Consider the following 57,671-nt stretch of genomic DNA (forward strand, 5'->3'; position numbering starts at 1 on the left):
AAGAATATCGGCGTCGAGCTGGGCGTGACCGGCGGCGGCGTGCTGACCTGGGGCGTGCTGGCACTGACCAAGTCGGTGGCGCCGGGCGCGCTGGCCGGGCCTTATGGCGGCGTGACCGGCGACGTCGCGCTTGGCGTCGGCGTCGGTGCCAATGTGCTGGTCGGTTCCGACAAGTCGTTCGCGCTCAACCCGATCTCGGTCGAAGGCAATGTCGGCGCCTCACTGGCGCTGGGTGTCGGCGGCCTCAACCTGCGCTACGTGCCCTGAAGACGCGCGACGCCCGCCCGCGACCTGCCGACAGGCTCCGGGCGGGCGTCTCTTCTTGACAAAGCCGAGCCTCGCATGCACCCCTCCGCGCGCCCCGCGTGAGGGGTGTTTTGCTATGTTCCGCCACGTCTCGGCGGCACCAACTCCGGGAAGACGCCATGCACCGCTATCGCTCGCACACCTGTGGCGCCCTTCGTGCCAGCGATGTCGGCACCACCGCGCGCCTGTCCGGCTGGTGCCACCGCATCCGCGACCATGGCGGCGTGCTGTTCGTCGACCTGCGCGACCATTACGGGTTGACGCAGGTGGTGGTCGATCCGGACAGCCCGGCCTTCAAGCTGGCCGAGAGCGTGCGGGCGGAATGGGTGATCCGCGTCGACGGACGGGTGCGCCTGCGCCCCGCCGGCACCGAGAACCCCGAGCTGCCGACCGGGCAGGTGGAGATGTACGCCACCGAGATCGAGGTGCTGGGCCCCGCCGCCGAGCTGCCGATGCCGGTATTCGGCGATGTCGAGTACCCGGAAGAGACGCGGCTGCGCTACCGCTTCCTCGACCTGCGCCGCGAGAAGCTGCACAAGAACATCATGACGCGCGGGGCGATCATCGACTCCATGCGGGCGAAGATGAAGGGGCAGGGCTTCTTCGAGTTCCAGACGCCGATCCTCACCGCCTCCTCGCCGGAAGGCGCGCGCGACTTCCTGGTGCCCTCGCGCCTGCATCCCGGCAAGTTCTACGCGCTGCCGCAGGCGCCGCAGCAGTACAAGCAGCTCATCATGATGAGCGGCTTCGACCGCTATTTCCAGATCGCCCCCTGCTTCCGCGACGAGGACCCGCGCGCCGACCGGCTGCCGGGCGAGTTCTACCAGCTCGACCTGGAGATGAGCTTCGTCGAGCAGGAGGACATCTTCGCCGCCGTCGAGCCGGTCATCACCGGCGTGTTCGAGCAGTTCGCCGACGGCAAGCCGGTGACGAAGAACTGGCCGCGCATTCCCTACGCCACGGCGATGCAGAAATACGGCACCGACAAGCCGGACCTGCGCAACCCGATCGAGATGCAGGACGTGTCCGAGCATTTTCGCGGTTCCGGCTTCAAGGTGTTCGCGCGCATGCTGGAAGACCCGAAGAACCGGGTCTGGGCGATCCCGGGAAAACACAAGAGCGCCAACGAAGTGGGTGGTACAGGCCCGATAGCGCGCGCTTTCTGCGACCGCATGAACTCCTGGGCGCAGGGCGAGGGCCAGCCGGGACTCGGGTACATCTATTGGGCTGTTCCTGAAACTATTGACATCGTGCGTGCGCGTGGCGGTGACATGGATAGAAGGGATTTCGCCAAAGGACCTCTCGCCAACAATGTTGGCCCCGACCGAACCGAAGCGATCCGGTTGCAGCTTGGTCTCGACTTCGGCGATGCCGCGTTCTTCGTTGCCGGCAACCCGGAAAAGTTCGTCCGTTTCGCCGGCCTCGCCCGCACCCGCGTCGGCGAGGAGCTGAAGCTGGTCGACCATGACCGCTTCGAGCTGGCCTGGATCGTCGACTTTCCGTTCTACGAGTGGAGCGAGGACGACAAGAAGGTCGACTTCTCGCACAACCCGTTCTCCATGCCGCAGGGCGGGCTGGAGGCGCTGAACACGCAGGACCCGCTCACCATCAAGGCGTTCCAGTACGACATCGCCTGCAATGGTTTCGAGATCGCGTCCGGCGGCATCCGCAACCACCGTCCCGAGGCGATGGTGAAGGCGTTCGAGATCGCCGGCTATGACGAGGCGACGGTGCAGGAGCGCTTCGGCGGGCTCTACCGCGCCTTCCAGTATGGCGCGCCGCCGCATGGCGGCATGGCGGCCGGCGTCGACCGCATCGTCATGCTGCTGTGCGGCACCACCAACCTGCGCGAAATCTCCATCTTCCCGATGAACCAGCAGGCGCAGGACATTCTGATGGGGGCGCCGAACGAGGCGAGCCCGAAGCAGTTGCGCGAACTGCACATCCGCACCAACCTGCCGGAGAAGTAAGGCTTCCGGGGGACCGTTCCCACGTGCGCCCTCATGGCCGGGCTCGACCCGGCCACTTGGGAGAAGCGCGCCGGCGGGGCCGCGGCTGGGTCCCCGGGCCGCGCCCGGCGATGAGCGAAGGTCGAGGTTGTTTCCTCGTGCTCAGGGCGTGGCCGCCGGCGTCTCGACATTGAGGTCGTCGACCACGGCGAGCGGGTCCTCGCCTTTCAGCGTCTCCAGGATCATCATCACCGGCAGCGGCTCCTCGCGCGGCGTGACGCGCAGGGCGAGGGTGCTCATCGGCTTCTGGATGAAGCGGACGAAGGCTTCGACCGCCGGGCCGAGTTCGGGCCGGTCGGCCACCGTCTGCGCCAGCAGCAGGTCGGCGAAGCCGGCGAAGAGCTGGCGGATCTCCTCCGGCTTCAGTCCCTGCTCCTTGGCCGCCGCGTCCAGCTTCTGCTCATAAAGGCCGGCATCGGTGACGGAGAGATCGAGCGCGCTCAGATTCACTTCCGCCGCCCCCGCCAGCGCCTCGTCCGGCTGGGTGGAGAAAACGGAATCGTCCACCTCGCTCAGCGTGAGCCTGGCGTTGAACGAGAACGCATCCGACACTTCGAAATAAGCGGGGTCGACCACGACGGTGTTGTCGGCTTCGTTCCAGCTGGCGCGGAAGTCCACGGCGACGCTCGCCCGGTCCATCTGACCCGGCACCAGCGCGAAGGCGGAATTGCCGGCGTTGACCAGCGCGGTCGGGCCGCTCATGCGCAGGGTGGCGGAGATGCGGGTGGGTAGCGCGTCGGGCTCGCCGGTCCAGGAGAGGGCGAATTTGTCGATGTCGAGCGGCGAGCCCTCATCGGTCGGCGCGACGACATCGTCGATCTCGATCGACTCGATGGTGCTGAACACGGGTACGGGCCAGCGGGCGAATTCCTTGGGATTGTCGGCCGCGTCCGCAAACAGTGTCATCAGCGTGCCGGCCCTCAGCCCCGAGAGCTGCAGGTGCCCCATCCGGAAGGCGCCGCCATCGGGGCCCTTGCCGGTCACCTTCTCCAGCGTGATGTTCTCCATCCGTCCGTCTTCGATCGCGCCGACGGTGAAAGAACCAAAGCCGAAGGCGATGCCGCCCGGTGCCGTGCCTTCCATGCCTTCGATGGTCAAGCCGCCGACGCGCACGCCCTCGTCGTAGACGGAGGCTGCCATTCGAAAGAGCTGCGCTGTTTGCCTGATCTGCGCCGGATTCCCGACCATGTCGGCCTTTTCGAGCATCTGCCCCGCGGCGCGCAGTTCTTCAACCGGAATGGCGGAGGGGCGAATAGCCACATCCTTCATGGTCATGCGTGCCATGCGCTGCGACACGCCGGCCATGGTGAGTTCGTAATCGTCGATCGAAACGAAATCGTGGATGGTGATGAACTGGTCGCTGGCCAGACGCTGCTCGGGATCGAGCAGGATCAGCATTCCGGCAATGTCGAACCCCTTGATGTCGATCCGCCCCACCGAACCTTCGCCGGAGAGTTCGGGCGGGCCATTCATGCGGAAGCGCGACGGTTCGGCCGTGAGGGCGGCGAAGCGTCCATTGGCCAGCCCATCGAGGCGAATGGCGCCATTGGTCTCCTCGTTCCTGACCCGCGTCTCGCCGTCGCCGCTGCTGCCCGTGCCGGTGGAAGCCGGAATGTCGATGCGTTCGGCGGTGATCATCCTCAAGAAGTCGAGGGCGATCTGCGACGGGCCGCCGTTCACCGGTGCCTGTGCGGGAAAGGCGAGGGCCGCGACTTCGACACGGGGGGCATGGTAGCGGGTGATGCCCGGCGTGCTGACCAGCATCGGCACGTCCATGGTGAGATCGGCAATCTCCACCGTCCGGGCGAACAGCCGGCCCGAGTCGCGCTGCTCGACCCCGTTCGCCACCAGCGAGCCGATCTTGAGGATGCCCTGGCCCGGACCGACCAGCGACAGGTCGTGCAGTTCGAACCGGCCGGCGAAGAGGTCGTAATTCACCTCGCCGACGCTTGCCTCGGCACCGCCACCCCGCAGCGTGGCGAGCGCCGAGGCGACTTCACTGCGCGCCAGATGGTTGACGTAGAGCCTGGAGCCGAAATAGCCGCCCACGCCAAGGACGACGAGGGCGACGAGAGCGACGAGGAACGGCTTGCGCATGCGGGGCTTACCTGGGCACGACCGGGGGCGGGCGGGGCTGGCAGGGTCACGCCGGCCAATGCCGCACCTTAAACCAACCGCCCCGGGACGAGCACCAGAAAATGGGAAAGGCGTTGTGCGCCGTACCAGAATCCCTATGCTCCCGCGCCAAGCTCCGGGGAAGGAAACACAATGGCCTCTTACATCTCAGACGATCTGCGCTCCGGCGCGCTCTTCTATCACCGCATGCCCCGCCCGGGTAAGCTTGAGATCCAGCCGACCAAGCCGCTTGCCAACCAGCGTGACCTCGCTCTGGCCTACACGCCCGGCGTTGCCGCGGTGTGCGAGGCGATCGCCGCCGACAAGTCGCTGGTGGCGGAGCTTACCGCCCGGCAGAACCTGGTCGCCGTGGTGTCCAACGGCACCGCTGTGCTTGGCCTCGGCAATATCGGCCCGGAAGCCTCCAAGCCGGTGATGGAGGGCAAGGCGGTCCTGTTCAAGAAGTTCGCCGGCATCGACGTGTTCGACATCGAGATCAACGCGCTGGAGCCCGACCATGTCGTGACCGTGGTCGCCGCGCTGGAGCCGACCTTCGGCGGCATCAATCTCGAAGACATCAAGGCGCCCGAGTGCTTCGAGATCGAGACCCGGCTGCGCGAGATGATGAACATCCCGGTGTTCCATGACGACCAGCACGGCACCGCGATCATCGTGGTGGCGGCGATCGTCAACGCGCTGTTCCTCGGCGGCAAGAAGCTGGAGGATGTGAAGATCGTCACCTCCGGTGCCGGTGCGGCGGCCATCGCCACGCTGAACCTGCTGCGCTCCATGGGCGCGAAACTGGAGAACATCTGGGTCACCGACATCGAGGGCGTGGTCTATGAGGGCCGCGAGAAGCTGATGGACCCCTATAAGGGGGTGTTCGCGCAGAAGACCGAGCAGCGCACCCTTGCCGAGGTGATCGCCGGCGCCGACATCTTCATCGGCCTGTCCGCCGGCGGCGTGCTGAAGCCCGAGATGCTGGCGGCGATGGCCGAGCGGCCGCTGATCATGGCGCTGGCCAACCCGACGCCCGAGATCATGCCCGACCTCGCCCGCGACGCCCGCCCCGACGCGATGATCTGCACCGGACGCTCCGACTTTCCCAACCAGGTCAACAACGTCCTGTGCTTCCCCTTCATCTTCCGTGGCGCGCTCGATGCCGGCGCAACCACGATCAACGAGGAGATGAAGGTGGCGGCGGTCAACGCCATCGCCGAACTGGCGCGCGAGACGCCCTCCGACGTCGTCGCCCGTGCCTATGGCGGCGAGACGCCGGTGTTCGGCCCGGCCTCGCTCATTCCCTCGCCCTTCGACCCGCGGCTGATCCTGCGCATCGCCCCGGCGGTGGCCAAGGCGGCGATGGATTCGGGTGTCGCGCAGCGGCCGATCGCCGATTTCGACGCCTATCAGGAGCAGCTTGACCGCTTCGTCTTCCGCTCCGGCCTGGTGATGAAGCCGATCTTCGCCCTCGCCAAGCAGGCGCCCAAGCGGGTGATCTACGCCGAGGGCGAGGATGAGCGCATCCTGCGCGCGGCGCAGGTGGTGGTGGAGGAGGGGCTTGCCCGCCCGATCCTGATCGGCCGCCCCTCGGTGATCGAGACCCGGCTGCAGCGCTTCGGCCTTTCCATCCGCCCCGGCCGCGAGTTCGACCTTATCAATCCCGAGGACGACCCGCGCTATCGCGACTATGTGACGACCTATGTCGAGCGCACCGGCCGGCGCGGCGTGACGCCGGAGCTGGCCCGCACGCTGGTGCGCACCACGCCGACGGTGATCGCCGCGCTGGCGGTGGTGCGCGGCGATGCCGACACCATGCTGTGCGGCGTCGAGGGACGCTTCATCCGCCATCTGCGCCATATCCGCACCATTATCGGCCTGGCGCCGGGCGTGCGCGACGTGGCGGCGCTGTCGATGCTGCTGACCCAGAAGGGCGCGTTCTTCCTCTGCGACACCCAGATCCAGCCCGATCCGTCCGCCGAGGATCTCGCCGAGATGGCGCAGCTCGCCGCCGCCCATGTGCGCCGCTTCGGCATCGAGCCGAAGGTGGCGCTGCTGTCGCACTCCGATTTCGGCAGCCGCGACGACGACAGCGCGCAGAAGATGCGCCGCACGCTCGACCTGATCCTGCAGCGTGCGCCTGATCTGATGGTCGACGGCGAGATGGAGGGCGACAGCGCGCTGGTGCCGGAAATGCGCGAGCGCGTGCTGCCGGGCTCGCGCCTGCAGGGTGTGGCCAACATCCTCGTCATGCCGAACCTCGACGCCGCCAATATCGGCTACCAGATGGTCAAGGTGTTCGGCGACGCGCTTCCCGTCGGCCCGATCCTGCTCGGCCCGGCGCGGCCGGCGCATGTGCTCACCCCCTCGGTGACGGCGCGCGGCATCGTCAACATGACCGCCATCGCCGTGGTGGAGGCGCAGGACGCCTGAGGCTTCCGCGCCACCGGCCGGCCAGGACGACAAAGCGCGCGCTTCTGTTCTAGACTGGCCTCATGGTACCTGCGACATGGCGGGAAGGCGTGCCGGACATCCGGCCGCGCTCCGCGCCACATCGATGAACCGTGGCCTTGTGCGGGCGCCACTCGGCGCTTCCGCCTCAGTGGAGAGCTCCGATCATGCGTGCCCACTCCTCGCTTGCGACGCTGGCGGCGGCCGGCGTCCTCCTCGCCCTTGCCGCCGTTCCGGCGCGGGCCAATGACACCGCGGCCGGCGCGATCATCGGTGGCGCGGCCGGCGCCATCATCGGCGGCGCCGCGTCCGGCACCGCCGGCGGGGCCGTGGCGGGCGCCGTGGTCGGCGGCACGGCCGGCGCGATCATCGGCAACCAGAGCGACAAGAAAAAGAAGAGGTCGTACTATTACTGGTCGGGCGGCAGGTGCCTCTACCGCTACCCGAACGGCCAGGTGGTCAAGGTCAGCAAGAGCTATTGCTACTAGCCGTTGTGGCCGGGCCGGCGCCGGCCCGGCGGGCCTTGCGGGCTGACGTTGGGTTATTTTTTCGCTGACGCGGGGCTTTACGCCGAAAATACGGCGGGTCCTGCCGTGGAAATGACACATTTCTGACCAAGCTGTCCGCAGCGCGAATGTGGCCGGGCGGGCTTCCTGCGGGAGGCACGGGCGGGCATAATTCGGCGCAATTCGGCGGGTCCCGCAGGGATGCGCCGGTGTCTCACTGGTCTCGAAGGTTATCTCTGATGGCGGATACCGGCACGGTTAAGTGGTTCAATGAGCAGAAGGGCTATGGTTTCATCCAGCCCGACAATGGCGGCAAGGACGTGTTCGTCCACATCAGCGCAGTGCAGCGCTCGGGCCTGCAAAGCCTGCGCGACGGTGACAAGGTCTCCTTCGATCTGCAGACCGACCAGCGGTCGGGCAAGACCTCGGCTGTCGATCTTCGTCCGCTCTGACGCGGGCGTTTGACTTCGGATCGGACGGTCTCGTCCGATTAGATTCAATACAATGTCGTCGTTCCTATGGGGCGGCGACATTTCTGCTGTGGCGTCGCCGCTTCTACCGCCCGCGCCTCTTGCAAACACGGCCATTCGCGCTAGTCTCTCGGCCAGACTTTGGCTGGACTCTGGGCCGTTTCACCTCGTTGCGGGGTGCACGTTCAGCTCCTCTTCCAAATTCGACCCAGCGGCGGGGCGGCGTCCCTGCCGAATGTGCAACCTCGATACGTGAGACTATCCGAATGTCTACCCAGACCGGCACCGTGAAGTGGTTCAACGATCAGAAGGGCTACGGCTTCATTCAGCCCGATGGCGCTGGCAAGGACGTGTTCGTCCACATCAGCGCGGTTCAGCGTTCGGGCCTGCAGGGCCTGCGTGACGGCGAGAAGGTGTCCTTCGAGCTGCAGACCGACCAGCGCTCCGGTAAGACCTCCGCGGTCAACCTGCGCGTCGGCTGATCGAGCCCTCCGGAGCCGGCGCCCGCCGCCGGCTTCTGCGTGAAGAATGGAAAGCCGCTGGCCCCGCCGGGCCGGCGGCTTTCTTTTTGGGCGGGTGGGAAGGCTTTTCGCACCGCGAAGCTGCCGAAGCCGAGAAAGGTCCAGAGGCCGGGATGGCGCAGGAGCCGGCTCCACGCCGCCTCGCGCGTGAACGGCACGCCGCCGATGAACCGCACCACCGCCGGCTCCGCCCACATGGCGGCGTAGGCCTCGAAATCCTCGGCCCGGTGTGGGCGCAGGAGGAGGCGGGGCGTGGTGAGGGTGGGGGGCGGCGGCGCGGACCTGGCGAGGGTTCAGCTCGCGCGCCCGTCATGGGCGATGGGCGCGAGGGCGGCGGGATCGACACCCGCCAGCGTGCGGACATTCACGGCCACGGTCGGTGTGCCGTTGGGGGCTGTGGCCCTGGCAAAGGTCTCCACACCGCAATCCGCGCAGAACATGTGGCTGATGAGGTGGCGGTTGAAGCGATACTCCCGCAACTTCGCCTCGCCCGCCTCCAGGACGAAATCGGTCTCAGGTGCGAAGGCGAGAATCAGTCCCTTGCTCGAGCAGATTGAGCAGTTGCAGGCGATAGTCCGCGTGAGGTCGAGACGGACCGAATAGTGCACGGCACCGCAATGACAGGCCCCGGAAAGACGCTGCGCGCCCATCCCGTTCGCGGCATTCTCGTCGTCGGACATGGATTGCTCCCGCTCTCTCTCTCTCTTTGATGCTGGATCTGGCGCCTGGCTGGGCACCGACACGAAAACGGCCGGGCGAGCCCGGCCGTTCCACTGCTTCTGTCCGATTACCCGATCACGAGCACCCCGTCGTCGAGCCGCAGGTCTCGCATTTCAGGCAGGTGCCGTTCCTCACCATGGTGAAGTTCTGGCACTCGGGGCAGGCTTCGCCCTCATAGCCCTTGGCGCGGGCGATGGCGCGGGCTTCGGCCTTGGTGGGGCCGCTCGCCGCCGGGGCGGGGGCGGACCAGGGGAGCGCCTCGGTGCTGCCCAGCGCCTGTTCTTCCTCGTCCATCGGCTCGGCCTTGAGCGCGGTGGCGCCCTGGATGCCGCCGCGCAGCGCGGTGACATTGGAGGCCGCCGCGCCGGTGGGCGCGGTGGGGGTGCCGGCGGGCACCACCATCAGGCTCACATTCTTCCCGCGCATCAGCCCCTTGGAGACCATGCGCGAGGCGGCGGAGGTCGGCGAGGCCTTGCCCTCGTCCACGCCCTTGCCCAGCGCGTCGAAATGCGACTCGCCCGGCTCGACATGGCCAAGCTCGTGGCGGCCGAGATAGGACACGGCGAGCTCGCGGAAGATGTAGTCGAGGATCGAGGTGGCGTATTTGATCACCTCATTGCCCTGCACCGGGCCCGCCGGCTCGAAGCGGGTGAAGGTGAAGGCGTCGACATATTCCTCCAGCGGCACGCCATATTGCAGGCCCAGCGACACCGAGATGGCGAAGTTGTTGATGAAGGAGCGCAACGCCGCGCCTTCCTTGTGCATGTCGATGAAGATCTCGCCGAGCCGGCCATCATCATATTCGCCGGTGCGCAGATACACCTTGTGGCCGCCGACCACCGCCTTCTGGGTGTAGCCCTTGCGGCGGTCCGGCATCTTCTCGCGGTCGCGCATGGCGACCACGCGCTCGACGATCTTCTCCACCACCTTCTCGGTGATCTGGGTGGCGCGGGCGGCGGCGGGCTTCTCCAGCAGCGCCTCGACCGCGTCCTCCTCGTCGTCCTCGTCGGCGATCAGCTGCGAGTTGAGCGGCTGCGACAGCTTGGAGCCGTCGCGGTAGAGCGCGTTGGCCTTCAGCGCCAGACGCCAGGAGAGCAGATAGGCCTCCTTGCAGTCCTCGACCGTCGCCTCGTTCGGCATGTTGATGGTCTTGGAGATCGCGCCCGAGAGGAAGGGCTGCGCCGCCGCCATCATCAGGATGTGGCTGGTGACCGAGAGGTAGCGCTTGCCGATGCGCCCGCACGGATTGGCGCAGTCGAACACCGGATAGTGCTCGGGCTTGAGGAAGGGGGCGCCTTCCAGCGTCATGGCGCCGCAGACATGAATGTTGGCGGCCTCGATGTCCTTCCGGGAGAAGCCGAGGAAGGGCAGCAGCTCGAAGGCCGGATCGGCCAGCTTGTCGGCGGGAACGCCGAGCCTGGCCAGCGCGTCGTCGCCCAGCGTCCAGCGATTGAACACGAACTTGATGTCGAACGCCGCCTTCACGCTGCCGTCGATCTTCGCCAGCATGGCGTCGTCGAAGCCCTTGGCGCGCAGGGTCGAATGGTTGATCGCCGGCGCCTGGGTGATCGAGCCGTGGCCGACCGCATAGGCCTCGATCTCGGCGAGCTGGCTCTCGGAATAGCCGAGCGTGCGCAGCGCCTCCGGCACGGCGCGGTTGATGATCTTGAAATAGCCGCCGCCGGCCAGCTTCTTGAACTTCACCAGCGCGAAATCGGGCTCGATGCCGGTGGTGTCGCAGTCCATCACCAGGCCGATCGTGCCGGTGGGCGCGAGCAGCGTGGTCTGGGCGTTGCGGTAGCCGTGCTCTTCGCCCAGCGTCAGGGCGAGATCCCAGGTCGCCCGGGCGCGCTCGACGAGAAGCGGCTCGGGCACCTTGGCGTGGTCGAGCGGAACCGGGTTGGTATTCAGCCCCTCATAGCCGCCGCGCTCGCCATAGGCGGCACGCCGGTGGTTGCGCATCACCCGCAGCATGTGGGCGGCGTTGGGCTTGTATTCCGGGAACGGGCCCAGCTCCTTGGCCATCTCGGCCGAGGTGGCGTAGGCGACGCCGGTCATGATGGCGGTGAGGGCGCCGCAATAGGCGCGGCCTTCCTCGGAATCATAGGGAATGCCGGAGGTCATCAGCAGGCCGCCGATATTGGCGTAGCCGAGGCCGAGCGTGCGGTAGTCATAGGAGAGCTTGGCGATCTCCTTGGACGGGAACTGCGCCATCAGGATCGAGATTTCGAGCACGACGGTCCACAGCCGGCAGGCATGCTCGTAGCTCTCGACGTCGAACGTGCCGTCGCCGTTGCGGAACTGCAGCAGGTTCAGCGAGGCGAGGTTGCACGCCGTGTCGTCGAGGAACATGTATTCGGAGCACGGGTTGGAGGCGCGGATCGGGCCGCCGGCCGGGCTCGTGTGCCAGTCATTGATGGTGGTGTGGAACTGGATGCCGGGATCGGCGCAGGCCCAGGCGGCGTGGCCGATCTTCTCCCACAGGTCGCGCGCCTTGAGGCTCTTGGTCACCTTGCCTGTGATGCGCGAGGTCAGGTTCCAGTCGGCGTCGGCCTCGACCGCGGTGAGGAAGGCGTCGTCGACGCGCACCGAATTGTTCGAGTTCTGGCCGGAGACGGTCAGATACGCTTCCGAATCCCAATCGGTGTCGTAGATCGGGAAGTCGATGTCGGTGTAGCCCTGCTTGGCGAACTGGATGACGCGGCGGATGTAGTTCTCCGGCACCTGCGCCTTCTTGGCGGCGCGGATCTCGCGCTTGAGCGCCGGATTCAGCGCCGGATCGTAGCAGTCGTCACCCTCGCCCTCGCAGTTCACGCAGGCCTTCATCACGGCCTTCATGTGCCTGGCGACGGTCTTGGAGCCGGTGACCAGGGCGGCGACCTTCTGCTCCTCCTTCACCTTCCAGTCGACATAGGTCTCGATGTCGGGATGGTCGACATCGACCACCACCATCTTGGCGGCGCGCCGCGTGGTGCCGCCCGACTTGATGGCGCCCGCGGCGCGGTCGCCGATCTTCAGGAAGGACATGAGGCCGGAGGAACGGCCGCCGCCGGAGAGCTTCTCGCCTTCGCCGCGCAGCGCCGAGAAGTTGGAGCCGGTGCCCGAGCCGTATTTGAACAGGCGCGCCTCGCGCACCCACAGATCCATGATGCCGCCCTCGTTCACCAGGTCGTCGCCCACCGACTGGATGAAGCAGGCATGCGGCTGCGGGTGCTCATAGGACGACTTGGAGCGGGTCAGCTTGCCGGTGACGTAGTCGACATAGAAATGGCCCTGGCTGGGGCCATCGATACCATAGGCCCAGTGCAGGCCGGTGTTGAACCATTGCGGCGAGTTCGGTGCCGCCATCTGCATCGCCAGCATGTAGCGGTGCTCGTCGAAGAAGGCCTGCGCGTCCTCCTCGGAATCGAAATAGCCGCCTTTCCAGCCCCAATAGGTCCAGGTGCCGGCCAGCCGGTCGAAGACCTGACGGGAATCGGTCTCGCCGATGAAGCGTTCCTTCTCGGGAAGCGCGCCAAGCGCCCTCTCGTCGGCCGCGCCGCGCCAGAGGAAGGAGGGGACGGTCTCCTCCTCGACCTTCTTCAGCCGCGCGGGCACGCCCGCCTTGCGGAAGTACTTCTGGGCGATGATGTCGGTGGCGACCTGCGAGAAATGGTCGGGCACGTCGATGGCTTCGAGGCGGAAAACCACCGACCCGTCGGGATTGCGAATCTCGCTCGTCGCCTTGCGGAACGCGATGTCCGCATAGGGTGAACGGCCGGCCTGCGTGTAACGGCGCTGGATGCGCATTCTCTTCGTCCCCGGTTCGTGGCAGGCCCGTCCTCCGGCCCGCGCAGCGATAGTCAAAGCCTCGGACCTGCGTCCGCATACCTGTCGTCCCGAAATCCGAACGACCGCGCGGCCGTCCCGTTCCGGTGTGTTCTTGGCACACACGTGGCACGCACAAACGCCTCGCCGGAACCAACTACCGGCGACGGAGTCCGCTTCAATCTGGATGGTGCCGGCCGGCAAAACCTACGCTGCGACCGACGGCGCCAAACTGGCCGACTCCCTCTTACGCGTCAACCTTACGTCACAAACTCTAGTGTGGAGTATGTGAAAAATCTCTAAATGTAGATGGTGCCGCAACGGGTCGGCTGCCAGAGCCCAAGCCCCAATCGAGCCGGGATTCGGGCCCTGAGTCCAGCACGAATGCGTGCCCTGCGCCGGCGCGGTGAACAGTGGGGATGACGGGCACGGCCGCTGCTTGCCGTTTCGCAATCCCACGGTGGCAGAGGAGGCCGTGCTATCTGACGCACCGGCATCTGGACAGGGAAGGTCGCTGCCTTCAAATGGCGTGCTTCCGCAGATCCAGCCCCGGCAACGACATGACACCCCCGACCGAGGCGGCACCCGCCGCCGGCGCCCCGACCTTTTTTCTCCTCGCCCTCGCGGCGGGGCTGGGGGCAGCGAACCTTTATTACGCCCAGCCGCTGATCGCGCTCATCGCCGACGATATCGGGCTCGACGAGACGCTCGCCAGCCTCGTGGTGACGGTGGGGCAGGTCGGCTACATATTGGGGTTGCTGCTGCTGGTGCCGCTGGGCGATATCGTCGAGAACCGGCGTCTTATCGGGGCGATCCTCCTTTGTGCCACGGCGGGGCTGGGCCTCGCCTTCGTCTCCACCTCCCCGGCGCTGTTCCTGCTCGCCGCGCTGGTTTTCGGCGTCGGTTCGGTGGTGGCGCAGGTCGCGGTGCCCTTCGCCGCCCATCTCGCCCGGCCCGAGGAGCGCGGGCGCAAGGTCGGCAGCGTGGTGAGCGGGCTGATGACCGGCATCCTGCTGGCCCGGCCGGCGTCGTCCATGCTGGCGCACTGGTTCGGCTGGCGCGCGGTGTTCCTCATCGCCGCGCTGGCGATGCTGGCGCTGGCGGTGGGGCTGCGGCTCGCGCTGCCGCAACGCCAGCCCGGCGGGCGCACCAGCTACCGCCAGCTGGTGGGCTCGCTGGGGCCGCTGATGCGTTCCCAGCCGGTGCTGCGCCGGCGTGCGGCGTATCAGGCAGGGATGTTCGGCGCCTTCACCCTGTTCTGGACCGCGGTGCCGCTGCAACTCGCGGCGCCGGAGTTCGGCTTCGGCCAGCAGGGGATCGCGATTTTCGCGCTGGCCGGCGCGGCCAGCGTCGTCATCTCGCCGCTCGCCGGCCGGCTGGCCGACCGCGGCTTCTCCCGCGCGGCGACGGGGGCGGCGCTGCTGCTGGCGGTCGCCGGCTTTCTGTTGACCGAACTCGGCGCGGCGACCTCCTCCGTGGTCGTGCTGGCGATCGGCGCCATCGTGCTCGACTGCGCGGTTACGGCCAATCTGGTCTTCGGCCAGCGCTCCATCTTCATGCTCGCGCCGGAGATCCGCTCGCGGCTCAACGCGCTCTACATCGCCACCTTCTTCTTCGGCGGCGCGCTGGGCTCGGCTCTGGCCAGCCCGCTCTATGCGTCCGGCGGCTGGAGCGCGGTGACAATCGCCGGCAGCGCCATCATCGTGCTGGCGCTGGCCTATTACGCGACGGAGTTTCGCGAGCGTGCCTAAGCGCCGCGCGGGCGCTCGCGCGGCTGGACACCGGGCGGTGCGGATGGCATGTTCCGCCCGAGCCTCAAAGCCGGCGCAGGGACCTATTCCGTGAAATTTTCCGACGTCATCACCGAGACTTTCACCTGGTGGAACGGCCAGACCATGGGCACGCGCTTCCATACATGGCGCCACGGTGAGTTCGTCGGCGATGACGAGTTCGGCAACCGCTACTACCGCACCAAGGGCGGCAAGATCGACCCGTCGCTGGGCTTCGAGCGGCGCTGGGTGATCTTCAACGGCTATGCCGAGGCGACCGCCATCCCGCCGGGCTGGCACGCCTGGATGCACCAGCGCTCCGACGTGCCGCCGAGCCAGGAGACCTATGTTCCGCATGAGTGGCAGAAGCCGCACCGGCCGAACCCGACCGGCACGGTCAATGCCTATCACCCGCCCGGTTCGGCGACCGGCTTCGGCCATCGCCCGCAGGTGACCGGCGACTACAAGGCCTGGACCCCGGAGTGAGCCTGCAGCGCCCGGCCGGCCGGGCCCGGCCGCTCCCGGCATTTTCGCGGCCGCCCCGACATCGCCGCATTGCCCGGCATCTTGGCCTCCAGCGCGTGCCGGAGGGCGGGCACGCTTCGCGAGGCTTCCCGGTGCACGGCATTTTCGGTTCCCGTACCTTCTTCCATCCCGCGCGTTCCACGCTGCTCGCCGCCGTCGCGCTGGTGGCGCTGGCGTCGCCGCTGGCCGCCCAGCAGGGCTGGCAGGGCGGTGTCGAATCGCAGCCCCTGGCACCGCCGCCGCTGATGGAAGGCCCGGTGGAGGAGCCCGATTCGCTCCCCGGAGGCCCCGGCGTTCCCTCCATCATGGAAGACCCCGACGGAGGCGTACCGCGCGCGCCCGCGCCGGCCCAGCCGGAAGTGCCCGGCCAGGCGACGGTTGGCCCCAGCGGCGACATCGAGGTGATTCAGCCGCCGGAGCAGAAGGTCGAAAACAGGACGGCGGTGTTCTCCGGGCTCGACAAGATCACCGGGCGCATCACCAGCTTCGACGTGTCGATCAACGAGACGGTGCAGTTCGGCGCGCTGCGCATCACCCCGCGCGCCTGCTACACCCGGCCCGAGACCGAGCAGCAGAACACGACCGGTTTCGTCGAGATCCAGGAGATCACGCTGGACGGCAAGGTGCAGCCGCTGTTCGGCGGCTGGATGTTCGCGTCCAGCCCCGGCCTGCACGGCGTCGAGCACCCGATCTACGACGTGTGGCTGACCGACTGCAAGCAGACCGACCCGGTGATCGCCTCGCCCGGCGGCCAGCAGTAGAAATCGGCCTCGCCCGCTTCCAGCGCCTGCGACAGCAGGCGGTGATACTGGCGCCGCGGCACCTCGATGGCGCCGAAGCTCTTCAGATGATCGGTGACGAACTGGGTGTCGAGCAGCACGAAGCCACCCTTCTTCAGCCGCGCCACCAGATGCACCAGTGCCACCTTCGACGCGTCGCGGGCGGTGTGGAACATGCTCTCGCCGAAGAAGGCGCGCCCGAGCCGCACGCCATAGAGCCCGCCGACCAGCGCCCCGTCGTGCCAGGCTTCCACCGAATGGCAGTGGCCGCGGGCGTAGAGGTCGCAATAGAGCTTGCGGATGCGCCGGTTGATCCAGGTCGAGCCGCGCCCGTCGGCCGGGGCGGCGCAACCGTCGATCACCGCCTCGAAATCATGGTCGACGCGGACCTCGAACCGGTCCGAGCGGATGGTGCGGGCGAGGCGGCTGGAGATGGCGAAATCGTCGAGCGGGATGACGCCGCGCCGTTCCGGCTCGATCCAGTAGAGGCCGGGGTCGTCGGCGCTCTCCGCCATCGGGAAGATGCCACAGGCATAGGCCTTGAGCAGGACTTCCGGGGTGATCTCTACCTGGTGTTCGCGCGGGCGTGACATCGTGTCAGCATGACGGAGATGCGCGGCGCTGTGAAGGCGGGACAGGGCCCGCGGCAGACATGAAAATGGCCGGGACAGGCCCGGCCATGACGCTGGTGGAGGATGAAAGCCGGATGCCGGTCAGGCGCCCGGTTCGCCCTCGGCGAGGAAGTGCTCGAGCCAGTGGATGTCGTAGGCGCCGCGCTTGATGTCCTCGTTCTCGATGAGTTCGCGGAACAGCGGCAGCGTCGTCTCGATGCCTTCCACCACGAATTCGTCGAGCGCCCGCTTGAGCCGCGCCAGGCACTCCTCGCGGGTGGCGGCGTGGACGATCAGCTTGCCGATCATGCTGTCGTAATAGGGCGGGATCGAATAGCCCTGATAGACCGCCGAATCGATCCGCACGCCCAGGCCGCCCGGCACATGCCAGTAGCCGATCCTGCCCGGCGAGGGCCGGAAGGTGCGCGCATGCTCGGCGTTTACCCGGCACTCGATGGCATGGCCGCTCAGGACCACATCGTCCTGGGTGAAGCTCAGCGTTTCGCCGGCGGCGACGCGGATCTGCTCGCGGATCAGGTCGATGCCGGTGATGGCTTCCGTGACCGGATGCTCCACCTGGATGCGGGTATTCATCTCGATGAAATAGAACTCGCCATTCTCGTAGAGGAACTCGATGGTCCCGGCGCCGAGATACTTCATGTCGCGCATCGCCTTGGCGCAGGTCTCGCCAATGCGGGCGCGCTGTTCGGCGGTGATGGTCGGGGAGGGGGCCTCCTCCAGCACCTTCTGGTGGCGGCGCTGCAGCGAGCAGTCGCGCTCGCCCAGATGCGCCGCATTGCCCTTGCCGTCGCCGAAAACCTGAATTTCGATGTGGCGGGGCGTGCCGAGATATTTCTCGATATAGACCGCATCGTCGCCGAAATTGGCCCGCGCTTCCGAACGCGCGGTGGACAGGGCGGAGGACAGCTCCTCTTCCGAGCGCGCCACCTTCATGCCGCGCCCGCCACCGCCGGCTGCGGCCTTGATCAACACGGGATAGCTGATCTCGCGGGCGACCCTGATCGCCTCTTCATCCGAGGTGATGCCGCCCTCGGAACCTGGCACGCACGGAATGCCGAGCTTCTTCGCGGTGCGCTTGGCCTCGATCTTGTCGCCCATGACGCGGATGTGCTCGGGCTTGGGCCCGATGAAGGCGACGCCGTGGTCGATGAGGATCTCGGCGAAGCGCGCGTTCTCGGAGAGGAAGCCGTAGCCCGGATGCACCGCCTCGGCCCCGGTGATCTCGCAGGCGGCGAGCAGGGCGGGAATGTTGAGGTAGCTGTCCTTGGCGGAAGGGGGCCCGATGCACACGCTCTCGTCGGCCAGCTTCACATGCATGGCGTTGGCGTCGGCGGTGGAGTGCACCGCGACGGTGGCGATGCCCATTTCCTTGCAGGCGCGCAGCACCCGCAGCGCGATCTCGCCGCGATTGGCGATCAGGATCTTGCCGAACATCAGGCGCGCCTCACTCGATGATCAGGAGTGGCTCGCCATATTCGACCGGCTGCGCATTCTCCACGATGATACGGGTCACGGTGCCGGCGCGGGGCGCGGGAATCGCGTTCATGGTCTTCATCGCCTCGACGATGAGCAGCGTCTGGCCTTCCTTCACTACCGAGCCGACATCGACGAAATACTTCGCGCCCGGCTCCGGGCCGAGATAGGCGGTGCCCACCATCGGCGAGGTCACGAGGCCGGGATGCTTGGAGACATCGTCCGGCGCCGCTGCCGCCAATGGCGCGGACACGGGCGCGGCGGCGGGAGCCGGCGCTGCAACGGCCACCGGTGCGGGCGCCGTGGCATAGACGGTCGGCGCGGCGCGCACGACCCGGATGCGCAGATCCTCGTGCTGCACCTCGATCTCGGTGAGGTCGCTCTCGGAGAGCAGGTTGGCGATCTCGCGCACCAGCGCGGGGTCAATGTTCGGCTTGTTGGTTTTCATCATGATCCCGTGACGGTCGCTAGCCCGTCTCCCTCAGCTGACCCGGTCACCGGCGGTGGCGAGCGCGTCGATGGCGAGCCGGTAGCCGTCGACCCCGAGCCCGCAGATCACCCCGCGGGCAACCGGCGAAACATAGGAGTGATGGCGGAAGGCTTCGCGCGCGAAGACGTTGGACAGGTGGACTTCGACGACATTGAGGCCGACCGCCTTGATGGCGTCGGCGATGGCGACGGATGTGTGGGTATAGGCCGCCGCGTTCAGTACCACGCCGCGCGAGCCGCGCGCCTCCTGCAGGAAGGTGACGAGTTCGCCCTCATGGTTGGTCTGGCGGAACACCAGGTCGAGGCCGTGGCGTTCGCAGGCGGCCCGGCAGGCCGCTTCCACATCGGCGATGGTCGCACGGCCATAGACCTCCGGCTCGCGCGTGCCGAGCAGGTTGAGGTTCGGTCCGTTGAGAACATGCACGGTGTCGGGCATCGCGCCTCAGTCAGCCAGCCGCCGGTGGCCCCATGCCGGGACGGCCGCGGGTTTATAGGCAATGGCCGGGCCCGCGCCAAGCCCTGCCGTACTTTCCGCAGGATTATCCCCCAGCCGGTTGCGTCGCCGGGCGGCGCCACGCATTGGTCGCCCAGCGCCGCCGCTCCCGCAGCGGGCGCATCAGCGCCGGGGCGCTCAGCACTGCGTCTTGCCGCAGCTGCGCACGGAGGCGATGGCCCCCTTGAGCTGGTCGTGGCCGACCGCGCCGACAACCACCTGGTCGCCCAGCACGTAGCTCGGCGTGCCGTCGATGCCGAGCGCCTCGGCCAGTTGCAGGTCGTCCTGCAAGGTGGCGTTGACCTCGGGATCGTTCATCGCCTTCTCCAGCTTGGCCTTGTCGATGCCGACCGCCACCGCGGCCTCGATCGCCTTGTCCTTGTTGGCCTGCCCGCGCTCGCCGAGCAGCTTCTTGTGGAAGTCGAAATACTTGTCCGGCGCGGTCAGGCGCACGGCGACGGCGACCCGCGCCGCTTCCACCGACCCCGGGCCGAGCACCGGGAATTCCTTGAGGATCACCTTGAGCTTGGGGTCGCCCTCGACGAGGTCGACGAGGTCGCCGAGCGCCCGCTTGCAGTAGCCGCAATTGTAATCGAAGAACTCGACCAGGGTGACGTCGCCCTGCGGATTGCCGACGACGACGCCGCGCGTGGTGTCGTAGATGCGCGGCTTGAGCTCGGCCACCGCCGCCTCGCGCTGCTTCGCCTCGGCGGCGGCCTGGCGCTGCTGCAGCACCATGATCGCTTCCTGGATCACCTCGGGATTGTTCACGAGGTAGTCGCGGATCACGCCCTCGAACTCCTTGCGCTGGGCGTCGTCGAGCGCCTCGGCGGGCGTGTGCGCCGCACCGAGCAGCAGGCCGGCGGCGAGGCCGAGCGCGAGGGTGGCGCGGCCGGCGCGGCGGATGAGGTTGAGGGGCGACATGGGCTTCTCCAGGGGGAAGGGGTACCGCGCGGCCATCTTACTGGCCCGCTCTCTTGCTGCGGGCGTTGCGATCCACCGGCGGCTTGTATTTGACGATGTCGTCGGACTTCAGCCAGCCCGGAGAGCCGAGCTTGAATCCGTTGCGTGCCCGGGTGGCCAATTCGCGCGACAAGCGGAAATCGCCGCTCATGAACGCGGCCTGCGCCGAGGCGAGATCGGCGTTGGGAATATCGCCCTTGCGGCCATAGGCCATGGCGAGATAACGCCAGCCGGCCGGCGAGGAGGGTTCGCGCTGCAGGCTGAAGGTCAGCTCGCGCACCGCCTCGTCCATCGACGATTTGTCGTCATTGGCGACCAGCGCCTGGCCGAGCAGCATGCGGATGAGCGGATTGCCGTTCGACAGCGCCACCGCGCGGCGCAGCGGCGGCACCGCCTCGCGCGCCCGGCCGGCCTCCAGCAGGGCCTGGCCCTTTAGCTCATGGAAATAGGGATTGTTCGGCTGTTCGGCGATGAGCGCGTCGATCTGGCGCAGGGCATCGGGAATGCTGCCGAAGCGATAGGAGGAGATCGCCCTGGCGTAGCGCGCCGGCAGCGACGCGTCGGAACGCGCATAGGCCCGGCTCACCGAATCCGGCGGCTGGGTGAAGCCGATCAGCTTCGCCCGCATCATGTCGTGGCGGGCCTGCAGCGCCGGCGAATCCTTGGCATTGTAATAGGGGCTCTTCTTCGCCAGATTCGAGAGCAGCGCGATGCGCTCGGTCGCCATGGGATGGCTCAGCACATAGGGGTCGACCCGCTGGCTGAGGAACATCTGGTCGCTCTGGAAGCGCTCGAACGTCGTCAGCATGCCCTTGGCCGACTGCTTGGTGGCGTTGAGGTAGTTCACCGCCGCCCGGTCGGCGGAGGCTTCCTGCCCGCGCTGGTAGGAGAGCAGCGTGCGGCGGATGACCTCCTGCGGGGCCATGATCGCGCCGGCCGCCGCCCCGCCCATATTGGCGCCGCCGGCCGCGCCCGCCGCGACGCCGCCGGCGGCGAGCAGCATGGCGACGATGGCGGCGGTCTGTGCCGATTCGAGCTGCTGGCGCATATTGGCCAGATGCCCGCCGGCAATGTGGCCGGTCTCGTGCGCCAGCACGCCGATGATCTCGTTCGGTACCTTGGACTGCTTCAGCGCGCCGGTGTTGATGAAGATGCGCCGTCCGTCGGCGACGAAGGCGTTGAAGCTGTCGCTGCCGACCAGCACCACCTGGATGTTCTGCTGCTGCAGGCCCGCCGCCTTGAAGATGGGACGGGTGTAGTCGCGCATCAGCGCCTCGATCTCCGCGTCGCGGATGATGCTGGGCTGGCGGCTCTGCGCCTCAGCCGGCCCGGCGGGAACGACCAGCGCGGCGGCGGCAAGAAGCGCGGCGCCACGCGCCGTGCGCGCACCGAGGCAGGCGAGGCGGCGCGGCAGGGCGCCCGGGCTTCGCCGAAGCGGGGGGTTGTCAATCAACAGAGAAGGCATCATCCATCGTCACGAAATGTTTCCGGGGGAACTGACGCTGTCGTGACGGCAGGGTCAAGCCAGCGCATCATCATCTTCTATTGAACGTCAGCCGAAACGAGCCGGACAATGCGGCCTGGATACGGCGGTTCGGCAAGGTTCGGCAATATGAGTGGATCATCTGCGTCAACCCGTGTCGAGGCCGCCGCCAATCTTGTCGCCGCCGGTCTTGCCAGAGCCGATCTTGCCGGCGCTTCCCGCCGCAGCGAGATCGCCCCCTTCATCGTCATGGACGTGATGGAGCGGGCGGCGCGCATCGAGGCGGCGGGCGGCCATGTCATCCACATGGAAGTCGGCCAGCCGGCCGCCCCGGCCCCGACCACTGCCCGCGAGGCGGCGCGCAGGGCGCTCGACCATGGCCGCATCGGCTATACCACCGCGCTCGGCATTCCCTCGCTGCGCGCCCGCATCGCCCGGCACTATGGCGACACCTATGGCGTCGACCTCGACCCGGGCCGGGTGGTGGTGACGACCGGCTCTTCCTCCGGCTTCCTGCTCACTTTCCTCGCCCAGTTCGAGCCCGGCGACCGGGTGGCGATCGCCAATCCCGGCTATCCACCCTACCGCCACATCCTCACCGCGCTCGGCTGCGAGCCGGTGCTGATCGAGACCGATGCCGCCTCGCGCTGGGTGATCACCCCCGAGGCGCTCATCGAGGCGCACCGGCGCACGCCGCTCAAGGGCGTGCTGGTGGCGAGCCCGGCCAACCCGACCGGCACCATGATGCGGCCCGAGGCGCTGGCCGAACTGGTCCATACCGCCGAAGAGCATGGCATCCGCTTCATCTCCGACGAGATCTATCACGGGCTGGACTACGCCTTCCCCGCGAGCACGGCGGCGGCGATCAGCCCGCACGCCACCATCATCCATTCCTTCTCCAAATATTTCTGCATGACCGGCTGGCGGGTCGGCTGGATGGTGATGCCGCAACCGCTGGTGCGGGCGGTGGAGCGGCTGCAGCAGAACCTGATGATCTCGGTGCCGACGCTCTCGCAGATCGCCGCCGAGGCGGCGTTCGACGGCGCGAGCGAGATGGAGGGGGTGAAGCACGGCTATGAGGAAAACCGGCTGATCCTCACCCAGGGGCTGCCGCTCGCCGGGCTGCCGGAATTCCTGCCGGTGGACGGGGCGTTCTATCTCTATGCCGACGTGTCGCGCTTCACCGACGATTCCGCCGCCTTCGCCCGGCGGCTGCTCGACGAGGCGCATGTGGCGGCGACGCCGGGGGTCGATTTCGACCCGCATCGCGGCCACCACTACCTGCGCCTCTCCTATGCCGGCGCTCCCGCCGAGATGCGCGTGGCGGTGGAGCGTATCGGCGCGTTCCTGCGCAAGGGGTAATGCCCGCTTTTACCGTTCCGCCATGACGGCATCATAGGCCGCCTGAGCGGCGAGGATGGCGTCCATGTTGTGCTCGGCCCAATGGGTGAGAGCGGCCGCCGTCTGCGCCAGCGCACGGCCGAGCGGGGTGAGGGCGTATTCCACCGTCACCGGCACGGTGGGGTAGACGGTGCGGGTCACCAGCCCGTCGCGCTCCAGTTTCTTCAGCGTCTGCGACAGCACCTTCTGCGAGATGCCCTTGATGTCGCGGCGCAGATGATTGAACCGCACCGGCCCGTCCTCCAGCCGGTCGAGGATCAGCAGTGCCCATTTGTCGGCCAGCCGGTCGAGCACCAACCGCGTCGGGCAGCGGTCATCATAGACGTCGTAGCAATGTCGCATCATGGTCCTCGGTTCGGCCGGCCAGGCCGGCGGGCGGGTTTCCTCCACGACACCAGGTGAGGTGAAGGTGCTCTCTTACGAGCCATCTTCAAGGAGAGTATGTATTCTGCCGCTACATGGTTTCAATCGGAAACTCGACGAAGGAGCATGGACATGACAGGCAGGATTCTGGTGCTGGGCGCGAGCGGGCATGTCGGCCGCCCGTTGGTGAGGGACCTGCTCGCGCGGGGCGCGGCGGTGAAGGCGGCCTCGCGTAGCGGGCAGTCGGTGGAGGGCGCCGAGGGGGTCCCCTTCGACTTCGCCAGGCCGGATTTCGCGGCAGCGTTCGAGGGGGTCGACCGGGCCTATGTGCTGCTGCCGGGCGGCTATGTGAATTCCCGGGAACTGCTGACCCCGGTCATCGAGGCGGCGGCGGCGCGCGAGGTGAAGGTGGTGCTGCAGACCGCGCTTGGCGTCGACGCGGACGATTCCATCCCCTACCGCCAGGTCGAGCTGGCGCTGATCGCGTCCGGCGCGCCCTATGTGATCCTGCGGCCGAACTGGTTCACCGACAATTTCCTGAATTTCTGGAAGCCGGGCATCGACCATGCCGGCGCCATCGCCGTGCCGGCGGGCGAGGGCAAGACCAGCTTCGTCGACGCACGTGACGTTGCCGCCGGCGCCGCCAGCGCGCTTACCACCGACAGGTTCGACGGGCAGGCCATCAACCTCACCGGCCCGCAGGCGCTGGGCTATGCCGAGGCTGCGGAGATCCTCTCGGCGGTGATCGGCAAGCCGGTCAGCTATGCCCCAGTCGATGACGACACCTTTGTCGGCATCCTGACCGGCGCCGGTGTCGGGGCGGACTATGCCCGTTTCCTCGCCACGATCTTCCATCCGGTGCGCGAAGGCTGGACGGCGGGCGTGACCGATGCCGTCAACACGCTGACCGGCCAGGAGCCGCGCTCGGTGGCGCAGTGGGCGCAGGACAATGCCGACGCGCTGAGGGCCTGACACCGCCCGCTCTTTTTTCCTGGCGCCGCGCGGGTCCGGGCAGGACAAAAAAGAAAACGGCGCCGAGAGGCGCCGTTTCCGTTTGTGACGGGCGGTGAGCGAACCTCACGCGCCGAACATCAGTCGCCGAAAATCTTGCGCTGCCACCAGCCGGTGCGGCGCGGACGATCGGGCTCCGGTTCGCTGGCTTCGGTCGGCGCCGCTTCGGCGGGCGCAGACTCGGCCGACCCCGACTCCGGCTCCGGCCGGGCCGTCTCGGTCGACGTTTCCGCGACGGGGGCTTCCGCGACGGGCGCCGGCTCGGCTTCCGGCGCTTCCGGCGTGGCAGCGACGCCCGACGGCGCCTCCGTCACGTTCTCGGCCGGAGCCTCGACCGCGGCTTCGGCTGCGACGACCGGCGCGCGCTCGCGCACCGTCGAGCGACGGCGGCGCGGTTTCGGGGCCTCAGGCGCCGGCGTTTCGGCGGCGGGCGCCTCGGCAGCCGGCTCCTCGGCGGCGGATCCTGAGGAGGCGGCCTCGGCCTTGGCTTCCTCGGCCGCCTTTTCGGCCTTGGTACGGCGACCACCGCGGCGCCCACGTCGCGGGCGCTCCTCCTCGGCAGGCACTTCGTCCGCCGCCGGAGCCGACGTTTCCGAAGCCGACGTTTCCGAAGCCGAAATCTCCGGCGCTGACGTCTCCGCAGCCGGGACCTCGGTCGTCGGGGCGTCGGCCTCGGGGGCGGGAGCCTGCGACGTGCCGGTGGCGTCCGCGGCCAGCGCCGCCGCCTGTTCGGCGGTCTCGCCGGTGAGCGGCACCTCGGCCGTCACCTCAGCCACGGCCTCAGCCGGCGCGTCGATGTAGCCGGCGTCCTCGGCGGTCTGGCCATCCGTCTCGCCGTCATCCTCGAACTCGGCCCCGGCCATGTCCGATCCGGACTCGCCATCGGCGCCGCGTTCGCCATTTTCACCGTTTTCGCCGTTCGGGCTGCCGCCCCGACGCCGCCGCCGGCGGCGGCGGCGACGGCGGCCACCGCTGTCGCCGGCCGGATCGCCGGTGCCGGGCGCGGACGGGGCGCGGTTCTCGCCGGCCTCACCCTCGGTCTCGCCCTCGTCCTCGACATTGGTCGCGACCTCGGTCTCGTCCTCGTCCTCGGCTTCCTCGGCGATGAGGACCTCGTCCTCCGGCTCGATCACCAGCTCGGGCGGACGCGGCAGCGGGATCGGGTTCAGCACCGCCTCGCCCTTGTCGATGGCGAAGGGGGTGAGGCCGGTCAGGGTCGCGTCGGCGGAGATGGTGATGAGCACGCCGAAGCGCTCTTCCAGCTCGTGCAGATGCGCGCGCTTGTGGTTGAGCACATAGAGCGCGTTCTCGGCGCGGGTGCGGATAACGAGATTATGCGTGTTCGAGCGCTGGAGAATGTCCTCGGCGCCGCGCAGCATCTGCAGCGCCACCGACGGCGAGGAGCGCACATGGCCGGTGCCGCCGCAATGCGGGCAGACCTCGGTGGAGGATTCCAGCACGCCGGTGCGGATGCGCTGGCGGCTCATCTCCATCAGGCCGAAATGCGAGATGCGGCCGAGCTGGATTCGGGCGCGGTCGTTCTTCAAGCAGTCCTTGAGCTTGCGCTCGACCGCCCGGTTGTTGCGCTTCTCGTCCATGTCGATGAAGTCGATCACGACAAGGCCGGCAAGATCGCGCAGACGCAGCTGGCGCGCCACCTCCTCGGCGGCCTCCAGATTGGTCTTCAGCGCCGTGTCCTCGATATTGTGCTCGCGGGTCGAGCGCCCGGAGTTCACGTCGATGGAGACCAGCGCCTCGGTCGGGTTGATGACGAGATAGCCGCCCGAACGCAGCTGCACCTGCGGCAGGAACATCGCGTCGAGCTGGCTCTCCACCCCGAAGCGGGTGAACACCGGCTGCAGGTCCTTGTAGGGCTTCACATTCTTCGCATGGCTCGGCATGAGCATGCGCATGAAGTCCTTGGCCTCGCGATAGCCGTCGTCGCCGGCGACGAGAACCTCGTCGATGTCCTTGTTGTAGAGGTCGCGGATCGAACGCTTGATCAGCGAGCCTTCCTCATAGACCAGCGAGGGCGCGCTCGAACCCAGCGTGAGTTCGCGCACATTCTCCCACAGCCGCAGCAGGTATTCGAAGTCGCGCTTGATTTCCGGCTTGGTACGGTTGGCGCCGGCGGTGCGCAGGATGACGCCCATGCCCTCCGGCACTTCGAGGTCGGAGGCGACCTCCTTCAGCCGCTTGCGGTCCTCGGCCGAGGTGATCTTGCGGGAGATGCCGCCACCGCGCGCGGTGTTGGGCATCAGCACCGAATAGCGGCCGGCAAGCGAGAGATAGGTGGTGAGCGCCGCGCCCTTGTTGCCGCGCTCTTCCTTGACGACCTGCACCAGCATGACCTGCCGGCGCTTGATCACTTCCTGGATCTTGTAGGTGCGGGCCCGGCCCCGCGGCGCGGCGCGCTCGGGCATTTCTTCCATGGCATCGTCGGAGCCGACCTCGTCGACGATCTCTTCCTCGTCGGCGATCTCCTCGATCTCGCCGCCGCCTTCGCCGCCCGCCTCGTCATCGGAGGAGGAGCGGCGGCGGCGCGCGCGGCGGGCGGGAGTGGCCTCGCCTTCGGCGGGCTCGGCGACGTCTTCGGAAACGCTCTCGTCGCTCTCGGCGTCTTTCGGCGCGCCGCGCGGGCGGCGGGTGCGGCTCCTGGGCTTGTCCTCGTTCTCCGCCTCGGCGTCGCGCCGCTGCTGGCGTTCTTCCTCGGCGAGCAGCGCCTGCCGGTCGGCGACCGGGATCTGGTAATAGTCGGGGTGGATCTCGCTGAAGGCGAGGAAGCCATGCCGGTTGCCGCCATATTCGATGAAGGCGGCCTGGAGCGAAGGCTCTACCCGCGTGACCTTGGCGAGGTAGATGTTGCCGCGGAGCGGCTTGCGGTTGGCGGCCTCGAAGTCGAATTCCTCGACTCGGTTGCCGCGCACCACCACCACCCGAGTCTCCTCGGGATGGGTGGCGTCGATGAGCATCTTGTTGGCCATTGAACTCTCATATGGGGCCACGGACGCGTCGACGTCGCCAACGACGCCGGACGGCGCAGACCGTGCCAGTAAGCGGAAACTGAAAGCGTGAAGCGGAGGCGGCGGGCAGGACGGGGAGCCTCGCAGGCGGGGCGCCGACGCGGTGCGCTGGTCGCGGGCCTGCGGGCAAGTGCGCGGCGGAAAGCCGCCCTGCGCACGAGACCCACACTTGCCGGCTGACGCATCATCGTTGGTTGCCGTCCTTACACGACCGAACAGGGCGAGCCGCGACCGCGCGCGATCCGGCTCAAGGCAGATGGTCGCGAAGGCGCGGGATCACGGCACGACGAAATAAGCCGTGCGAGAACCCCACGTCCGATCGTCCATGACTAACGAGGCCGGGCCGCGTTCCCCCTGGCGCGCGGTCGTCAGGACCGCCAAAGGCACGGCTACGGGTCCTGGTTAAGGAAATCGCGCCTTGTGCCGGGCCCCTCCATTGCTGGATCGCCCTTCGCCGCAGGGGCCGCGGAAGCCGGACGTCGACGAGCGACCGGAATGCGAACCATATGCGTGCTCTTAATAGCGGCATGCGTGCCGATTTGGCAAGGATCGCGTCCGATAGGTCGGTGCGGGTGGTCGTGCCCGGCCGTTGCGCGCCGGCCACGGCGGCCGGCCGAAGCGGCCGGGAACGCACGCGCTGGTTAACGCTTCCTTCGTATTTCGCTAGAAAGGTCGGCAGCGCGGCCCGGGCTTCTCATCGTCAGGCCGCCGAAGGAGAGTGCAGGCGGCCATGGTGGTGCGAACGGGCATGCGGAAGATCTGGCTGGCGGCGGCGCTTGCGCTGTTGCCGGCGTGGCTCTCCGTGACGTCGCCGGCCGGCGCCAGCGAGCCGGTGGTGGCCTCCGATGCACGCCTCGCCGGCGATGGCGAACGTACGCGGCTGGTGATCGACCTGTCGCGCTCGGTGCCGCTCGGCGCCTTCACCCTCGCCGATCCCTACCGCGTCGTCGTCGACATTCCCGACGTCATCTTCGCCCTCCCGACCTCGGCGGGGCAGGAGGGGCGCGGCCTCGTCTCGGCCTATCGCTTCGGTCTGTTCGCGCCGGGCAAGGCACGCATCGTGATGGACGTGACCGGCCCGGTGACGGTCGACAAGGCGTTCGTGCTGGAGCCGATGGACGACCAGCCGGCCCGCCTCGTCATCGACCTCGTCAAGACCGACCGGGCCAGCTTCCTGAAGGCGGTGGCGACCCCACAGCGGGCCACCGAGCAGCCGGAAATGCCGCAGGCGGAGGTCGCCGCCGCGGGCGACCTGCGGCCGGTGATCGTGCTCGATCCCGGCCATGGCGGCGTCGATTCGGGGGCGGTGAACAGCAAGTTCGGCGTTGCCGAGAAGGACATTGTGCTGGCCATCGCGCGCCAGCTCCAGCGGCGGCTGGAAGAGACCGGCCGCTACCGCGTGCTGATGACGCGGACCAAGGACACCTATGTCTCGCTCGGCCAGCGCGTGCGCTTCGCCCGCGAGAACGAGGCCAGGCTGTTCATCTCGCTGCACGCCGATTCGCTCGGCTCGCGCGACGGCAACGTGCGGGGCGCGACAATCTACACCATCTCCGACCGCGCCTCCGACGCCGAGGCGCAGCGGCTGGCCGATTCGGAGAACAAGGCCGACATGATCGCCGGCCTCGACCTTTCCGAGGAGCCGGCGGATGTGGCGGGCATCCTGTTCGATCTCGCCCAGCGCGAGACGCGCAATTTCTCCGCCCATTTCGCCCGCAGCCTCGCCGGCAGCGTCAGCGGCGTGGCGCGCATGCACAAATCGCCGCTCAAATCGGCGGGGTTCAAGGTGCTGAAGGCGCCGGACGTGCCTTCCGTGCTGTTCGAGCTGGGCTATCTTTCCAGCGCCAAGGACCTCGAACTCATGACATCGGCGCCGTGGCAGGATAGTGTGACGGAAGCCATGGCGGTGGCGATCGATGCCTATTTCGCGGCGCTGACGCCCTCGGAGGGCACGGCAGCGGCGCTTCCCGCAGGCGTCGGCGGCGCCCCGGTGGCGGCCACCGGACCCTGACCGGTCGCGATTAGGCCATAGTTGCCGCGCACACGCTGCCCTTTGGGCGACGACCACATCGGACTCGCATCGCGCCGGAGCGCGGTGGCGTCCTCAGCTTTTGGGGGCCTGGCCGAATGCGGCTGCTTCTGCGGTTCTTGGGTTTTATGTTCGCGCTCGGCACGATCCTCTTCGTGGTCGGCGGGGCGGCGGCTGGCTATTTCGCGTGGAAGTTCTCGCAGGAGTTGCCGGACTACAGCCAGTTGCAGAACTACGAGCCGCCGGTGATGACCCGCGTGCATGCCGCCGACGGCTCGCTGCTGGCTGAATATGCCCGTGAGCGCCGGCTCTATCTGCCGATCCAGAACATCCCGGACCTGGTGAAGGAAGCCTTCATCTCCGCCGAGGACAAGAATTTCTACACCCATGGCGGCATCGACATCACCGGCATCGGCCGTGCCGCCTATGCCTTCCTGCAGAATTACGGCTCCGGCCGCCGCCCGCAGGGCGCCTCCACCATCACCCAGCAGGTGGCGAAGAACTTCCTCCTGACCAATGAGGTCTCGATCGACCGCAAGGTGAAGGAGGCGCTGCTGGCGCTGCGCATGGAGCGCGCCTATTCCAAGGACAAGATCCTGGAGCTCTATCTCAACGAGATCTATCTCGGCATCGGCTCCTATGGCGTGGCCGCCGCCTCGCTGCTCTATTTCGACAAGTCGGTTTCCGAGCTGACCATCGCCGAGGCCGCCTATCTCGCCGCCCTGCCCAAGGGGCCGAACAATTATCACCCGTTCCGCCGCCACGACGCCGCCGTTGAACGCCGTAACTGGGTGATCGATCGCATGGCCGAGAACGGCTACATCACCCAGCAGCAGGCCGACGAGGCCAAGCGCACCGACCTCGCCGTCACCGTGCGTCCGACCGGCGCGCACATCTTCTCGGCTGAGTATTTCGCCGAGGAGGTGCGCCGCGAGATCTTCGAACGCTATGGCGAGGACAAGCTCTATGGCGGCGGCCTGTCGGTGCGCACCACGCTCAATCCCAAGCTCCAGGCCTATGCCAAGCAGGCCCTGCTCGACGGCCTGACCCGCTATGACGAGCGGCGCGGCTTCCGGGGACCGGTGACGCGCATCGAGACATCGGGCAATTGGGGCGCGCGCCTCGCCGATGTCCGCACCTTCACGGATATTCCATGGCGGCTCGCGGTCGTGCTCGATTCGGACGCCAAGGGCGCGCGGATCGGCCTGCAGCCGCAGCGCGACCGTTCGGGCGCGCTCAGCACCCAGCAGGAAATCGGCACGATCACCGCCGACGGCGCCAAATGGGCGATGCGCAACGCCAAGGCAGGTGTGGCCGGCGTGCTCAAGCCCGGCGACGTGGTCTATGTCGAGCCGATGCCGGACAAGCCGGACCAGTGGCGTCTGCGCCAGCAGCCGCAGATCGAGGGCGCGCTGGTGGCGATGGACCCGTCCACCGGCCGCGTGCTGGCGATGGCGGGCGGCTTCTCCTTCGACGAGAGCCAGTTCAACCGCGCCACCCAGGCCGAGCGCCAGCCGGGCTCGTCCTTCAAGCCCTATGTCTATGCGGCGGCGATCGACAACGGCTATACGCCGTCCAGTGTCGTCCTGGACGCGCCGTTCGAACTGGCCCAGCAGGGGCAGGCGACGTGGCGGCCGGAGAACTATTCCGGCAAGTTCTACGGCCCGCAGACCCTGCGCTTCGGCATCGAGCAGTCGCGCAACGTGATGACGGTGCGGCTCGCCAACGATCTCGGCATGCCGCTGATCGTCGAATACGCCAAGCGCTTCGGCGTCTCCGACAACCTGCTGCCGGTGCTCTCCATGTCGCTGGGCGCCGGCGAGACCACGGTGCTGCGGATGGCCGGCGGCTATTCCATGTTCGCCAATGGCGGCAAGCGCATCAAGCCGACGCTGATCGACCGCATTCAGGACCGCTACGGCAAGACCATCTATCGGCATGACGAGCGCGAGTGCCGCGGCTGCGACGCCGCCGCGTGGAGCGGCCAGAACGAGCCGGTTCTCATCGACCGGCGCGAGCAGGTGCTCGACCCGATGACCGCCTACCAGATCACCTCGATGCTGGAAGGCGTCGTGCAGCGGGGCACCGGCACCGCGCTGAAGGCGCTGGGCAAGCCGATCGCCGGCAAGACCGGCACCACCAACGAGGAAAAGGACGCCTGGTTCGTCGGCTACACACCGGAACTGGTGGTGGCGGTCTATCTCGGCTTCGACACGCCCAAGCCGATGGGCCGGGGCTCGACCGGCGGCCTGCTGGCGGCGCCGGTGGTGCGCGACTTCATGAAGTTGGCGCTCGCCGATCGCCCGGCCGTTCCCTTCCGCGTCCCGCCGGGGATCAAGCTCATCCGCATCAACCCGAAGTCCGGCCTGCGCGCCGGGCCGGGCGAGGCGTCGATCCTCGAAGCGTTCAAGCCCGGCACGGCGCCGCCGGACAGCTATTCGATCATCGGTGCCACCGATGCGGCGGGTAATCCGATTGGCATCAACCCCGACGCCGACCGCGCGGTGGGCGCCACCGGCACCGGCGGGTTGTACTGAGGCGCATTCGCACCAACCGGTCTGAATTTCAGTAGTGCGACCACATTTCTGCTGCCTTGTGCCTTGATGTGCCCGGCGGTAGCCCTTAACCTTGCCGCGTCTTGGGAAATTTTGGTCTCGGTCGTGGCCTCTGCCCGCTGCCTTGCAGTTGCGCAGTGCCGCAGTCGCATGCATGGGGGCAGGGCATGATGAACCGTTATCGGGGCGACGGGCGCTTCCATTTTCCAACGCGGCCTGCCGGACTGGCGTTGGCGCTCGCCCTGTTGCTGGCGACCCCAATCAGGGCGTCGGCCGACAGCGAGTGCGACAGCATCGACGCCTGCAATGCGAAGCTTCTCGAAAATTTCGGCAAGTTCCAGCACGACCAGGCGGGGCTCGACATCCTCGAGGAGAACCTAGCCACGGAAGAGCAAATCTATGCCTCTTCCAGCTATGCCGACAAGCAGCTGGCGGCCATTAACAGCCAGCTGCAGGGAAATGTCATTTACTACAACATCTGGAACATGGCGCGCCCCGACCTGAGCGTGCTGTTCAATGACGGCTCGCTTCTTTCGCCGGGAAACAATTTTCCCACCGGCTCCGCCTATCAGACCATTACCGAGCAGGCACTCGACCTGACGGGCGAGGTAGCCGGGAAGATGAAGAGCTACTTCGCCGATGATTCGGACCGCGCCAGCTACAGCGTCTACGGCGTTCTGCCGCAATATGCCGGCGAGACGGCGGGCGATCCGCGCCCCTTCGTGGTGTCGGAGGCGATCAACGGCAATCCCTGGACGGTGGAGCAGACCTCATCCCTCGCGGTGACCATCCAGCAGTCGGCCGAGGTGCCGGCCGGGTTCCAGTCGCAATATTGGGGCGAGTACGTCTCCAGCCCGGCCTTTCCGAGCGGCCATTCCACAGCCGGCAATACACTTGCCATCCTTACCGGAATCCTGGCGCCTGAGTACTACAAGGACTTCCTCATGGCCGGCATCGAGTTCGGCGTGAGTCGCAATGTCTTCGGCGTGCATTATCCGCTGGACGTTATCGGCGGACGGCTGATCGCGACCTATAATCTCGCCATGTGGCTCAACGGCACGGATTACGGCGTCGGTCCGGCCGACGTCGACGCCGCGAGCGCGTCGCTGCAGGCCTATATCGGCTCGGGCGGCGGGTCGCCTTATGCCGACGCCTGCCGGAACGACATTGTCGGCTGCATTCGCGCCGGTGCCATTCCCTCGTCCGAACAGTTCCGGGAGGCCCGCGACCTCTACACCTACTACATGACGTATGGTCTGCCGGACTTCTCCGACACCGGAGAGGCGCCGGTCGTACCCGAGGGCGCCGAGGTGCTCATCGCGACGCGCTTTCCCTATTTGAGCGACGCGCAGCGCCGCGAAGTGCTCGCAACCACCGAGATCGCCTCCGGCAGCGCCCTCGACAATGGGAGCGGCTGGGCCAGGCTGAACCTTTTCGCGGCGGCGGACGGCTTCGGCGCGCTCAATTGCGGCGGCGAGGGGGCGGATGGCTGCATCCAGGTGATCGAACTGGAGAGTTCGGCCGAAGGCTATGGCGCGTTCGACGTCTGGGCCAACGACATGACCGGCGATGGCGGGCTGGAACTGACGGGCGACGGCATCCTCGTTCTTGCCGGCGAGAGCAGCTATTCGGGGGGAACCAGTGTTCAGGGCGGTGCGCTGGCGGTCACCGGCAGCATCGTCGGCTCGGTCGAGGTCGCGCACGGCGCGCTTCTTTACAATGCGGGAACGATCGGCGCGGCGGAACTGGCCAATGAGGGGACGACGCTGAACGACGGGCTGATCGATGGCAGCGTCCTCAATGCCGGGTTCTTCGGCAACACAGGGCGGGTGACGGGCAGCGTCGAGAGCTCCGGCCTGCTGTTCGGGTCCGGCTCCATCGGCGGCGATCTCGTGGCGACGGCCGGCAGCGTGACCGCGCCGGGCGACTCGGTCGGCACCGTCGAGGTGGACGGTCATGTCGACTTCGCCGCTGGCGCGACCTATGAGGCGGAACTCGGGCAATACGCCGCTGACCTGATCGCGGCGGGCGGGTCGGCGCAGGTCGAGGGCGCGCGGCTCGACCTCGACGTCGCCGCCGGCACCATCCTCGGCCTGCGCCAATACGCGGTGCTGACGGCGGAAGGTGGCGTGAACGGCACCTTCGTGCTCGTGGACGATCCGCTCACGGCCTATCCCTTTCTCGACGTCAAGGTGGATTACGAGGACGACCGTGTCGTGGTCGAGACCACCCGCAGCGGCCTCGCCTTCGCCGCGCTGGCGAGCACGCCCAACCAGATCGCGGCGGCACGCAGCCTGGATACCGCGCCGCTGGAGAGCCCGCTGGGCGATGCGGTGCTGTCGCTCAATGCCGCGACGGCGCCGGCCGCCTTCGAGTCGCTGTCCGGGGCCACCGGTGCCTCGGCCAAGAGCGTCCTGCTCAATGACAGCGTCTTCCTGAGGTCGGCGGTGATCGACCGCCTCAGGGCCGCCGATTCATCGACCGCCGCGCCCGCCGGCATGGCCGTGGCCCCGTTGGCCTATGCCGCGCCGTCCGCGCCCCTGGCCGGCCTTCCGCTCAAGGCCGAGCCCGCCCCGCCGGTTGCCGCCGCGGCCTTGTGGGCGCAGGGCTTCGGCGCCTGGAGTTCTTACGACGGCAACGGCAATGCCCGCGCGCTCGACAGCAATACCGGCGGTTTCCTCATCGGCGGCGATACGCTGGTCGAGAACTGGCGTGTTGGCCTGCTCGGCGGCTACAGCTACACCAGCCTCGACAGCGACGCGGCGAGCGCCTCGGGAGACAGCGAAAACTGGCATGTCGGCGTCTACGCCGGCCGCTCCTGGGAGGCGCTCGCGCTGCGCACCGGCCTTGCCTATAGCTGGCACGCAATGGACCTTTCCCGTGCGGTCATCCTGCCGGGCTTCGCCAGTTCCGAAAGCGCCGACTACGACGCCGGCACCTTCCAGGCCTTCGGCGAACTGGCCTATGGCTTCGACATGGCCGCGGCCCGGCTGGAGCCCTTCGCCAATCTCGCCTATGTGCAGCTCCATACCGACGGCTATGGGGAAAGCGGCGGCGCGGCCGCGCTGCGGGTCGACGGTTCGACCACGCAGACAAGCTTCACCACGCTCGGCCTGCGCGTCGCCCTACCCCTCAGTGACGGCGCGACACGGGCGAGCCTCAACGGCACGCTCGGCTGGCGGCACGCCTTCGGCGATATCGTCCCGACACAGACCCAGTCGTTCCTGATCGGCGGGCTGCCTTTCACGGTGAGCGGGGTGCCGCTGGCGGAAGATGCGGCCGTGGTCGAGGCCGGCATCTCAGTGGCGCTGGCTCCCACGGCGCAGCTCAACGTCACCTATGGTGGCCAGTTCGGCGACGGCGTCATGCAGAATGGCGCGAACGCCGTGCTGAGCGTGCATTTCTGAGCGCGTTCACCGGCAATCCGCGCGCTCAGCCGTCATAGGGCGAGGCGCGGAACGCCTCCTGCGCCTCGGCTCGGGCGGTGAAGCGCGCCACGGACGGGAAGGCATCGGCCGGCATCACCTCGGGAATCATCCGGGTGGTGAAGGTCCAGGCGATGGCGGCGGTGATGTCCGCCTGCAGGATATCCCCGCCCAGCAGCCAGCCGTCCCGCTCGCCGATTTCTGCGTCGAGCAGGCGATAGGCGGCGAACAGTTGCTCGTGCACGCGGTCCAGCCAGGGCTGGTGACGCTTTTCCGGCGGCCGAAGCTGGTGTTCATAGACGATCTGCACCGACTTCTCGCAGGCTACGAGCGCCAGCCCGATGATGCGCTGCGCCCGCGCATGGTCCGCCGTCCCTGCCGGGTCGAGCGAGCGGCCGGCGCCGGCGAGCTTCGCCACATGCTGGAGGATGAGCGTCGAGTCCATCAGCACGAAGCCCTCATCGGTCACCAGCGTCGGCGCCTTCACCACCGGATTGATGCCGGCGAAGGTGTCGTAGTGGCGGAAGACGGAGACGGATTCGTGCGTGAACGGCAGGCCAAGTTGGTTCAGCGACACCGCGACGCGGCGAACATAGGGCGAATCGAGCATGCCGATGAGGCGCATCACCGTTTCTCCGTTGAAGGCGAGGGCATGGTAGGGCCCGATCCGCGCGCTGCATACCGCCCGCCGGGAACCGTCACCGGGTCTCTGCAAGGCAGGGCGTTTACACTGCCGGGCAACGCCTCTATTTTCCGCGGCCTTTAACGTCCCACCGAGAGTAGCCATCATGCGCGCCGAGCTCGCCGCGAGCGTCGACGAAATCCGCGAAGCCGCCCAGTTGCTGCGGCAGCACATCGATTTCGACCGTTCCAAGGCTCGCCTTGCCGAGCTGAACGCGCTCGCCGAGGACCCCAATCTGTGGAACGACCCCGAGCGCGCGCAGAAGCTGATGCAGGAGCGCGGCACGCTGGAGGATGGTCTCAGCGCGCTGGAACGCATCACCCGCGAACTGTCGGACAATGTCGAGCTGATCGAACTCGGGGAGGCCGAGGGCGACGCCTCCATCGTCGACGAGGCCGCCGCCGCGCTGGACCGGCTCAAGGCCGAGGTCGCCCGCCGCCAGCTGGAGGCGCTGCTTTCGGGCGAGGCGGATGCCAATGACAGCTATCTCGAAGTCCATGCCGGCGCCGGCGGCACCGACAGCCAGGACTGGGCCTTGATGCTGCTGCGCATGTATACGCGCTGGGCCGAGCGGCGCGGCTTCAAGGTCGAATTGGTGGACGAGCAGGCCGGCGAGACGGCGGGCCTGAAGTCAGCGACCATTCTGGTCAAGGGCCACAACGCCTATGGCTGGATGAAGACCGAGGCCGGCGTCCACCGCCTGGTCCGCATCTCTCCCTTCGATTCCAATGCCCGCCGCCAGACCTCCTTCGCCTCGGTGGACGTCTATCCTGTCATCGACGACCGCATCGTCGTCGACATCAAGGAAAGCGACCTTCGCATCGACACGATGCGCTCCGGCGGCGCCGGCGGCCAGCACGTCAACAAGACCGAATCGGCGGTGCGCTTCACCCATATTCCCACCGGCATCGCCGTGGTGGCGCAGGGCGACCGCTCCCAGCACAAGAACCGCGCCACGGCGTGGGAGATGCTGCGCGCCAAGCTCTATGAGATGGAGCTTAAGAAGCGCGAGGCGCAGGCCGCCGCCGACCAGGCCGCCAAGACCGATATCGGCTGGGGCCACCAGATCCGCTCCTATGTGCTCCAGCCCTACCAGCTGGTGAAGGACCTGCGCACCGGCGTCACCTCCGGCACGCCGCAGGAGGTGCTGGACGGCGATCTCGATCCCTTCATGGAAGCGGCGCTGGCACAGCGTGCCTATGGCGGCGGGCCGGCCAGCGTCGAGGATGTCGACTGACGCCCGGCCGTACGGGCCGGCCGGGCAACGACGATCACAGCGCCCGCGCGGCGGCGAGCACCTCGTCGGCATGGCCGGCGACCTTCACCTTCGGCCAGATGCGGGCGATCCGTCCGTCGCGGTCGATCAGGACGGTGGTGCGCTCGACGCCCATATATTTTCGGCCATACATGCTTTTCTCGACCCAGACGCCATAGGCTTCGAGCATGGCATGCGCCTCGTCGCCGGCGAGGTCGAAGGTCAGGCCCTGTTTCGAGCGGAACGCCGCCAGCGCCTTGTCCGGATCGGGGGAAATGCCGACGATCCGCGTGTCGGCGGCATCGAAATCGGCTTTCAACCGGTTGAAATCATGCGCCTCCAGCGTGCACCCTGAGGTGCCGGCCTTGGGGTAGAAAAAGAGTGCCAGCTTTCGACTCCGGCAGGCGGCGAGCGACAGGACATCGCCCGAATCGGTCGTCAAGGTGAAGTCGGGCGCGGGCGCTCCGGCGGCGATCTCGGTCATGTGCCTTCCTTTCGGCGTGTTTGGGGGTGATCGGCTGAACGGGAGGCCTTACCCGGGGGCGCGCCACGCTGGCCGTCCGCCGCGTGAAAGCAGGGTGTCAGCAAGCGCCGGGATAAGGTGTCGCCGCCTGTCTTTCACACAGGCATTATGGCTGAGCATGCAAGGATTCGTGCCGTAGATGAAAGAGCCGACGACGCCCGGGCCGGAGAAAGGCGGCAAGCGCCATGTGGGGCGCCACGTGAAGCGGCTTCGTGTCAGGCGGGCACGCCGGCTCTGCGCCGTGCCGGCCCGCCGGCGGCGCTGGCTGCGGTTCTGCGTCTGGTCGGGAAGTTCGGTCTTCGGGCTGGTCGCGGCGGCGGCGGCGATGGTCTATCTGCTGTTCAGCGCCGGCATCCTCACCGTGGACATGGCCCGCCCCTATGTCGAGAGCGCGCTGGAAGCGCGGCTGGGCGCCGGGCGCACGGTGCAGATCGGCGGCATCGTCGCTGACCGGGCGCCAAGCGGGGGCATCGTGCTGCACGCCGCCGATATCACGGTGCGCGATGCGGACGGGGACGTCATCGCCACGGCGCCACAGGCCGAGGTGGCGCTTCAGGACCGCTGGCTGCCCTGGCTGATGCAGCCCGAGCGGGTCGATCTCGTCGGCGTCCGCCTGAACGTGTTCATCGACGCGCAGGGGCAACTCGCCATCTCGGCCGACAGCGCCGCCGCGGACGGCACCGACCCGCATCCCAAGGCGCTCGCTACGGTGCCTGCGGCCGAGCTGGCGACGGATGCCGCGACGGTGCCCGAAGGGTCTGCGTCGCCGGACGGGGGGAGCGCGCCGGACGGGTCGCAGCCTTCCGACGCCGGCCAGCCGGCCGCGCCCTTCGGTCCGCTGCGACTGGCCAGCGTTGCCGCGCTGGCGCGCCAGCTCGACGAAGGCGGGCTCGACGGCGGCGTCCTGACCGAAATCGGCCTCAAGGAAGGCAAGGTCGTGATCCGCAACGAGGCCAGCGGCCGGCAGTGGACCTTCGACAATATCGACCTGTCGCTGTCGCGGCCGGTCGAAGGCGGCGTCACCTTCAACATCGCGGCGGGCGGCATGGACGGGCCGTGGTCGGCGCGTGCGACGGTCGGTGCGCTGGCGGAGGGGCGGCGCGACCTGGAACTGGAGGTGCGCGATCTCGCGCCCCGTGATCTGCTGATCGCGGCCGGCAAGGCCGGCGCCGACATCCTCGCCACTTCGCCGCTGTCGATCGATCTCGCGGCGACCATCGACGCGCGGGGAACCCTGCTCGCCACCACGGGGCGGCTGGCCGCCGGTGCCGGTGAGCTTCAGCTCGGCTCCGATGCCGACGGGCGGATGCTGGTCGACGAGGCGGCGCTCGCCTTTTCGCTCGATCCGGCGGGTCGGCTGATCAATCTCACTTCAGTCAGCGCCCAGGCCGGCCCGTTTGCCATGGATCTGGCCGGCGTGGTCCGCATGCCGGCGGACAGTGCCGGAAAATGGAGCCTGCACACGACGTCGGCGCGGGCGAGCTTCGCGGGCGGCGGCCCGTACCAGAACGAAGTTCCCCCCTTCGTCCTCGACGACATCGACCTTGCGCTCTCCTTCGATCCGGTGGCGCAGCGCGCCACTCTCGACCGCGGCGAACTGAAGGGGCCGCAGGGCGGCATCACGTTGGGCGGCGCCTTGCAACTCGCCGGGCCGGCGCCCGCTCTGTCGATGCAGGTATCGGCGACGCCGATGACCGCGACGTCGCTGATCCGGCTCTGGCCCGCCCTGGCGGCGCCGGCGCCGCGCAAATGGGTCTACGACCATCTGATCGCCGGCGACGTCAGCCATGCGGAAATCGCCTTCGACGCGCCGCTGGATTCCATCGGCAAGAAGAACCATCCGCTCGACGACGAGGCGCTGAGGATCAACATCACCGGCACGGGTGGACGCTTCGTTCCAGTTCCCGGCCTGCCACCGGTCATCGATGCCGATGTGGAGGTGAAGATCACCGGCCGGACCGCCCATGTCAGGGTGGCGAAGGCGGCGATGGAGACGCCCGGCAAGCGTCGCCTGGAGATCGGCGAGAGCATCTTCGACATTTCCGATACGGCGCCGCCCAAGCCGGAGGCGAAGGTGCGGGTGAAGGTAAATGGGGCGGCGGCGGCGGCCATCGAACTGGCCGCGATACCGCCGCTGCGCGGCCCGACCTTCGTGCCGGTCGAGCCGCAATCGGTGTCGGGCACCATCGCGGGCACCGCGCAGATCAGCGTCAAGCTGTCCGATAACATCCTGCCCTCCGATGTCGACTACGCCTTCGACGCCACGCTGGACGATTTCGGTGCCTCGAAGCTGGTCTTGAATCAGAATCTCGACGACGCCTCGGTGCGCGCCTTCGTCACCCAGGCGGCGACGGTGGCACGCGGCGAGGGCAAGTTCGGCGGCGCCCCGGCCAGCTTCGACTACAGCCGCCCGATCTCCGGCGACATGACCTTTGCGCTGGCGGCGTCGCTGGACGATACGGCGCGGCAGAAGCTCGGCTTCGAGTTGCCGGGCATGTCGGGCACGCTGGGGGTCAAGCTCAACGGCGTGGTTGGGGCCAAGGGCAAGACGGCCGATCTCGAACTCGACCTTGCCGGCGTGGAACTGTCGGACATGGTGCCGGGATGGAACAAGCCCATCGGCAAGCCGGCCCGGATGACCGCCAAGGCCAATCTGTCCGCCAACGGCACGCGGCTGGACAATCTGGTGGTGACCGGTCAGGGCGTGGACATCCGCGGCACGGTCGAGCTCGATTCCAAGGCCGCGCTGGTCAGCGCCAACCTGCCGACCTTCCAGCTTTCCGACGGCGACAAGGCCAGCGTGAAGCTCGACCATTCCGACGGCACCTACAATGTGACGGTGCGCGGCGAGGTCATCGAGGCGCGTGCCTTCCTCAAGCAGTTGAAGGACACGCCGCCGCCGGGCACCCAAACGCCGAAGCCGGCCGACCTCGATCTCGACGTCAAGCTGGGCGTCGTGGTCGGCAATAATGGCGAGACCGTACGCGAGGCGGCGCTTACGCTCTCGCGCCGCAATGGCGATATCCGGGCGTTTTCGCTCGCCGCGCTGGTCGGCCGCGACGGCGGAGTCACCGGCGATCTCAGGGCGCAGGGAAACGGCCGTCCGCAGCTGCGGGTGGCGACCAGCGACGCCGGCGCGCTGCTGCGCTTCATCGATCTCTACCCGAAGATCTATGGCGGCGACCTCTGGATCGATGTCGACGCCCCCTCGGGCGACGGCAGGCCGCAGAACGGCGTGGTCAACATGCGTGACTTCGTGATTCGCGGCGAGGCGGGGCTCGACCGGCTCATCGCCGCCGCGCCGCAGACCATGCGCGACGGGCGTCCGCAGCCGGGTTCCGCCATCTCCTTCCGCAAGCTGCAGGTCGGTTTCCAGCGCACCGCCCAGCAGCTCACATTGCGCGACGGCGCCATCTGGGGCCCGACGATCGGCTCCACCTTCGACGGAACGCTCGATCTCGCCAACGACCGCGTGTCGGTGCGCGGTACCTATGTGCCGGCCTATGGGCTGAACAATCTGTTCAGCCGCCTGCCGGTGCTCGGCTTCTTCCTCGGCGGCGGACCCAATGAGGGGCTGGTCGGGGTGACCTACGAGATTGTCGGCCCGGTGTCCGGCCCGACGCTGCGGGTCAATCCCATCTCGGCGGTGGCGCCGGGCTTCCTGCGCAAGATCTTCGAGTTCCGGCAGGCCCCCGACCCGACCCCGCCGGCGGTGGTGCCGACGCGGTAGGCGCGGCTATGGCCGGCAAAAGGTCGTCATGCTCCGGGCATCCACGACTTTGGCGGGCGGGAATGACGATGTGGATGGCCGGGACACGCCCGGCCATGACGTTGCCAAGGTAGTGATGTGGTCAAGGTAGCGGTCGCGTGGCCGCGACGCTCACACCGGCTTCAGCAGCACGTGCTTCTTCTTGCCGAGCGAGAGCTTGATGACGCCTTCGGGCGTGAGGTCGCGCTCGGTCAGCACCGCCTTCTCGTCGGTCACGGCGGCGTCGTTCACCTTCAGCCCGCCGCCCTTGACCTGGCGCCGCGCCTCGCCATTGGAGGCGACGAGGCCGCTCTTCTCGGCGAAGGCGGCGAGCACGCCGATGCCGGTCGCCAGCTCGCCCGCCGGCACCTCGACAGTCGGCAGGTCGGCGGCGATGCCACCTTCCTCGAACGTCTTGCGCGCCGTCTCGGCCGCCGCTTCCGCCGCGACGCGCCCGTGCAGAAGCGCGGTGATCTCGGTGGCTAGGAGCTTCTTCACCTCGTTGATCGCCGGCCCTTTCGCCTCCTGCGCGAGGCGGGCGATCTCGTCCATCGGCAGCGTGGTGTAGAGCTTGAGGAAGCGCTCGACATCGGCGTCCTCGGTGTTGCGCCAGTACTGCCAGAATTCATAGGGGCCGAGCATGTCGGCGTTCAGCCACACCGCGCCATTGACCGACTTGCCCATCTTGGCGCCGGAGGCGGTGGTGAGCAGCGGCGAGGTGAGCGCGTAAAGCTGCGGCGTGCCCATGCGGTGGCCGAGGTCGATGCCGTTGATGATGTTGCCCCACTGATCGGAGCCGCCCATCTGCAGCCGCACATCGTAGCGCCTGGACAGCTCGACGAAGTCGTAGGCCTGCAGGATCATGTAGTTGAATTCGAGGAAGGACAGCGACTGTTCGCGTTCCAGCCGGGTCTTCACGCTGTCGAAGGACAGCATGCGGTTGACCGAGAAGTGCCGGCCGACATCGCGCAGGAATTCCAGATAGTTGAGATCGCGCAGCCATTCGGCGTTGTTGATCATCAGCGCGCCGGCCGGGCCCTCGCCATAGCTGAGATAGTTGGCGAACACCCGCTTGATCGAGGTGATGTTGGCCTCGATCGTGTCCACCGTCATCAACTGACGCGCCTCATCCTTGAACGAGGGGTCGCCCACCATGCCGGTGCCGCCGCCCATCAGCGAGACCGCGCGGTGGCCGGTTTTTTGCAGCCAGTGCAGCATCATGATCTGGATGAGTCCGCCGGCATGCAGGCTCGGCGCGGTCGGGTCGAAGCCGATATAGGCGGTGACCGTTTCCTTCGCGAACAGATCGTCCAGGCCCTTTTCATCGGAGACCTGATGAATGAAGCCGCGCTCGCTGAGGGTGCGGAGGAAATCGGATTTGAACGTGCTCATCTCGGGCCTGCGGGCATCAACGCCATGTTAGGAACGGGCATATCAGTTTGGGTGTCGCGCACGCCCCGCCCGATAGGCGAAGGCGCGCGCGGCGGATGTACCAGTTTCGCGCGGCGAGCGCACCCCGGCCCGGCGCCGGCGAGGAGGAAGGATGCCCCGGCCCCTGAAGGCGATCGGCCTGATGAGCGGCACCTCGCTCGACGGGGTGGACGTGGCGCTGATCGAGACCGACGGCGAGAGCGTCGCCGCCTTCGGCCCGGCGCTCACCTTTGCCTATGGCGAGGACGACCGCGCGCTGTTCGTCGCGGCGCTGGAGGCGGCGCGCACGCTGACGGATCGCGACGCCCGCCCCGGCGCACTGGCCGCCGCCGAGGGCCGGCTGACGGAGCGCCATGCGCAGGCGCTGGCCGCGTTTTTCGAGCAGCATCCGGTACATAGAGACGTTTCCGTGATCGGCTTCCACGGCCAGACGGTGCTGCACCGGCCGGAGATTCGCCTGACCATTCAAATCGGCGACGGGCCGGGGCTGGCGCGGGCGGTGCGGGCGATGGTGCCGCCGCCGGGGCCGAACCTCGTCTACGACCTGCGTGCCGCCGATGTCGCGGCCGGCGGGCAGGGGGCGCCGCTGGTGCCGGTCTATCACCGGGCGCTGGCGCATGGGCTGTCGCTGGCGGGGCCCTTGCTGGTGCTCAATCTCGGCGGCGTCGCGAACATCACCTATATCGACGGCGAGGCCGACCCGATCGCCTGCGACACCGGCCCGGCCAATGCGCTGATCGACGACTTCATGCAGGCGCGAACCGGCATCCCACTGGACCGCGACGGCGCGGCGGCGGCGGCAGGGAGGGTCGACGAAGCGGCGCTGGCGCGGCTGCTGACGCACCCCTTCTTCGCCAGGCGCCCGCCCAAGTCGCTCGACCGCAACGATTTTCGCGAATGGGTCACGGAGCATGCAGGTCTCGACGGCATGAGCGTCGCCGACGGTGCGGCGACATTGACGGCGCTGACCGCCGCCTGTGTCGGGGCGGTGCTGCCGCATCTGCCGAAGCCGCCGCGCACGCTGATCGCGGCCGGCGGCGGGGCGCATAATCCGACGCTTCTGCGCTTCCTGCGCGCGCGGCTCGGTGTCGAGGTGATGACCGCCGATGCCGTCGGCTGGTCCACTGACGCGTTGGAAGCGCAGGCTTTCGGGTTCCTGGCGGTGCGCGCGCTGCGGGGATTGCCACTGAGCTTTCCAACCACCACCGGCGTGCCCCGCCCGATTACCGGCGGGGTCATCGAGCTGCCGCTCCCGGCTGCATGAGCGGCTGCATCGTCAAGCTGCAGAACCGCCGATGCTTGCAGCAAAGCTGAACATCAATTTCAGAAAAATTGAATTTAACGAAAGATTGTCGCAGTATTCCTGAAATGCATTGGTGCGATGCGAAATCGTATGATGCGGTGCACAATATTCCATGTAATTTGTGGGCTCCCGGAAGTCCGGCTCGCCAGGCAGGCAGCTTCCTCTTCAACACGCCTGGACAGAAACTTGGAGCCTTCGAGATGCGCAGCCTCAGCCGCGATATTCTGCCGCTTGCCGTCGCTGGCGGCCTCATTGCCGTCGCCGTCATCGCCCCCGTCCGCGCCGCCGACAAGGCCGCGGGCCTCAAGCCGGCCACTGCCCAGACCATCAATATCGGCTATGTGAATGGCGTTGCGTTCTATACCGCCCAGGAAGACGGCTATCATGTCGTCGCGACGCTGAGCGTCGCCGGCGGGGCGCCGATCCGTGTTGCCGCGACCCTCCAGCCCGAGCAGGCGGTCAGCTTCTCGGTGCCCGGCGCGGCCGACACGGCGCCGAGCGTGGTGCAGATCGCCCGCCGTGGCGACAGCCTCACGGTGACCAACCCGCCGCCGCGCCTTGTGCTCAACTGAGCCTCGACTCTTTCAGCACGCTAAAAGCCCGCACCACGTAAAAAAGCCCGGCGTTGCAGCGCCGGGCTTTTCGTTTGCGGCGGGTGAAAGGCCGCGGGTTCAGGCGGCGCTGGTGTTCTTGGCGGTCTCCGGCAGGCGCTTGTCGAGATAGGCGCCGACGACCTCCATCAGATCCTCGGTCTTGCCGTCGAAGAAATGGTTGGCGCCCGGCACGGTCTGCTGGTCGATGACGATGCCCTTCTGCGTCTTCAGCTTCTCCACCAGGCCGGTGACGGCGGAGAACGGCACCACCGCGTCCTTGTCGCCATGCACGAACAGGCCGGAGGACGGGCAGGGGGCGAGGAAGGAGAAGTCGTACAGATTGGCCGGCGCGGCGATGGAGATGAAGCCTTCCACCTCGGGGCGGCGCATCAGCAGCTGCATGCCGATCCAGGCGCCGAAGGAGAAGCCGGCGATCCAGCAGGCGCGCGCGTCCGGGTTGATCGACTGCGCCCAGTCGAGCGCGGCGGCGGCATCGGCGAGTTCGCCCTGGCCGTGGTCGAACGAGCCCTGCGAGCGGCCGACGCCGCGGAAATTGAAGCGCAGGGTCGAAAAGCCCCGGTTCACGAACTGGTAATAGAGGTTGTAGACCACCGGGTTGTTCATCGTGCCGCCGAACTGCGGGTGCGGGTGCAGGATGATGGCGATGGGCGCATGGCGCGTCTTGGCGGGCTGGTAGCGGCCTTCGAGCCGCCCCTTCTCGCCGGTGAAGATGACCTCGGGCATGAAGTGCGTGACCTTGAATGCGGCGGCGGGGAAGGCAACGCCTGTCCGGAGGGGCCGGAACCCGCGTCCAGCCTGCGTCCCGGGAGACGGCCTTACCGCATGCGCCTTGACGACCTAGGGTGGGAGCCCTAATTTATTAGAATAATTCTAATATTCGACGTCGGGTTGCAGTTTCGTCGCGTTCAATCTGCGCGGCAGGCAGCCCTTCGAAGAAGACGGGACGCCAAGCTATGCCGGACGCGACCTGAATTTGCAAGCTTTGAGCGCAAAAGGGCGGCAGACGGCGCGACGCATTCCTATATAGGAGACGGCTGCGTAACTTCGAGCCCCGAGACCATGAACCAACGCACCTATCTCGACCATAACGCCACCTCGCCGGTTCGCCCGGAGGCACGCGAAGCCCTGCTGGAGGCGCTGGACGCCACCGGCAACGGCTCGTCCGTGCATGGCGAGGGCCGCGCCTCGCGCGCCACCATCGACAAGGCGCGCGGGCGGGTGGCGGCGCTGGTCGGGGCGCCGGCCGGGGGGGTGATGTTCACCTCCTGCGGCACCGAGGCGGACACGCTGGCGCTGACCCCCGATTTCCACCGTGGCGAGACGCCGGTGACCTGCGACGTGCTGCTGGTGAGCGCGGTCGAACACGCCGCCGTGCTGCGCGGCCACCGCTTTCCGGCCGAACGGGTGGAAATCCTCCCCGTCGACGCCCGCGGGCGGGTGCGGCCGGACGGGCTCGACGCGGCGCTCGATCGTCACACCGCCGCCGGCCGCCGGGCGCTGGTCTCGGTGATGGTGGCCAATAACGAGACCGGCGTGCTCCAGCCGGTGGCGGAGGTGGCGCGCCGCGCCCATGCCCATGGCGCGCTGGTGCACAGCGATGCCGTGCAGGCGGCCGGGCGCATGGCGGTGTCGATGCCGGCGCTGGGCGTCGACCTGATGTCGATCTCCGCCCACAAGCTGGGCGGGGCGCCGGGGGCGGGGGCGCTGATCGTCGCCGACCCGGATCTGCGGCCCGCGCCGGTGTTCGCCGGCGGGGCGCAGGAGCGCGGCCGGCGCGCCGGCAGCGAGAACGTTCCCGCCATCGCCGCCTTCGGTGCGGCGGCGCTCGCCGCGGCCGCCGCTGTGGAAGTGGACGCCGCGCGCATCAATGGCTTGCGCGCGCGGCTTGAAGACGCTCTAAGGTGCGAGTTTCCCGAGCTTGTCCTGCTCGTGGGCGATGTCGACCGGCTGCCGAACACGTCGTGCCTCGCGCTGCCGGGCGTGCCGGCGGAAACCATCGTGATCGCCCTCGATCTCGCGGGCGTGGCGGTGAGCGCCGGGGCCGCCTGCTCGTCGGGCAAGGTCGCGGCCTCGCACGTGCTGGGCGCGATGGGCGTGCCCGAGCGCATCGCGCGCTCGGCGATCCGCCTGTCGTTCGGCTGGTCGAGCGGGGAAGAGGATGTCGACCGGGCGCTCGGCGTGTTCCGCCGGGTGTTGCCCGGTCTTGTGCGCCGCCGCGCGGCGGCGTGAGGAAGAAGGCCGCCTTCGGGCGGCCGAGACGACGCCGGCGGTCCGCCCCTCGCGGCCGCCGGTGGGAATGGTTGACCTGACCCGTGGGCCTTGACCCCGCGTGGGAGAGGAGATGAGACGATGCCGGCCGTACAGGAGACAGTGGACCAGGTCCGCTCGCTTGATGTCGATCAGTACAAGTACGGGTTCTTCACCGAGATCGAGACCGACAAGGCCCCCAAGGGGCTGACCGAGGACACGGTCCGGTTCATTTCGGCGAAGAAGAACGAGCCCGAATGGATGCTCGAATGGCGGCTGGAAGCCTTCCGCCGCTGGCAGACCATGCGTGAGCCGGACTGGGCGCGGGTGAGCTACCCGCCGATCGACTATCAGGACCTCTATTACTATTCCGCGCCGAAGCGGCCGAGCCAGCTCTCGATCGACGACATCGACCCGGAGATTCTCGCTACCTACGAGAAGCTCGGCATCCCGCTGCGCGAGCGCGACGCGCTGCTCGGCATCGAGAGCGGGGCCACCAAGGTGGCGGTCGACGCCGTGTTCGATTCGGTCTCGGTGGCGACCACCTTCAAGGAGGAACTGGCCCGGGCCGGCGTGATCTTCATGCCGATCTCGGAAGCGGTGCGCGAGCACCCCGAACTGGTGAGGAAGTATCTCGGCTCGGTGGTGCCGGTGACCGACAACTACTTCGCCACGCTCAACTCGGCGGTGTTCTCCGACGGGTCGTTCGTCTACGTGCCCAAGGGCGTGCGCTGCCCGATGGAGCTGTCGACCTATTTCCGCATCAACGAGCGCAACACCGGGCAGTTCGAGCGCACGCTGATCATCGCCGACGAAGGCGCCTATGTGAGCTATCTCGAAGGCTGCACCGCGCCGATGCGCGACGAGAACCAGCTGCACGCCGCCGTGGTCGAGCTGGTGGCGCTGGACGACGCCGAGATCAAGTACTCGACGGTGCAGAACTGGTACCCCGGCGACAAGGACGGCAAGGGCGGCATCTACAACTTCGTCACCAAGCGTGGCGATTGCCGCGGCGACCGCTCCAAAATCTCGTGGACGCAGGTCGAGACCGGCTCGGCGATCACCTGGAAATACCCGAGCTGCATCCTGCGCGGCGACGATTCGCAGGGCGAGTTCTACTCCATCGCCATCTCCAACGGGCGCCAGCAGGTCGATTCGGGCACCAAGATGATCCATCTCGGCAAGAACACGTCGAGCCGCATCATCTCCAAGGGCATCGCGGCGGGCTATTCCGACAACACCTATCGCGGCCTCGTCTCGGCGCACCGCAAGGCGACCGGCGCGCGCAACTTCACCAACTGCGACAGCCTGCTGATCGGCGACAAGTGCGGCGCGCACACCGTGCCCTACATCGAGTCGAAGAACTCTTCCGCCCAGTTCGAGCACGAGGCCACCACCTCGAAGATCTCCGACGACCAGCTTTTCTACTGCCGCCAGCGCGGGCTCGACCCCGAAGAGGCGACGGCGCTGATCGTCAACGGCTTCGTCAAGGACGTGCTGCAGCAACTCCCCATGGAGTTCGCGGTGGAAGCGCAAAAGCTGATCGCGGTGAGCCTCGAGGGCTCGGTGGGCTGACGGCCCCGCAACGATGTGGATGCCCGGGTCAGGCCCGGGCATGACGCCGATTGGATTGATACGCGTCCCTTGAATTCGTCATGGCCAGGCTCGACCCCGCCATCCACGGATCGGGTTTCACAGCAACCGGAAGACACAAATGGCTCTGCTCGATATCGAAAACCTCCACGCCAAGATCGACGGCGAACACGGCAAGGAAATCCTCAAGGGCCTCTCGCTGAAGGTGAATCCCGGCGAGGTGCACGCCATCATGGGGCCGAACGGCTCCGGCAAGTCGACGCTCTCCTACATCCTCGCCGGCAAGGAGGATTATGAGGTCACCGACGGCACCGTCACGCTGGAAGGCGAGGACCTGCTGGAGATGGAAATCGACGAGCGCGCCGCCAAGGGCGTGTTCCTCGCCTTCCAGTATCCGGTGGAAGTGCCCGGCGTCGCCACCATGACCTTCCTGCGCGCGGCGCTGAACGCCCAGCGCAAGAAGCGCGGCGAGGCGGAAATCTCCACCCCGGACTTCCTGCGGCTGGTGCGGGAGAAGGCCGGCCATCTCGGCATCAACCAGGACATGCTGAAGCGCGGCGTCAATGTCGGCTTCTCCGGCGGCGAGAAGAAGCGCGCCGAGATCCTGCAGATGGCGGTGCTGGAGCCCAAGCTCTGCGTGCTCGACGAGACCGATTCCGGCCTCGACATCGACGCGCTGAAAGTGGTCTCGGAAGGCGTCAACGCGCTGCGCTCGCCCGACCGGGCGATGATCGTCATCACCCATTACCAGCGCCTTTTGAACCACATTGTCCCCGATTTCGTGCACGTCATGAACCAGGGCCGCATCGTCCGCTCCGGCGGCAAGGAACTGGCGCTGGAGCTGGAAGCCAATGGCTATGCCGAGTACCAGCAGGACGCGGCGTGAGGTGGCAGAGATGAACGCTGACATCCGTCCGATCCGTACGCCGGCCGAACAGGCGATCCTCGCCTCGCTCGGCACCGTGCCGGAAGGCGGCGACCGGCTGGCCGATCTGCGCCGCGCCGCCGCCCGCTCCTTCGAGGAAAACGGCCTGCCGCACCGGCGGGTCGAGGAATGGAAATACACCGACCTGCGCGCGCTGATGCGCGAGGCCGTGCCGGTCGCCGGCACCGCTGCCGTCGCCGAGGCGGAGGCCCGTGCCCGCCTGCTGCGCGGTGTCGAGGCCCGCCGCATCGTCATTGCCAACGGCGCGGTGGTGCCGGAACTGTCCGACCTCGCCGACCTTGAGCAAGGGCTCGTCGTCACCACGTTTTCCGCCGCCGTCGCGGCGGGGGACGAGGCGCTCAGCCGCCTCGGCGGCATCGTGCCCAGCCGCTACGACGCCTCGCTGGCGCTGAACACGGCGCTGGCAAAGGACGGCGTGGTCATCACCGTGGCCCCGGGCGCCAGGATCGAGCGGCCGGTGCATGTGGCCCATGTCTTCGCCGGCGCGAGCGCGGCGGCGATGTACACCCGCTCGCTGGTCGTCGTCGGGGCGGGCGCGGCTCTCACCTATGCCGAGAGCTTCGAGGGGCCGGACGGCCTCGCCTATCAGGCCAATGCCGCCACCGAATTCGTGGTCGGCGACGAGGCGCATCTCGATGTGGTGCGGCTGCAGGAGGACGGCGCTTCGGCCTTCCACCTCGCCACCCTGCTGTTCGATGTGGGGCGCGATTCGCAGGTCCACACCTTCACCTTCTCGCTCGGGGCTTCCGTGGCGCGCACCTCGCTCTACGCCACGCTGTCGGGCGCGGACAGCCATGTCGGCTTCAACGGCGCCTCGCTGCTGAAGGGGCGTCAGCACGCCGACACGACGCTCTATGTCGACCATCAGGTGCCGGGCTGCGAAAGCCGCGAACTGTTCAAGCACGTGCTGGACGATGCCTCGCGCGGCGTGTTCCAGGGCAAGATCGTCGTCCGCCAGGCGGCGCAGAAGACCGACGGGCGGATGATGAGCCGCGCGCTGGTGCTTGGCGACGAGGCGGAGATGGACAACAAGCCGGAGCTGGAGATCTTCGCCGACGACGTGCAGTGCGGCCATGGTGCCACTTGCGGGGCGATCGACGACGAGCTTCTGTTTTACCTGCGCGCCCGCGGCATTCCGATGAAGGAGGCGCAGAGCCTTCTGGTGCAGGCCTTTGTCGGCGAGGCGATCGAGACCGTCGAGCATGAGGGGCTGCGCGAGGCGCTGATCGAGCGGGCGGAGAGCTGGCTCGCGGCGCGGGCGTGAGGCGCGGCTGCGACCCGAGATCCTTCGAGGCCCGGGCCGTGGCCCGGGCACCTCAGGATGACGGTGTTCTCCAAGATGGGTCGATGACGCTGCCTCGATGTGCGACGTCATCCTGAGGTGAGAGCGCAGCGAGCCTCGAAGGATGCTCGTCTCCCGCACCGAGAAAATGAAGGTCGAGCCATGACCACCAGCCTTCCCACCCTCCACCCCGCCGTCGCCAATGGCGGCTACGACGTCGCTCGCGTGCGGCAGGATTTTCCGATCCTGTCGAAGACCGTTTACGGCAAGCCGCTGGTCTATCTCGACAACGCCGCCTCGGCGCAGAAGCCGGTGCAGGTGCTGGACCGCATGCGCTTCGCCTATGAGAACGAATATTCCAACGTCCATCGCGGCCTGCACTTCCTCGCCAATGCGATGACCGATGCCTATGAGCAGGCCCGCGAGCGCTGCCGCGCCTTCCTCAACGCCCCGACGCTGGAAGAGGTGATCTTCACCCGCTCGGTGACCGGGGCGATCAACCTCGTCGCCTCCTCGCTCGGCCAGTCGATCAACGAGGGCGACGAGATCGTGCTCTCGATCATGGAGCACCACTCCAACATCGTGCCGTGGAACTATCTGCGCGAGCGCAAGGGCGCGGTGATCAAGTGGGCGCCGGTGACCGAGGACGGGGCGTTCGACCTCGACGCCTTCAAGGCGCTGCTGACCGAGCGCACGAAGATCGTCGCCATCACCCACATGTCCAACGTGCTGGGCACGGTGACGCCGATCAAGGAGATCGCCCGCCTCGCCCATGAGGTCGGCGCGCTGGTGGTGGTGGACGGCGCGCAGGCCGCCGTGCACATGCCGGTGGACGTGGTCGACCTCGACGTCGACTTCTACGCCGTCACCGGCCACAAGCTCTACGGCCCGACCGGCATCGGCGTGCTCTATGGCAGGCGGGCGCTTTTGGAGACGATGCCGCCCTATGAGGGCGGCGGCGAGATGATCCGCACCGTCACGCAGGACGGCGTCACCTATGGCGAGCCGCCGCACCGCTTCGAGGCCGGCACCCCGCCGATCGTGCAGGCGGTCGGGCTCGGCGAGGCGCTGGTCTACATGGAGAGCCTCGGCCGCGCGCGCATCGCGGCGCATGAGGCCGCGCTCGGCGCCTATGCGCGCGAGCGGCTGTCGCAGATCAACTCGATCCAGATCTATGGCGACGCGCCGGGCAAGGGCGCCATCTTCGCCTTCGACGTGAAGGGCGCCCATCCCCACGACATCGCTACCGTCATCGACCGCGCCGGCATCGCCGTGCGCGCCGGCACCCATTGCGCGATGCCGCTTCTGGGGCGATATGGTGTGAATGCGACGTGCCGGGCGTCGTTCGCGCTCTACAACACGCATGAGGAAGTCGACGCCCTCGCCGACGCCCTCATCAAGGCTCAGGATCTGTTCGCATGAGCGAAACCCAGACATCTGCCAACCCGAACGCCCCGGCGATCCAGTCCGGCATTCCGGAGGAAGAACTGGAGCGCCTGACCGACGACATCGTCGCGGCGTTGAAGTCGGTCTACGACCCGGAGATCCCGGTCGACATCTACGAGCTCGGACTGATCTACAAGGTCGACATCGCCGACGACCGGCAGGTGGCGGTCGAGATGACGCTGACCACGCCGAACTGCCCTTCCGCCGCCGAGCTTCCCGGCATGGTGGAAGGCGCGGTGGCCGGCGTCGGCGGCGTGTCGGGCGTGACCGTCAACCTCACCTTCGATCCGCCCTGGGATCAGGGCCGCATGTCCGAGGAAGCGCGGCTGTCGCTCAATCTGTGGTGAGTGAAACGCCTGCCGCGCCGCCGCTCTCCGGCGTTCTGGAGACGGGGCTCTATGTCGACGACCTCGCCCGCGCACGCGATTTCTATGAGCGCGTGCTGGGCCTGGCGCCCTTGATCGCGGATGAGCGCTTCTGCGCCTACAATGCGGGTCCGGGCAGCGTGCTGCTGCTGTTTCTTCGCGGTGCGACGCTGGAGCCGGTGGCGATGGCGGGGGGCACCATTCCTCCGCATGATGGCCATGGCCCGCTGCACTACGCGCTGGCGATCCCCGCGAACGCGCTGGCCCGTTGGGAGCAGCATCTGGCGGCGCATGGGGTGAAGCTGGAGAGCCGGGTCGACTGGGCCGGCGGCGGCGTCAGCCTGTATTTCCGCGACCCCGACGCCCATCTGGTGGAACTGGCGACGCCCGGGCTGTGGCCGAATTATTGAGGCCGGTGGCGGGACCGTGAGCGATCCCGGCTCACGCTTCACCCTTGCCTGCGCGCCGTGCATCCCCCATCTTAAGGCTACCGATCCGCCGGCCTTGAACCGGCGCCGATTAGGAGACAGCGAGAAATGACCCAGTCCCGCCCCCGCCCCCAGGTGATGACCCTGACCGACGCCGCCGCCGAGCGCGTGCGACAGGTGATCGCGCGTTCGGAAAAGCCGGTGGCCGGCCTGCGTATCGGCGTGAAGAACGGCGGCTGCGCGGGCATGGAATACACGATGGAGTTCGCCGAAGAGGCGGGCAAGTTCGACGAGGTGGTCGAGGACAAGGGCGTGAAGGTGCTGATCGACCCCAAGGCGATCCTGTACCTGCTCGGCACGCAGATGGATTTCAAGGCCGACAAGTTCGCCGCCCAGTTCGTGTTCAACAACCCGAACCAGACCTCGGCCTGCGGCTGCGGCGAATCCGTCGCCATCACCCCGGTGCGGCCGGAGACCGCCGACGCCGGCGCCTGACGCCCGGCGATGGGTGAGGCGGCGCTCGCTGACATCTTCGCCGCCTTCGGGCCGCTCCGCTGCCGGCGGCTGTTCGGCGGGCTGGGCCTGTATGCCGACGGCGTGATGTTCGGCCTCTTCATCGACGGGCGCATCTTCCTGAAGACCGATGCCGATTTCGCCAGTGACCTCGCGGCCGCCGGGGCGGAGCCGTTCGTCTATGAGCGCAAGGACGGCAGGCGGATCACCATCGCCTATTGGTCGCTGCCGGAGCCGGCGCTCGATGACACCGAGGTGGCGGCGGGGCTTGCCCGGCGGGCGCTCGCCATTGCCCGCGCCGCATCCGCCGGAAGGCCACGCCGGCAGCGTCCGCCACGCTCGCGCTGACACAAGGTCAGCTTCGGAGCCGGACGCCGGATGTGCCGGACAGGCTTCGGCGAACCGCACCGATCGCGACAGGCCCGGCGACCCGGACGGGCCGACCGCGGCCTCTCGGGGCGCGCCGTTCAGCCGGCCTTGATCTTCACCGGGCGCAGCAGGAAGGCCGGCAGGTGCGAGGTGTCCGCCGGCTCGTCCATCGGGGCGCGATCAGGGCGGCGATGGGTGAGCGGGGTAACCGGGGCGCGGGCGGGAGCCGGCGCGGTCTTCTCGCGGCTGCGCTCGCGCGGGGCGGCAGGGATAGCCGGAGCGGCGGCGGCCGGAGCGGCCTCCGTGTCCTTTGCCCGTCCACGACGACGCGCCGGCTTGGCGGCCGCCGTCCGGTTTTCCGTGGCGGTTTCCGAGCCGACATCGACCGGGGCGGCGGCAACGAGTTCCTCGCCAGTCGAGACGGGCTTGTCCTCGCCACTGCGACGGCGCGCCGGACGGGCGCCACGGCTCTCGCCGGCATCTTCTCGGGCGGGGCTGCGGCTGCCGCGGCCCTTTTCGCGCGGGGGCTTCTCGCCGCGCGAGGGCTTCTCGCGGGTGGGCCGCGTGCGCGGGTCGGCAGCCGGCACGCTGTCGAGGCCCGAGCCGTCCTTCCAGTCGATCGGGCGGCCGATCAGCTTCTCGATCGCCGCCAGCGACTTGACCTCGCCCGCCGTCACGATGGTGAAGGCGGCGCCGGCCCGGCCGGCCCGGCCGGTGCGGCCGATGCGGTGGACATAGTCCTCCGCATGGTGCGGGGTGTCGTAGTTGAAGACGTGGCTCACGGCGGGAATGTCGAGGCCGCGGGCGGCGACGTCGGACGCCACCAGCAGGGTGGCCTCGCCGGTGCGGAACTGGTCGAGCGCCTGCATGCGCGAGCGCTGGTCCATGTCGCCATGCAGGCACACCGCCTTGTAGCCGTGGCGCAGCAGCGACTTGTGCACCACCGCGACTTCGCTCTTGCGGTTGCAGAAGATGATGCCGTTCTGCAGCGCCTCGGCATTGTCGATCAGGCCGCGCAGCGTCTCGCGCTTGGCGAAGTCTTCCTTGGCGGAGGGGACCAGCAACTGGGTGATGGTCGAGGCGGTGGAGGAGGGCCGCGAGGCCTCGATCTGCACCGGGTTCGACAGGAACTGCGAGACGAGGCGCTGGATTTCCGGCGGCATGGTCGCGGAGAAGAACAGCGTCTGGCGGGTGAAAGGCACCAGCTTGCAGACCCGCTCGATGTCCGGGATGAAGCCCATGTCCAGCATCCGGTCGGCCTCGTCGATGACGAGGATCTCGATGCCGGAGAGCAGCAGGCGGCCACGCTCGACATGGTCGAGCAGCCGGCCCGGCGTGGCGATGAGGATGTCCACGCCGCGCAGCAGCTTGGCGTCCTGGTCGCCGAAGGAGACGCCGCCGATCAGCAGGGCGACGTTGAGCTTGTGGTTCTTGCCGTAGCGCGTGAAGTTCTCCTCGACCTGCGCGGCGAGTTCGCGCGTGGGTTCGAGGATGAGGGTGCGCGGCATGCGGGCACGGGCGCGGCCCTGCTCCAGCAGCGTCAGCATCGGCAGGGTGAAGGCGGCGGTCTTGCCGGTGCCCGTCTGGGCGAGCCCCAGCACATCGCGGCGCGCGAGAATGTGCGGGATGGCCTGCGCCTGGATCGGCGTCGGCTCGGTGTAGCCCGTATCGGCAACGGCCGCGAGCACCTTGTCGCTCAGGCCCAGTTCGTTAAAAGGCATCTGGATCAATTCTGCGGCTGCGCACCGCACACCGGCTCCCCGAGCCGTAACCGGGGATGGTTGCATCGTCGTCGCGCGGAGCGCATCAGTCGGATATGGTATGACGACGCGTTGCACCATAGGCATAACGCTCGGAAAGTCAACGGATTTGGCCGCTGTCAAGGGCCTTTCGGCACGTTCCGGCCCGATGTCGCGCGATCGGGGAGGGTGAATCCGACAATGAGCCGTGCATTTGTGAAGGAAGACAGCGGCGCGGACACGCTGCCCGAGCGCCCGGTCAGTGCCAGCCGGAACCTCGTGACCCGCCGCGGCCTTGCCCTGATCGATGCCGAACTGGCGCGCCAGCGCGAGGCGCTGGCGGCGGCCGGGGCTGGCGGCGACCGGGACGCCGTGGCGGCGGCGTCGCGCGAACTGCGCTACTGGTCGGCCCGCCGCTCCAATGCCGAGCCGGTCGACCCGCCGCCGGCCGGGGAGGCCATCACCTTCGGCATGGCGGTGACGCTGGAAGACCCGAAGGGTGGGCGGCGCACCTTCCGCATCGTCGGCGAGGACGAGGCCGACCCGGCACAGGGGCGCATCGGCTGGGTCTCGCCCGTCGCCCGCGGGCTGACCGGCAAATGGATCGGCGACGAGGTCGTCCTGCCGGCGGGGGCGATGGAGATCGTTGCCGTCGATCCGCGCCCCGAAGAGGCGTGAGCCGTGCTGATTTCCGCGGAAACCCTGCTCATTTTCGTGCCGGCCGCGCTGGCGCTGAATCTCACCCCCGGCAATGACATGCTGTTCTGCCTCGGCCAGGGGATGCGCTCGGGTCCGCGCGCCGGCATTGCGGCGAGCCTCGGCATCGCCTCCGGGGTGTTGCTGCACAGCTGCGCCGCGGCCGTGGGGCTGGCGGCGCTGCTGGCCGCCCATCCGGCCGCCTTCGAGGTGCTGCGCTGGGCTGGCGTCGCCTATCTCGTCACTCTCGCGGTGCAGGCGCTGCGCGGCTCCGGCGGTCTGGCGGCGGCGCAGGCCGCGCCGATGCGGGCCTCGGCGGGAAAGGCGTGGCGGGCGGCGGTGCTGGTGAGCCTGCTCAACCCGAAAGTGGCCGTGTTCGTGCTGGCCTTCCTGCCGCAATTCGTCGACCCATCGCGCGGCAGCGCGTTCGCCCAGTTCATGGTGCTGGGCCTTATCCTCAACTTCGGCGGTACGCTGGTGAACGCTTTGGTGGGCGCCTTTGCCGGCGGGATCGGCCGCTGGCTGGGCCGCCGGCCCAGCCTTTCCCGGCTGGCGGAGAAACTCACCGGCCTGCTCTTGCTCGGGATCGCGGCCCGTATCGCCTTGGAGCGGCGGGGTTGACCGGGCGAGCGGGCGGCGTCGGGCTCAAATGTCCAGCAGTTCCTCGCGGGCGAAGGCGGCGCGCTCGGAGATGAAGGCGAAGCGGCTCTCCGGCTTGTTGCCCATCAGCCGCTCGACGATGTCGGCGGTCATGGCGCGCTCGGCCTCCTCGACGGTGACCCGCAGCAGGGTGCGCGACTTCCGGCTCATCGTGGTTTCCTTGAGCTGCGCCGGCATCATCTCGCCGAGGCCCTTGAAGCGGCCGATCTCCACCTTGCCGCGCGCGGAGAATTCCGTGCGCAGCAACTCGTCGCGATGCGCCTCGTCGCGGGCATAGAGCGTCCTGGCGCCCTGGCTGATCCGGTAGAGCGGCGGCACGGCGAGGAACAGGTGGCCGTTCTCGATCAGCCTAGGCATCTGCCGGTAGAAGAAGGTGACGAGCAGCGAGGCGATGTGGGCGCCGTCGACATCGGCGTCGGTCATGATGATCACCCGCTCATAGCGCAGGTCCTCGTCGCGGTACTGCGCCCCGGTGCCGGCGCCGAGCGCCTGCACGAGATCGCCGAGCTGCTG

At 68.0% G+C, this 57,671-nt stretch carries 46 protein-coding genes and 1 pseudogene (2 of these 47 cut by a window edge); 29 read left to right on the forward strand and 18 right to left on the reverse strand.

What is annotated here, in order from left to right; genetic code table 11:
- Positions 1-267, forward strand: partial view of a DUF992 domain-containing protein gene (locus tag KHC23_RS19150; protein ID WP_213374775.1) — the 3' portion only. It extends 204 nt beyond the left edge of the window; only the last 267 of its 471 coding nucleotides appear in the window; its start codon lies off the left edge, out of view; it ends in the stop codon at positions 265-267.
- Between the two features lie 158 nt (positions 268-425).
- Positions 426-2,276 carry an aspartate--tRNA ligase gene (gene aspS, locus KHC23_RS19155; RefSeq protein WP_213374777.1) on the forward strand — a complete coding sequence of 617 codons (1,851 nt, stop codon included), beginning with the start codon at positions 426-428 and terminating at the stop codon, positions 2,274-2,276.
- A gap of 141 nt (positions 2,277-2,417) precedes the next feature.
- On the opposite strand, the gene KHC23_RS19160 is transcribed toward aspS, so the two are convergent.
- Positions 2,418-4,412 (reverse strand): hypothetical protein, encoded by a 1,995-nt coding sequence (locus KHC23_RS19160; protein WP_213374779.1) that lies wholly within the window; start codon positions 4,410-4,412, stop codon positions 2,418-2,420.
- Between the two features lie 171 nt (positions 4,413-4,583).
- Between KHC23_RS19160 and KHC23_RS19165 the strand changes: the two genes are divergently transcribed.
- From KHC23_RS19165 to KHC23_RS24505, 4 genes are all read left to right on the forward strand, one after another.
- Complete coding sequence (locus KHC23_RS19165; RefSeq protein WP_213374781.1) at positions 4,584-6,863, forward strand: NADP-dependent malic enzyme; 2,280 nt, start codon at positions 4,584-4,586, stop codon at positions 6,861-6,863.
- Between the two features lie 185 nt (positions 6,864-7,048).
- On the forward strand, positions 7,049-7,369 hold the full coding sequence (locus KHC23_RS19170) for a glycine zipper domain-containing protein (protein WP_213374782.1): 321 nt from the start codon (positions 7,049-7,051) through the stop codon (positions 7,367-7,369).
- Positions 7,370-7,626: 257 nt separating this feature from the next.
- The gene (locus tag KHC23_RS19175; protein WP_131834841.1) at positions 7,627-7,839 is read left to right on the forward strand and encodes a cold-shock protein; all 213 of its coding nucleotides are present in this window, start codon (positions 7,627-7,629) and stop codon (positions 7,837-7,839) included.
- 284 nt (positions 7,840-8,123) lie between these two features.
- Entirely contained in the window at positions 8,124-8,339 is a 216-nt protein-coding gene (locus tag KHC23_RS24505) for a cold-shock protein (protein WP_013165949.1), read from the forward strand.
- A gap of 95 nt (positions 8,340-8,434) precedes the next feature.
- Here KHC23_RS24505 and KHC23_RS24510 read toward each other — a convergent pair.
- The 3 genes and pseudogenes from KHC23_RS24510 to KHC23_RS19190 form a co-directional block, all read right to left on the reverse strand.
- Positions 8,435-8,617 (reverse strand): annotated as a pseudogene (locus KHC23_RS24510) (GNAT family N-acetyltransferase); the annotation flags it as partial.
- Positions 8,618-8,671: 54 nt separating this feature from the next.
- Positions 8,672-9,058 (reverse strand): GFA family protein, encoded by a 387-nt coding sequence (locus tag KHC23_RS19185; RefSeq protein WP_213374784.1) that lies wholly within the window; start codon positions 9,056-9,058, stop codon positions 8,672-8,674.
- 115 nt (positions 9,059-9,173) lie between these two features.
- The gene (locus KHC23_RS19190; protein ID WP_213374786.1) at positions 9,174-12,887 is read right to left on the reverse strand and encodes a vitamin B12-dependent ribonucleotide reductase; all 3,714 of its coding nucleotides are present in this window, start codon (positions 12,885-12,887) and stop codon (positions 9,174-9,176) included.
- Between the two features lie 578 nt (positions 12,888-13,465).
- Here KHC23_RS19190 and KHC23_RS19195 point away from each other — a divergent pair.
- From KHC23_RS19195 to KHC23_RS24785, 3 genes are all read left to right on the forward strand, one after another.
- Complete coding sequence (locus tag KHC23_RS19195; RefSeq protein ID WP_213374788.1) at positions 13,466-14,656, forward strand: MFS transporter; 1,191 nt, start codon at positions 13,466-13,468, stop codon at positions 14,654-14,656.
- 48 nt (positions 14,657-14,704) lie between these two features.
- Positions 14,705-15,160 carry an NADH:ubiquinone oxidoreductase subunit NDUFA12 gene (locus tag KHC23_RS19200; RefSeq protein ID WP_213374790.1) on the forward strand — a complete coding sequence of 152 codons (456 nt, stop codon included), beginning with the start codon at positions 14,705-14,707 and terminating at the stop codon, positions 15,158-15,160.
- Between the two features lie 131 nt (positions 15,161-15,291).
- Positions 15,292-15,960 (forward strand): DUF2155 domain-containing protein, encoded by a 669-nt coding sequence (locus tag KHC23_RS24785; protein ID WP_309299189.1) that lies wholly within the window; start codon positions 15,292-15,294, stop codon positions 15,958-15,960.
- On the opposite strand, the gene aat is transcribed toward KHC23_RS24785, so the two are convergent.
- The 6 genes from aat to KHC23_RS19235 form a co-directional block, all read right to left on the reverse strand.
- On the reverse strand, positions 15,891-16,571 hold the full coding sequence (aat, locus tag KHC23_RS19210; protein ID WP_213374792.1) for a leucyl/phenylalanyl-tRNA--protein transferase: 681 nt from the start codon (positions 16,569-16,571) through the stop codon (positions 15,891-15,893). The genes KHC23_RS24785 and aat overlap by 70 nt on opposite strands.
- 120 nt (positions 16,572-16,691) lie before the next feature.
- Positions 16,692-18,044 (reverse strand): acetyl-CoA carboxylase biotin carboxylase subunit, encoded by a 1,353-nt coding sequence (gene accC / locus KHC23_RS19215; protein ID WP_213374794.1) that lies wholly within the window; start codon positions 18,042-18,044, stop codon positions 16,692-16,694.
- A 10-nt stretch (positions 18,045-18,054) separates the two neighbouring features.
- Positions 18,055-18,531: an acetyl-CoA carboxylase biotin carboxyl carrier protein gene (accB, locus tag KHC23_RS19220; protein WP_373878519.1), complete on the reverse strand. Its 477-nt coding sequence runs from the start codon at positions 18,529-18,531 to the stop codon at positions 18,055-18,057.
- Between the two features lie 33 nt (positions 18,532-18,564).
- Positions 18,565-19,008: a type II 3-dehydroquinate dehydratase gene (gene aroQ, locus KHC23_RS19225; RefSeq protein ID WP_213374799.1), complete on the reverse strand. Its 444-nt coding sequence runs from the start codon at positions 19,006-19,008 to the stop codon at positions 18,565-18,567.
- 195 nt (positions 19,009-19,203) lie between these two features.
- Positions 19,204-19,989 carry a DsbA family protein gene (locus KHC23_RS19230; RefSeq protein ID WP_246544778.1) on the reverse strand — a complete coding sequence of 262 codons (786 nt, stop codon included), beginning with the start codon at positions 19,987-19,989 and terminating at the stop codon, positions 19,204-19,206.
- 37 nt (positions 19,990-20,026) lie between these two features.
- Positions 20,027-21,496, reverse strand: a complete 1,470-nt coding sequence (locus tag KHC23_RS19235; protein WP_213374802.1) for a M48 family metalloprotease — start codon at positions 21,494-21,496, stop codon at positions 20,027-20,029.
- Positions 21,497-21,760: 264 nt separating this feature from the next.
- On the opposite strand from KHC23_RS19235, the gene KHC23_RS19240 reads away from it, so the two are divergent.
- A complete protein-coding gene (locus KHC23_RS19240) occupies positions 21,761-22,873 on the forward strand; it encodes a pyridoxal phosphate-dependent aminotransferase (protein ID WP_213374930.1) in 1,113 nt (370 codons plus the stop codon).
- 9 nt (positions 22,874-22,882) lie between these two features.
- Here the strand turns inward: KHC23_RS19240 and KHC23_RS19245 are convergent, their stop codons facing one another.
- A complete protein-coding gene (locus tag KHC23_RS19245; protein ID WP_213374932.1) occupies positions 22,883-23,254 on the reverse strand; it encodes a winged helix-turn-helix transcriptional regulator in 372 nt (123 codons plus the stop codon).
- 153 nt (positions 23,255-23,407) lie between these two features.
- On the opposite strand from KHC23_RS19245, the gene KHC23_RS19250 reads away from it, so the two are divergent.
- Entirely contained in the window at positions 23,408-24,247 is an 840-nt protein-coding gene (locus KHC23_RS19250) for an SDR family oxidoreductase (RefSeq protein WP_213374804.1), read from the forward strand.
- 119 nt (positions 24,248-24,366) lie between these two features.
- On the opposite strand, the gene KHC23_RS19255 is transcribed toward KHC23_RS19250, so the two are convergent.
- Positions 24,367-27,270, reverse strand: coding sequence for an Rne/Rng family ribonuclease (locus tag KHC23_RS19255; protein WP_213374806.1), 2,904 nt, complete (start codon positions 27,268-27,270; stop codon positions 24,367-24,369).
- A gap of 769 nt (positions 27,271-28,039) precedes the next feature.
- Between KHC23_RS19255 and KHC23_RS19260 the strand changes: the two genes are divergently transcribed.
- From KHC23_RS19260 to KHC23_RS19270, 3 genes are all read left to right on the forward strand, one after another.
- Positions 28,040-29,320 (forward strand): N-acetylmuramoyl-L-alanine amidase, encoded by a 1,281-nt coding sequence (locus tag KHC23_RS19260; protein ID WP_246544779.1) that lies wholly within the window; start codon positions 28,040-28,042, stop codon positions 29,318-29,320.
- A gap of 116 nt (positions 29,321-29,436) precedes the next feature.
- A complete protein-coding gene (locus KHC23_RS19265; RefSeq protein WP_213374808.1) occupies positions 29,437-31,875 on the forward strand; it encodes a penicillin-binding protein 1A in 2,439 nt (812 codons plus the stop codon).
- 185 nt (positions 31,876-32,060) lie between these two features.
- Positions 32,061-35,300 carry an autotransporter family protein gene (locus tag KHC23_RS19270; RefSeq protein ID WP_213374809.1) on the forward strand — a complete coding sequence of 1,080 codons (3,240 nt, stop codon included), beginning with the start codon at positions 32,061-32,063 and terminating at the stop codon, positions 35,298-35,300.
- Between the two features lie 25 nt (positions 35,301-35,325).
- Here KHC23_RS19270 and KHC23_RS19275 read toward each other — a convergent pair whose 3' ends face one another.
- Positions 35,326-35,943 carry a glutathione S-transferase gene (locus tag KHC23_RS19275; protein WP_213374811.1) on the reverse strand — a complete coding sequence of 206 codons (618 nt, stop codon included), beginning with the start codon at positions 35,941-35,943 and terminating at the stop codon, positions 35,326-35,328.
- Between the two features lie 163 nt (positions 35,944-36,106).
- Here KHC23_RS19275 and prfB point away from each other — a divergent pair, with 163 nt between their 5' ends.
- On the forward strand, positions 36,107-37,237 hold the full coding sequence (prfB, locus tag KHC23_RS19280; RefSeq protein WP_213374813.1) for a peptide chain release factor 2: 1,131 nt from the start codon (positions 36,107-36,109) through the stop codon (positions 37,235-37,237).
- Positions 37,238-37,271: 34 nt separating this feature from the next.
- On the opposite strand, the gene KHC23_RS19285 is transcribed toward prfB, so the two are convergent.
- Positions 37,272-37,739 carry a peroxiredoxin gene (locus KHC23_RS19285; protein WP_213374815.1) on the reverse strand — a complete coding sequence of 156 codons (468 nt, stop codon included), beginning with the start codon at positions 37,737-37,739 and terminating at the stop codon, positions 37,272-37,274.
- Positions 37,740-37,917: 178 nt separating this feature from the next.
- Here KHC23_RS19285 and KHC23_RS19290 point away from each other — a divergent pair, with 178 nt between their 5' ends.
- A complete protein-coding gene (locus tag KHC23_RS19290; RefSeq protein ID WP_213374817.1) occupies positions 37,918-41,508 on the forward strand; it encodes a DUF3971 domain-containing protein in 3,591 nt (1,196 codons plus the stop codon).
- A gap of 150 nt (positions 41,509-41,658) precedes the next feature.
- Here KHC23_RS19290 and tyrS read toward each other — a convergent pair whose 3' ends face one another.
- Positions 41,659-42,918: a tyrosine--tRNA ligase gene (gene tyrS, locus KHC23_RS19295; protein WP_213374819.1), complete on the reverse strand. Its 1,260-nt coding sequence runs from the start codon at positions 42,916-42,918 to the stop codon at positions 41,659-41,661.
- Between the two features lie 151 nt (positions 42,919-43,069).
- Between tyrS and KHC23_RS19300 the strand changes: the two genes are divergently transcribed.
- Both KHC23_RS19300 and KHC23_RS19305 read left to right on the forward strand, forming a co-directional pair.
- Complete coding sequence (locus KHC23_RS19300) at positions 43,070-44,221, forward strand: anhydro-N-acetylmuramic acid kinase (RefSeq protein WP_213374821.1); 1,152 nt, start codon at positions 43,070-43,072, stop codon at positions 44,219-44,221.
- A gap of 239 nt (positions 44,222-44,460) precedes the next feature.
- On the forward strand, positions 44,461-44,832 hold the full coding sequence (locus tag KHC23_RS19305) for a hypothetical protein (RefSeq protein WP_213374823.1): 372 nt from the start codon (positions 44,461-44,463) through the stop codon (positions 44,830-44,832).
- Positions 44,833-44,931: 99 nt separating this feature from the next.
- On the opposite strand, the gene KHC23_RS19310 is transcribed toward KHC23_RS19305, so the two are convergent.
- Positions 44,932-45,597: an alpha/beta hydrolase gene (locus KHC23_RS19310; protein WP_213374825.1), complete on the reverse strand. Its 666-nt coding sequence runs from the start codon at positions 45,595-45,597 to the stop codon at positions 44,932-44,934.
- Positions 45,598-45,933: 336 nt separating this feature from the next.
- Between KHC23_RS19310 and KHC23_RS19315 the strand changes: the two genes are divergently transcribed.
- From KHC23_RS19315 to KHC23_RS19355, 9 genes are all read left to right on the forward strand, one after another.
- Positions 45,934-47,103, forward strand: a complete 1,170-nt coding sequence (locus KHC23_RS19315; protein ID WP_213374827.1) for a cysteine desulfurase family protein — start codon at positions 45,934-45,936, stop codon at positions 47,101-47,103.
- Positions 47,104-47,223: 120 nt separating this feature from the next.
- Positions 47,224-48,696: a Fe-S cluster assembly protein SufB gene (gene sufB, locus KHC23_RS19320; protein ID WP_213374830.1), complete on the forward strand. Its 1,473-nt coding sequence runs from the start codon at positions 47,224-47,226 to the stop codon at positions 48,694-48,696.
- A gap of 139 nt (positions 48,697-48,835) precedes the next feature.
- Positions 48,836-49,600 (forward strand): Fe-S cluster assembly ATPase SufC, encoded by a 765-nt coding sequence (sufC, locus tag KHC23_RS19325; RefSeq protein WP_213374832.1) that lies wholly within the window; start codon positions 48,836-48,838, stop codon positions 49,598-49,600.
- A gap of 10 nt (positions 49,601-49,610) precedes the next feature.
- Complete coding sequence (gene sufD, locus KHC23_RS19330; protein WP_213374834.1) at positions 49,611-50,924, forward strand: Fe-S cluster assembly protein SufD; 1,314 nt, start codon at positions 49,611-49,613, stop codon at positions 50,922-50,924.
- 180 nt (positions 50,925-51,104) lie between these two features.
- Positions 51,105-52,364: a cysteine desulfurase gene (locus tag KHC23_RS19335; RefSeq protein ID WP_213374836.1), complete on the forward strand. Its 1,260-nt coding sequence runs from the start codon at positions 51,105-51,107 to the stop codon at positions 52,362-52,364.
- The gene (locus KHC23_RS19340; protein ID WP_213374838.1) at positions 52,361-52,735 is read left to right on the forward strand and encodes an SUF system Fe-S cluster assembly protein; all 375 of its coding nucleotides are present in this window, start codon (positions 52,361-52,363) and stop codon (positions 52,733-52,735) included. Before KHC23_RS19335 ends, KHC23_RS19340 begins: the two co-directional genes overlap by 4 nt.
- Positions 52,732-53,163 carry a VOC family protein gene (locus tag KHC23_RS19345; protein WP_213374840.1) on the forward strand — a complete coding sequence of 144 codons (432 nt, stop codon included), beginning with the start codon at positions 52,732-52,734 and terminating at the stop codon, positions 53,161-53,163. Before KHC23_RS19340 ends, KHC23_RS19345 begins: the two co-directional genes overlap by 4 nt.
- Positions 53,164-53,289: 126 nt before the next feature.
- Positions 53,290-53,676 (forward strand): Fe-S cluster assembly scaffold SufA, encoded by a 387-nt coding sequence (gene sufA / locus KHC23_RS19350; protein WP_213374842.1) that lies wholly within the window; start codon positions 53,290-53,292, stop codon positions 53,674-53,676.
- Between the two features lie 9 nt (positions 53,677-53,685).
- Positions 53,686-54,042: a TfoX/Sxy family protein gene (locus KHC23_RS19355; RefSeq protein WP_213374844.1), complete on the forward strand. Its 357-nt coding sequence runs from the start codon at positions 53,686-53,688 to the stop codon at positions 54,040-54,042.
- Positions 54,043-54,161: 119 nt separating this feature from the next.
- On the opposite strand, the gene KHC23_RS19360 is transcribed toward KHC23_RS19355, so the two are convergent.
- Complete coding sequence (locus KHC23_RS19360; protein ID WP_213374845.1) at positions 54,162-55,784, reverse strand: DEAD/DEAH box helicase; 1,623 nt, start codon at positions 55,782-55,784, stop codon at positions 54,162-54,164.
- A 219-nt stretch (positions 55,785-56,003) separates the two neighbouring features.
- Here KHC23_RS19360 and KHC23_RS19365 point away from each other — a divergent pair, with 219 nt between their 5' ends.
- Both KHC23_RS19365 and KHC23_RS19370 read left to right on the forward strand, forming a co-directional pair.
- Positions 56,004-56,480, forward strand: coding sequence for a GreA/GreB family elongation factor (locus tag KHC23_RS19365; RefSeq protein ID WP_213374847.1), 477 nt, complete (start codon positions 56,004-56,006; stop codon positions 56,478-56,480).
- Between the two features lie 3 nt (positions 56,481-56,483).
- The gene (locus tag KHC23_RS19370) at positions 56,484-57,119 is read left to right on the forward strand and encodes a LysE family translocator (protein ID WP_213374849.1); all 636 of its coding nucleotides are present in this window, start codon (positions 56,484-56,486) and stop codon (positions 57,117-57,119) included.
- Positions 57,120-57,143: 24 nt separating this feature from the next.
- On the opposite strand, the gene parE is transcribed toward KHC23_RS19370, so the two are convergent.
- Positions 57,144-57,671, reverse strand: the end of a protein-coding gene (gene parE, locus KHC23_RS19375; RefSeq protein WP_213374851.1) for a DNA topoisomerase IV subunit B. 1,506 nt of this gene lie beyond the right edge of the window; only the last 528 of its 2,034 coding nucleotides appear in the window; its start codon lies off the right edge, out of view; its stop codon occupies positions 57,144-57,146.

Origin of the sequence: Ancylobacter dichloromethanicus, assembly GCF_018390645.1 — a bacterium.
Lineage (GTDB): Bacteria > Pseudomonadota > Alphaproteobacteria > Rhizobiales > Xanthobacteraceae > Ancylobacter > Ancylobacter dichloromethanicus.

Coding starts and splice junctions, on each gene's coding strand:
- accB (WP_373878519.1), bottom strand. CDS start 18,531: ATGAAAACCAACAAGCCGAACATTGACCCCGCGCTGGTGCGCGAGATC.
- KHC23_RS19285 (WP_213374815.1), bottom strand. CDS start 37,739: ATGACCGAGATCGCCGCCGGAGCGCCCGCGCCCGACTTCACCTTGACG.
- aat (WP_213374792.1), bottom strand. CDS start 16,571: ATGTCACGCCCGCGCGAACACCAGGTAGAGATCACCCCGGAAGTCCTG.
- KHC23_RS19235 (WP_213374802.1), bottom strand. CDS start 21,496: ATGATGCCTTCTCTGTTGATTGACAACCCCCCGCTTCGGCGAAGCCCG.
- accC (WP_213374794.1), bottom strand. CDS start 18,044: ATGTTCGGCAAGATCCTGATCGCCAATCGCGGCGAGATCGCGCTGCGG.
- KHC23_RS19160 (WP_213374779.1), bottom strand. CDS start 4,412: ATGCGCAAGCCGTTCCTCGTCGCTCTCGTCGCCCTCGTCGTCCTTGGC.
- KHC23_RS19230 (WP_246544778.1), bottom strand. CDS start 19,989: ATGTCGCCCCTCAACCTCATCCGCCGCGCCGGCCGCGCCACCCTCGCG.
- KHC23_RS19185 (WP_213374784.1), bottom strand. CDS start 9,058: ATGTCCGACGACGAGAATGCCGCGAACGGGATGGGCGCGCAGCGTCTT.
- KHC23_RS19195 (WP_213374788.1), top strand. CDS start 13,466: ATGACACCCCCGACCGAGGCGGCACCCGCCGCCGGCGCCCCGACCTTT.
- KHC23_RS19240 (WP_213374930.1), top strand. CDS start 21,761: ATGGACGTGATGGAGCGGGCGGCGCGCATCGAGGCGGCGGGCGGCCAT.
- KHC23_RS19365 (WP_213374847.1), top strand. CDS start 56,004: ATGAGCCGTGCATTTGTGAAGGAAGACAGCGGCGCGGACACGCTGCCC.
- KHC23_RS19300 (WP_213374821.1), top strand. CDS start 43,070: ATGCCCCGGCCCCTGAAGGCGATCGGCCTGATGAGCGGCACCTCGCTC.
- KHC23_RS19310 (WP_213374825.1), bottom strand. CDS start 45,597: ATGCCCGAGGTCATCTTCACCGGCGAGAAGGGGCGGCTCGAAGGCCGC.
- KHC23_RS19190 (WP_213374786.1), bottom strand. CDS start 12,887: ATGCGCATCCAGCGCCGTTACACGCAGGCCGGCCGTTCACCCTATGCG.
- KHC23_RS19260 (WP_246544779.1), top strand. CDS start 28,040: ATGGTGGTGCGAACGGGCATGCGGAAGATCTGGCTGGCGGCGGCGCTT.
- KHC23_RS19340 (WP_213374838.1), top strand. CDS start 52,361: ATGAGCGAAACCCAGACATCTGCCAACCCGAACGCCCCGGCGATCCAG.
- tyrS (WP_213374819.1), bottom strand. CDS start 42,918: ATGAGCACGTTCAAATCCGATTTCCTCCGCACCCTCAGCGAGCGCGGC.
- sufA (WP_213374842.1), top strand. CDS start 53,290: ATGACCCAGTCCCGCCCCCGCCCCCAGGTGATGACCCTGACCGACGCC.
- KHC23_RS19360 (WP_213374845.1), bottom strand. CDS start 55,784: ATGCCTTTTAACGAACTGGGCCTGAGCGACAAGGTGCTCGCGGCCGTT.
- prfB (WP_213374813.1), top strand. CDS start 36,107: ATGCGCGCCGAGCTCGCCGCGAGCGTCGACGAAATCCGCGAAGCCGCC.
- KHC23_RS19245 (WP_213374932.1), bottom strand. CDS start 23,254: ATGCGACATTGCTACGACGTCTATGATGACCGCTGCCCGACGCGGTTG.
- KHC23_RS19355 (WP_213374844.1), top strand. CDS start 53,686: ATGGGTGAGGCGGCGCTCGCTGACATCTTCGCCGCCTTCGGGCCGCTC.
- KHC23_RS24505 (WP_013165949.1), top strand. CDS start 8,124: ATGTCTACCCAGACCGGCACCGTGAAGTGGTTCAACGATCAGAAGGGC.
- KHC23_RS19175 (WP_131834841.1), top strand. CDS start 7,627: ATGGCGGATACCGGCACGGTTAAGTGGTTCAATGAGCAGAAGGGCTAT.
- KHC23_RS19200 (WP_213374790.1), top strand. CDS start 14,705: ATGTTCCGCCCGAGCCTCAAAGCCGGCGCAGGGACCTATTCCGTGAAA.
- sufD (WP_213374834.1), top strand. CDS start 49,611: ATGAACGCTGACATCCGTCCGATCCGTACGCCGGCCGAACAGGCGATC.
- KHC23_RS19255 (WP_213374806.1), bottom strand. CDS start 27,270: ATGGCCAACAAGATGCTCATCGACGCCACCCATCCCGAGGAGACTCGG.
- aspS (WP_213374777.1), top strand. CDS start 426: ATGCACCGCTATCGCTCGCACACCTGTGGCGCCCTTCGTGCCAGCGAT.
- aroQ (WP_213374799.1), bottom strand. CDS start 19,008: ATGCCCGACACCGTGCATGTTCTCAACGGACCGAACCTCAACCTGCTC.
- KHC23_RS19165 (WP_213374781.1), top strand. CDS start 4,584: ATGGCCTCTTACATCTCAGACGATCTGCGCTCCGGCGCGCTCTTCTAT.
- sufB (WP_213374830.1), top strand. CDS start 47,224: ATGCCGGCCGTACAGGAGACAGTGGACCAGGTCCGCTCGCTTGATGTC.
- KHC23_RS19270 (WP_213374809.1), top strand. CDS start 32,061: ATGATGAACCGTTATCGGGGCGACGGGCGCTTCCATTTTCCAACGCGG.
- KHC23_RS19315 (WP_213374827.1), top strand. CDS start 45,934: ATGAACCAACGCACCTATCTCGACCATAACGCCACCTCGCCGGTTCGC.
- KHC23_RS19250 (WP_213374804.1), top strand. CDS start 23,408: ATGACAGGCAGGATTCTGGTGCTGGGCGCGAGCGGGCATGTCGGCCGC.
- KHC23_RS19170 (WP_213374782.1), top strand. CDS start 7,049: ATGCGTGCCCACTCCTCGCTTGCGACGCTGGCGGCGGCCGGCGTCCTC.
- sufC (WP_213374832.1), top strand. CDS start 48,836: ATGGCTCTGCTCGATATCGAAAACCTCCACGCCAAGATCGACGGCGAA.
- KHC23_RS19265 (WP_213374808.1), top strand. CDS start 29,437: ATGCGGCTGCTTCTGCGGTTCTTGGGTTTTATGTTCGCGCTCGGCACG.
- KHC23_RS19290 (WP_213374817.1), top strand. CDS start 37,918: ATGAAAGAGCCGACGACGCCCGGGCCGGAGAAAGGCGGCAAGCGCCAT.
- KHC23_RS19305 (WP_213374823.1), top strand. CDS start 44,461: ATGCGCAGCCTCAGCCGCGATATTCTGCCGCTTGCCGTCGCTGGCGGC.
- KHC23_RS19275 (WP_213374811.1), bottom strand. CDS start 35,943: ATGCGCCTCATCGGCATGCTCGATTCGCCCTATGTTCGCCGCGTCGCG.
- KHC23_RS19335 (WP_213374836.1), top strand. CDS start 51,105: ATGACCACCAGCCTTCCCACCCTCCACCCCGCCGTCGCCAATGGCGGC.